Source organism: Micromonospora sp. NPDC005413 (assembly GCF_040606435.1).
GTDB lineage: Bacteria > Actinomycetota > Actinomycetes > Mycobacteriales > Micromonosporaceae > Micromonospora.
The window spans coordinates 348,732-406,402 of record NZ_JBEXEV010000001.1; the positions used below are offsets into that span (position 1 = coordinate 348,732).

41 protein-coding genes (2 of these 41 cut by a window edge) are annotated in these 57,671 nt (G+C 71.3%); 34 read left to right on the plus strand and 7 right to left on the minus strand.

The window, feature by feature from the left end; translation table 11 throughout:
• The 6 genes in view from ABZS37_RS01340 to ABZS37_RS01365 are tightly spaced (at most 22 nt apart) and all read left to right on the plus strand, a layout consistent with a single transcriptional unit that may run on beyond the window.
• A protein-coding gene (locus ABZS37_RS01340; RefSeq protein ID WP_355164802.1) for a beta-ketoacyl synthase N-terminal-like domain-containing protein crosses the window boundary here: on the plus strand, nucleotides 1-2,981 show its 3' portion. The gene continues 4,942 nt to the left of window position 1, outside the view; 2,981 of the gene's 7,923 nt are visible here — the last part of the coding sequence; the start codon falls outside the window, past its left edge; the stop codon is at nucleotides 2,979-2,981.
• A 1-nt stretch (nucleotide 2,982) separates the two neighbouring features.
• The gene (locus ABZS37_RS01345; RefSeq protein ID WP_355164803.1) at nucleotides 2,983-9,738 is read left to right on the plus strand and encodes a thioester reductase domain-containing protein; all 6,756 of its coding nucleotides are present in this window, start codon (nucleotides 2,983-2,985) and stop codon (nucleotides 9,736-9,738) included.
• Nucleotides 9,731-11,470, plus strand: a complete 1,740-nt coding sequence (locus ABZS37_RS01350; RefSeq protein ID WP_355164804.1) for an NAD(P)/FAD-dependent oxidoreductase — start codon at nucleotides 9,731-9,733, stop codon at nucleotides 11,468-11,470. Before ABZS37_RS01345 ends, ABZS37_RS01350 begins: the two co-directional genes overlap by 8 nt.
• Nucleotides 11,471-11,475: 5 nt before the next feature.
• Nucleotides 11,476-13,254, plus strand: a complete 1,779-nt coding sequence (locus tag ABZS37_RS01355) for a tryptophan 7-halogenase (RefSeq protein ID WP_355164805.1) — start codon at nucleotides 11,476-11,478, stop codon at nucleotides 13,252-13,254.
• 22 nt (nucleotides 13,255-13,276) lie between these two features.
• Nucleotides 13,277-14,944, plus strand: coding sequence for an NAD(P)/FAD-dependent oxidoreductase (locus tag ABZS37_RS01360; RefSeq protein ID WP_355164806.1), 1,668 nt, complete (start codon nucleotides 13,277-13,279; stop codon nucleotides 14,942-14,944).
• 8 nt (nucleotides 14,945-14,952) lie between these two features.
• Complete coding sequence (locus tag ABZS37_RS01365; protein ID WP_355164807.1) at nucleotides 14,953-16,707, plus strand: hypothetical protein; 1,755 nt, start codon at nucleotides 14,953-14,955, stop codon at nucleotides 16,705-16,707.
• Here the strand turns inward: ABZS37_RS01365 and ABZS37_RS01370 are convergent.
• On the minus strand, nucleotides 16,685-17,272 hold the full coding sequence (locus ABZS37_RS01370) for a TetR family transcriptional regulator (protein WP_355164808.1): 588 nt from the start codon (nucleotides 17,270-17,272) through the stop codon (nucleotides 16,685-16,687). The genes ABZS37_RS01365 and ABZS37_RS01370 overlap by 23 nt on opposite strands.
• Before the next feature lie 151 nt (nucleotides 17,273-17,423).
• Between ABZS37_RS01370 and ABZS37_RS01375 the strand changes: the two genes are divergently transcribed.
• From ABZS37_RS01375 to ABZS37_RS01395, 5 genes are all read left to right on the plus strand, one after another.
• Nucleotides 17,424-18,560 carry an acyl-CoA dehydrogenase family protein gene (locus tag ABZS37_RS01375; protein ID WP_355164809.1) on the plus strand — a complete coding sequence of 379 codons (1,137 nt, stop codon included), beginning with the start codon at nucleotides 17,424-17,426 and terminating at the stop codon, nucleotides 18,558-18,560.
• A 32-nt stretch (nucleotides 18,561-18,592) separates the two neighbouring features.
• Nucleotides 18,593-20,152, plus strand: a complete 1,560-nt coding sequence (locus ABZS37_RS01380) for an AMP-binding protein (protein WP_355164810.1) — start codon at nucleotides 18,593-18,595, stop codon at nucleotides 20,150-20,152.
• 5 nt (nucleotides 20,153-20,157) lie between these two features.
• On the plus strand, nucleotides 20,158-20,703 hold the full coding sequence (locus ABZS37_RS01385; protein ID WP_355164811.1) for a flavin reductase family protein: 546 nt from the start codon (nucleotides 20,158-20,160) through the stop codon (nucleotides 20,701-20,703).
• Between the two features lie 9 nt (nucleotides 20,704-20,712).
• Nucleotides 20,713-22,149 (plus strand): MFS transporter, encoded by a 1,437-nt coding sequence (locus ABZS37_RS01390; protein ID WP_355164812.1) that lies wholly within the window; start codon nucleotides 20,713-20,715, stop codon nucleotides 22,147-22,149.
• 759 nt (nucleotides 22,150-22,908) lie between these two features.
• Nucleotides 22,909-23,271 (plus strand): hypothetical protein, encoded by a 363-nt coding sequence (locus ABZS37_RS01395; RefSeq protein ID WP_355164813.1) that lies wholly within the window; start codon nucleotides 22,909-22,911, stop codon nucleotides 23,269-23,271.
• Nucleotides 23,272-23,340: 69 nt separating this feature from the next.
• On the opposite strand, the gene ABZS37_RS01400 is transcribed toward ABZS37_RS01395, so the two are convergent.
• On the minus strand, nucleotides 23,341-23,859 hold the full coding sequence (locus ABZS37_RS01400) for an isoprenylcysteine carboxylmethyltransferase family protein (RefSeq protein ID WP_355164814.1): 519 nt from the start codon (nucleotides 23,857-23,859) through the stop codon (nucleotides 23,341-23,343).
• A 167-nt stretch (nucleotides 23,860-24,026) separates the two neighbouring features.
• Here ABZS37_RS01400 and ABZS37_RS01405 point away from each other — a divergent pair, with 167 nt between their 5' ends.
• The 7 genes from ABZS37_RS01405 (at nucleotide 24,027) to ABZS37_RS01435 (ending at nucleotide 31,463) form a co-directional block, all read left to right on the plus strand.
• On the plus strand, nucleotides 24,027-24,647 hold the full coding sequence (locus ABZS37_RS01405; protein WP_355164815.1) for a TetR family transcriptional regulator: 621 nt from the start codon (nucleotides 24,027-24,029) through the stop codon (nucleotides 24,645-24,647).
• Nucleotides 24,648-24,848: 201 nt separating this feature from the next.
• Entirely contained in the window at nucleotides 24,849-25,127 is a 279-nt protein-coding gene (locus ABZS37_RS01410) for a phosphopantetheine-binding protein (RefSeq protein ID WP_355164816.1), read from the plus strand.
• A 21-nt stretch (nucleotides 25,128-25,148) separates the two neighbouring features.
• Nucleotides 25,149-26,495 (plus strand): NAD(P)/FAD-dependent oxidoreductase, encoded by a 1,347-nt coding sequence (locus tag ABZS37_RS01415; protein ID WP_355164817.1) that lies wholly within the window; start codon nucleotides 25,149-25,151, stop codon nucleotides 26,493-26,495.
• Nucleotides 26,496-26,540: 45 nt separating this feature from the next.
• A complete protein-coding gene (hppD, locus tag ABZS37_RS01420; RefSeq protein WP_355164818.1) occupies nucleotides 26,541-27,605 on the plus strand; it encodes a 4-hydroxyphenylpyruvate dioxygenase in 1,065 nt (354 codons plus the stop codon).
• A gap of 35 nt (nucleotides 27,606-27,640) precedes the next feature.
• On the plus strand, nucleotides 27,641-28,783 hold the full coding sequence (locus ABZS37_RS01425) for an alpha-hydroxy acid oxidase (RefSeq protein WP_355165081.1): 1,143 nt from the start codon (nucleotides 27,641-27,643) through the stop codon (nucleotides 28,781-28,783).
• Nucleotides 28,780-30,114: a PLP-dependent aminotransferase family protein gene (locus ABZS37_RS01430; protein WP_355164819.1), complete on the plus strand. Its 1,335-nt coding sequence runs from the start codon at nucleotides 28,780-28,782 to the stop codon at nucleotides 30,112-30,114. Before ABZS37_RS01425 ends, ABZS37_RS01430 begins: the two co-directional genes overlap by 4 nt.
• Entirely contained in the window at nucleotides 30,111-31,463 is a 1,353-nt protein-coding gene (locus ABZS37_RS01435; RefSeq protein WP_355164820.1) for a cation:proton antiporter, read from the plus strand. The genes ABZS37_RS01430 and ABZS37_RS01435 overlap by 4 nt, the downstream gene beginning before the upstream one ends.
• A gap of 4 nt (nucleotides 31,464-31,467) precedes the next feature.
• On the opposite strand, the gene ABZS37_RS01440 is transcribed toward ABZS37_RS01435, so the two are convergent.
• The 3 genes from ABZS37_RS01440 to larB are packed head-to-tail and all read right to left on the minus strand — an operon-like array spanning nucleotide 31,468 to nucleotide 34,734.
• Entirely contained in the window at nucleotides 31,468-32,736 is a 1,269-nt protein-coding gene (locus ABZS37_RS01440; protein WP_355164821.1) for a nucleotide disphospho-sugar-binding domain-containing protein, read from the minus strand.
• Nucleotides 32,737-32,744: 8 nt separating this feature from the next.
• Complete coding sequence (gene larC, locus ABZS37_RS01445; protein WP_355164822.1) at nucleotides 32,745-34,046, minus strand: nickel pincer cofactor biosynthesis protein LarC; 1,302 nt, start codon at nucleotides 34,044-34,046, stop codon at nucleotides 32,745-32,747.
• A complete protein-coding gene (larB, locus tag ABZS37_RS01450; protein WP_355164823.1) occupies nucleotides 34,039-34,734 on the minus strand; it encodes a nickel pincer cofactor biosynthesis protein LarB in 696 nt (231 codons plus the stop codon). Before larB ends, larC begins: the two co-directional genes overlap by 8 nt.
• Between larB and larE the strand changes: the two genes are divergently transcribed.
• From larE to ABZS37_RS01475, 5 genes are all read left to right on the plus strand, one after another.
• Entirely contained in the window at nucleotides 34,715-35,608 is an 894-nt protein-coding gene (gene larE / locus ABZS37_RS01455) for an ATP-dependent sacrificial sulfur transferase LarE (RefSeq protein WP_355164824.1), read from the plus strand. The two genes, larB and larE, sit on opposite strands and share 20 nt — an antisense overlap.
• Before the next feature lie 67 nt (nucleotides 35,609-35,675).
• Entirely contained in the window at nucleotides 35,676-38,000 is a 2,325-nt protein-coding gene (locus ABZS37_RS01460) for an HAD-IB family hydrolase (RefSeq protein WP_355164825.1), read from the plus strand.
• Nucleotides 37,997-39,253, plus strand: a complete 1,257-nt coding sequence (locus ABZS37_RS01465; RefSeq protein WP_355164826.1) for a zinc-binding dehydrogenase — start codon at nucleotides 37,997-37,999, stop codon at nucleotides 39,251-39,253. Before ABZS37_RS01460 ends, ABZS37_RS01465 begins: the two co-directional genes overlap by 4 nt.
• Before the next feature lie 50 nt (nucleotides 39,254-39,303).
• Nucleotides 39,304-40,881: a lactate racemase domain-containing protein gene (locus ABZS37_RS01470; RefSeq protein WP_355164827.1), complete on the plus strand. Its 1,578-nt coding sequence runs from the start codon at nucleotides 39,304-39,306 to the stop codon at nucleotides 40,879-40,881.
• Nucleotides 40,882-40,894: 13 nt separating this feature from the next.
• The gene (locus ABZS37_RS01475) at nucleotides 40,895-41,821 is read left to right on the plus strand and encodes a lysophospholipid acyltransferase family protein (protein ID WP_355164828.1); all 927 of its coding nucleotides are present in this window, start codon (nucleotides 40,895-40,897) and stop codon (nucleotides 41,819-41,821) included.
• A gap of 10 nt (nucleotides 41,822-41,831) precedes the next feature.
• On the opposite strand, the gene ABZS37_RS01480 is transcribed toward ABZS37_RS01475, so the two are convergent.
• Nucleotides 41,832-42,260: a hypothetical protein gene (locus ABZS37_RS01480; protein ID WP_355164829.1), complete on the minus strand. Its 429-nt coding sequence runs from the start codon at nucleotides 42,258-42,260 to the stop codon at nucleotides 41,832-41,834.
• A gap of 177 nt (nucleotides 42,261-42,437) precedes the next feature.
• Here ABZS37_RS01480 and ABZS37_RS01485 point away from each other — a divergent pair, with 177 nt between their 5' ends.
• The 11 genes from ABZS37_RS01485 to ABZS37_RS01535 all read left to right on the plus strand — a co-directional run bounded on the left by ABZS37_RS01485 (nucleotide 42,438) and on the right by ABZS37_RS01535 (nucleotide 57,264).
• Nucleotides 42,438-44,054, plus strand: a complete 1,617-nt coding sequence (locus tag ABZS37_RS01485; RefSeq protein ID WP_355164830.1) for an aldehyde dehydrogenase — start codon at nucleotides 42,438-42,440, stop codon at nucleotides 44,052-44,054.
• A complete protein-coding gene (locus tag ABZS37_RS01490) occupies nucleotides 44,051-45,181 on the plus strand; it encodes an acyl-CoA dehydrogenase family protein (protein ID WP_355164831.1) in 1,131 nt (376 codons plus the stop codon). The genes ABZS37_RS01485 and ABZS37_RS01490 overlap by 4 nt, the downstream gene beginning before the upstream one ends.
• Before the next feature lie 8 nt (nucleotides 45,182-45,189).
• A complete protein-coding gene (locus ABZS37_RS01495; RefSeq protein WP_355164832.1) occupies nucleotides 45,190-46,461 on the plus strand; it encodes an aminotransferase class III-fold pyridoxal phosphate-dependent enzyme in 1,272 nt (423 codons plus the stop codon).
• A gap of 1 nt (nucleotide 46,462) precedes the next feature.
• Nucleotides 46,463-46,951: an SRPBCC family protein gene (locus ABZS37_RS01500; RefSeq protein WP_355164833.1), complete on the plus strand. Its 489-nt coding sequence runs from the start codon at nucleotides 46,463-46,465 to the stop codon at nucleotides 46,949-46,951.
• Nucleotides 46,952-46,953: 2 nt separating this feature from the next.
• Complete coding sequence (locus ABZS37_RS01505) at nucleotides 46,954-47,484, plus strand: hypothetical protein (RefSeq protein WP_355164834.1); 531 nt, start codon at nucleotides 46,954-46,956, stop codon at nucleotides 47,482-47,484.
• Nucleotides 47,484-50,435, plus strand: a complete 2,952-nt coding sequence (locus ABZS37_RS01510) for an FAD-dependent oxidoreductase (RefSeq protein ID WP_355164835.1) — start codon at nucleotides 47,484-47,486, stop codon at nucleotides 50,433-50,435. The genes ABZS37_RS01505 and ABZS37_RS01510 overlap by 1 nt, the downstream gene beginning before the upstream one ends.
• 4 nt (nucleotides 50,436-50,439) lie before the next feature.
• On the plus strand, nucleotides 50,440-51,450 hold the full coding sequence (locus ABZS37_RS01515) for a DUF2156 domain-containing protein (protein ID WP_355164836.1): 1,011 nt from the start codon (nucleotides 50,440-50,442) through the stop codon (nucleotides 51,448-51,450).
• Nucleotides 51,451-51,471: 21 nt separating this feature from the next.
• The gene (locus ABZS37_RS01520) at nucleotides 51,472-51,825 is read left to right on the plus strand and encodes an ATP-grasp domain-containing protein (protein ID WP_355165082.1); all 354 of its coding nucleotides are present in this window, start codon (nucleotides 51,472-51,474) and stop codon (nucleotides 51,823-51,825) included.
• Between the two features lie 112 nt (nucleotides 51,826-51,937).
• Nucleotides 51,938-55,123 carry a penicillin acylase family protein gene (locus ABZS37_RS01525; RefSeq protein ID WP_355164837.1) on the plus strand — a complete coding sequence of 1,062 codons (3,186 nt, stop codon included), beginning with the start codon at nucleotides 51,938-51,940 and terminating at the stop codon, nucleotides 55,121-55,123.
• A gap of 162 nt (nucleotides 55,124-55,285) precedes the next feature.
• A complete protein-coding gene (locus ABZS37_RS01530) occupies nucleotides 55,286-55,651 on the plus strand; it encodes a DNA polymerase ligase N-terminal domain-containing protein (protein ID WP_355164838.1) in 366 nt (121 codons plus the stop codon).
• Between the two features lie 221 nt (nucleotides 55,652-55,872).
• Entirely contained in the window at nucleotides 55,873-57,264 is a 1,392-nt protein-coding gene (locus ABZS37_RS01535; RefSeq protein WP_355164839.1) for a glycoside hydrolase family 6 protein, read from the plus strand.
• A gap of 203 nt (nucleotides 57,265-57,467) precedes the next feature.
• Here ABZS37_RS01535 and ABZS37_RS01540 read toward each other — a convergent pair whose 3' ends face one another.
• On the minus strand, nucleotides 57,468-57,671 hold the end of the coding sequence (locus tag ABZS37_RS01540) for a helix-turn-helix domain-containing protein (protein ID WP_355164840.1). It continues 1,026 nt past the right edge of the window; the window shows 204 of its 1,230 coding nt (coding positions 1,027-1,230); its start codon lies off the right edge, out of view; the stop codon is at nucleotides 57,468-57,470.

The window sequence follows — 57,671 nt, forward strand, 5'->3', positions numbered from 1 at the left end:
CGGTGGTCGGCCACGGGGCCGCCGATCTCGCCGCGGGGCTGTCCGGCCGCCCCGGCGCGCACCACGGCGTGGCCTCGGGCGACGCGGCGCGCCTGATCATGGTGTACGGCGACCGAGTGGCCGTGGATTGGCGTGCCCTGGAGCGGGACGAGCCGGCATTCCGGGGCACGCTGGACGGGCTCGACGACGGCGGTGTGGCGCGCGCGGCGCTGGCCGCCGGCGGCGCGGAGCGGGGCGAGCCGGCCGCCGTGCTGGCGGTCCAGCTGGCCCTCGCCGCCGTCTGGGAGGCGTACGGGTTGCGGCCCGACGCGGTTGCCGGCCGCGGCGTCGGTGAGTTGGCGGCGGCGTGCGCGGCTGGTGTGCTGGACCGGGCGCAGGCGGTCCGCGCGGCGCTCGACGGCGTGACGGTCACCGTGGCGACGCCCGCGGACAGGTCGGCGGCGTCCGTGCTGTGGCTGGCCTCGGTGGGCGGGCCGGTGTCCGGTCCGCACCTGCTGATGGCGCGGGCACCGGCGTCCCACTGGGACGCGCTGACCGCGTCACTCGCGGCGGTGGGGGAGCGCGTGCTGCTCGCGGTCGACGCTGGGCCGGACGCCGAGGCCGTCGCCGCAGGGCGGCAGCCGGGCCTCGCGGCCGTCAGCGCGGACCTGCGCCGCCCCGAGGGATTCCTGGACGTCATCGCCGGGCTGCACGTGCGCGGCGTCGGCATCCACTGGGAGACGCTGTTCGGCCGCCGCCCGTACCGGGCAGTGCTCCCGCGCTACCCGTGGCAGCGGCGCCGGCACTGGGCGGACGCGCCGGACCAGGCGATGCGGTCGGCACCCGCCGGGGCACCGTCGGCCGTGGAACGGACGTCGGCCGCGACCGCTGCTCCGGCCGCCACGACCGCTCCGGCTGTCACCGCGGTCTCGGCCGTCGCGCGCGAGCCGGTCGAGAGGGCATCCGACGATCCCGTCGGCGCGGTCCTGCCCGACGACGTCCGGGACCGCTGTGCGGCGCGGATGTTCACCGTCCGGTGGTGCCGCGTTTCTCCGCCCGCCGGAGACCCGGTCGGGAGGTGGCTCGTCGTCCCGCTCACGGGCGCGGCCGTCGAGGCGGGCCGCCGGGTGGCCGACGGGCTGCGGCTCGGTGGCGCCGAGGTGACCTGGCGGCCATCGTCCGTCGGCTCAGACCGCGACGACGACCCGGTCGGGGGCACGCCGGCCGACGGCGTACCGGAGGCAGACGCGCCCTGGGGCGAGGTTCCGCCGGATCACGGGATCGTGCTGGTTGCGGCCGCGGCACCCGGTAGCGTGCCGGCCGACGTCCTGGCCGCGCGTGTGTTGCGGGCGGCCCGTCGGCTGGGCACCGGGCCCGACGTGCCGCCCGGGCGGCTGCGCGTCGTCACCGCCGGGGCGCACCAGCCGACCGGTTCCGGCGAGGTCGACCCGACACAGGCGGCGGTGTGGGCGGCCGGGCGGGTGCTCGCGATGGAGGCGGCGCCCGGATGGGGCGGTCTGGTCGACATCGACCCGCAATCACTCGGCTCCGACCCGCGCCGGGCGGGCGGCGAGCCGGGCCAGACAGGCACCGAGCCCGGCTGGGCCGCCAGCGACGCGGCCGCACTGGCCGGGGCCCTGACGGCGCCGCGCGCCACCGGCACCGAGCCGGCCGAGGACGAGCTGTGTCTGCGCGACGGCGCCTGGTACGCCCCCCGGCTGTCCCCGGCGGACCCGCTGCCCGCCGCGCCGCCCGAGGTCGACTGCGACCCGGGCGCCTGGTATCTGGTGACCGATGCGCTGCACCCCGCCAGCCGGCCGTTCGTCGACGTGCTCGTGCGCCGTGGCCTGCGCCGGCTGATCGTCGGGGAGACCGCGCCGCCCGACGCCGTGCCCTCCCACGATGCCCGGCTCGACGAGCTGGCGGCGGCCGGCGTGGCGGTACGACGAATCAATCTCACGGCGGCGGACCTCACGGCGGCGGACCTCACGGCGGCGGACCTCGCGGCCGAACTGGCGCCGGACGCGCTGGGCGCCCCGCTCGGCGGCGTGCTGCTGATCGGCTTGCCCGTGCCGGCCGCCCCGCTCGACACTGTCGACGCGGCCTCGGTGTCGGCGGCCATGCGCTGGGCCGACCTCGTACACCGGCTGGACCTGGCGACCCGCGGACTCGCGCCGCCGCTGTTCTGCGTGACCGGGGCGGCGGCCGCGGTCTGGGGTGCCACCGGAATGGCCGCGCGGGCTGCGGCCGAGGGCGCGGTCGACGCGGTGACGGCCGCCCGGGAGCGCGCCGGCCGGCCCGTCCAGGTCGTCCGGTTCATGCCCGGCGACGACCCCGCCGAGCTGTCCCGCCGGGACCGGATGGTGATGGTCGACAGCGGCCTGCGGCCGCTGGCCGGGGCGGACGTTGGCGAGGCCTTCGAGGTCGCGCTCCGGGCGGGCCTGACCCAGGTCACGGTCGCGGATGTCGACGGTCCACGGTACGCGCGGGTGTGCCGGGAGCGGGCCTACCGCGCGTTCCTGGCCGAGGTCGGCACCGGATCCCCGGCGACCGGCGGCCGCGCGGGGGATGCCGGGCCGCCGGTCGCGCCGCTGGCCGCCGTCGTGCTGGCTCTGCCGGCTGAGCAGCGGACCGAGCACCTGCTGGAAACGGTGCTCGACGCGGTGGCCGAGGTGCTGGGCGAGGCGTCCGGGGTGGATGTCATGGCCCACCAGGGCTTCTTCGATCTCGGCATGGATTCGGTGATGTCGCTGAGCCTGCGCGGCTGGCTCGAGCGAGCGCTGGGGGTCGCTCTGCCGGCGACGCTCACCTTCGAGTTCCCCAACGCGGCGGCGCTCACCGATCACTTGCTGACGCTGCTCGACCCGACGGCGGCTCCGGCCGGTGGTCCGCCGACCGCCACGGCTCCGGGCGTGCTTGACGGGGCCGTCGACGACCTGGCGGCGATGCCCGAGGACGAGCTGATCGCGCGGTTGTCGGCCGCGCTCGCGGAGGGGAGCTGAGATGTCGACGCAGACTCCGCGTACCCCGGACAACCGACGGCTGATGGCCGAGGCGCTGCGCACCATCGAGGATCTGCGCGGCCGTCTGGCAGGCAGCCGCGACGCGTGGCTGGACGAGCCGATCGCCATCGTCGGGATGGCCTGCCGGTTTCCCGGCGGCGCGCAGTCGCCAGAGGAGTTCTGGACGCTACTGCGCAACGGGGTGGACACGACCTCGGAGTTCCCGCCGGAGCGCGCCGACGCCCGGGCCTACCACCACCCGGACCCGGAGGAGCCGGGCAAGGCGTACACGATTCGGGGCGCCTTCCTCGACCAGGTCGACCGGTTCGAGCCGGAGGCGTTCGGCATCTCCCCGCGCGAGGCGCTGGGAATGGACCCGCAGCACCGCATCGCGCTGGAGATCTGCTGGGAAGGGCTGGAGCGGGCCGGCTACGCCCCCGACCGGCTCGACGGCTCGCGCACCGGCGTCTACTTCGGACTGAGCACTACCGACTACGTACGCGGCCGGCAGGCTGTCGGCGACATCAACGACGTGGATTTCTACCAGCTCACCGGCGAGCCCAGCTTCCTGGCCGGTCGCATCTCGTACCTGCTCGGGCTGCGAGGGCCGAGCAAGGTCGTTGATACCTCCTGCTCGTCCTCGCTGGTCGCCCTGCACGAGGCCTGCCAGGCGCTGCGGCTGCGGGAGTGCGATCTGGCGCTGGCGGGCGGAGTGAACCTGCTGCTGTCCCCGTACGGCTTCGTGATGATGAGCAAGTTCCGCGGTCTGTCCGCCGACGGGCGGTGCAAGACCTTCGACGCGTCGGCCGACGGGTACGCCCGCGGGGAGGGCGCCGGCGTCGTGGTGCTCAAGCGACTGGCCGCCGCGCAGGCTGACAACGACCCGATCATCGCCGTCATCCGCGGCTCGGCGGTCAACCACGACGGTCGCTCCAGCGGCCTCACCGTGCCGAATCCCGTCGCGCAGCAGGACGTCATCGGCGCGGCCATGGCCCAGGCCGGCGTCGGGCCGGACGGCGTGGACTACGTCGAGGCGCACGGAACGGGCACCTCCCTCGGCGACCCCATCGAGCTGCGCTCACTGGAAGCCGTCATCGGCCGGCACCGCCGGCCAGACGACCCGCTGCTGGTGGGCTCGGTCAAGACGAACATCGGGCACCTGGAGCCGGCCGCCGGCATTGCCGGCCTGTTCAAGGTCGTCCTGGCGATGTCGCACGGGGAGATCCCACCGCACCTGCACCTGACCGAGCCGAACCCGAACCTGGACTGGTCCGGTCTGCACGTGCGGGTGCCCGTCGCGTGCACGCCGTGGCCGGACCGGGGCCACCCGCCCACCGGCGGAGTGAGCAGCTTCGGAGCCAGCGGAACCAACGCGCACGTCGTGGTCGCCGCGCCGCCGGCCGGCGACGCCCGCACCGGCCCGCACCGGCCGTACGGGCTGTTCCTGGCCTCCGCGCGTACCGAGGAGGCGCTGCGCGAGCTGGCCGACCGGCACGCGCGGTGGCTGCGTGGTCCCCAGGTGCCGTCTCTCGGTGATGCCTGCTACACCACACACGTCGGCCGCGCCGTCCAGACCCACGGCCTCGCGGCCACCGCGGCGGACACCGAGGAACTCGCGGACGTGCTGTCGGCGTACGCCCAGGGGCGCCACCCGCGCGGGCTGACCGTCGCCGCGCTGCCCCGCCGTCGCGAGCGCAAGGTCGCCTGGCTGTTCACCGGCCAGGGCGCCCAGTACCCGGGCATGGCCCGCGGGTTGCTCGGGAATACTGCCTTCCGCGCCGCGTTCGAGGAAGCCGCCGCCCTCTTCGACCCCGAGTTGCCCCGTCCGGTGGCGGACGTGCTGTGGGCCGACGGCCCGACGCCGCTCGACGACACCCGGTACACGCAGCCGGCGCTGTTCGCGGTGGAGTACGCGCTGGCCCAGATGTGGCTCTCCTGGGGCATGCGGCCGTCCGCCGTGGCCGGCCACAGCGTCGGCGAGCTGGTCGCCGCCTGCGTCGCCGGAGTGCTGGACCTGCCCGCCGCCGCGACGCTGGTGGCCGCGCGGTCGCGACTGATGGCCGAGCTGCCGCCGGGCGGCGCGATGGCCGCCGCGAGCTGCGCCGAGGAGGTCGCCGTCACGGCGATCGACGGGTACGCGGACACGGTCGCCGTCGCCGCGGTCAACGGGCCGGCCGACGTCACCATCTCGGGTACCACCGCGCACCTGGACGCCGTCCTGGAACGGCTGGCCGCCGACGGCGTGCGCACCCGGCGGCTGGCCGTGTCGCACGCGTTCCACTCGCCGCTGATCCGGCCCATGCTGGAGCCGTTCCGGGCGGTGCTGGCCGGGCTGTCCTTCCGGCCGCCGCGCATCCCGCTGGCGTCCAACGTCACGGGCAGGCTGTGGGGCGACGACGAGGTCGGCCCCGACTACTGGCTGCGGCACGCGGCCGGCGCGGTCCGCTTCCGCGACGGGGTGCGCGCGTTGCACGACGCGGGCGTACGCACCTTCGTGGAGTTCGGGCCCGCGCCGGTGCTGACGACCCTGGCCACGCGTTCCCTCGCGGGCGAGCCGGACTGCGCGTTCGTGCCGACCCTGCGGCGGGGCGGTGCGGACCTGCGTGATGTGCTCGGCGCGGTCGGCGCCGTAAGCCTGCGGGGTTCCCGGCCGGACTGGCGGGCCTTCCACGAGGGCGAGGACGTACGCGCGGTACCGCTGCCGACGACACCGTGGCGCGGCGCGCACTACTGGTTCCGCGAGGTCGGGCGGGCGGCCGTTGCGCCATCCGCGCCGGTGTCCGCGGCGACGCCGGACGTCGGCGCGGAGACCAGGGCCGCCGTCGTGAGCGGCGAGGTCCCGGGCGTCGGCCTCCGCCTGCCGGGGCCAGTGCCGGCGTACGAGGTGACGCCCGAGGCGCTCCCCGGCGAGCCGCCCAGTCTGGGCGCGGTGCTGGACCTGGCCGCCCGCGCCGCCGCGGACTGCCTGGGTGGCGTGTGGCGTTGCGCCGAGGGTCTGGCCGGCCACGTCTCCGTGCCGACCGGCGACCGGGGCCAGCTGCGGCTCACCGTCACGGCGCGGGACGACGGCTCGGCCGCCTGGGAGCTGGCCGGGGCCACGGCGGAAAGGGAGGCGCTGGCGGCCCCGTGGATTCGCCACGCCAGCGGCCTGCTCCGCCGCCGGTGGCCGGCGGACCGCCCGTACCTCGGCGTCGATGCCGCGACCGCGGCGTCCATGACGGAGGTTTCCGTGCCGGACGGCGCGGGCTGGCACGAGGTGCTCGAGGCCGCGCGCGTCGCGGTGGCGGGCGCGGCGGGGCCGCCGGATCCGGCGTCCGGGTCGGTGGTGGCCGGCTGCGGCGCGCTTGGCGGAGCGCCCGTGGGTGGCGTCGCGACCGGCAGTGGCACCGTGCCACCGGGCGGTGTACGAGCGGTGCGGGTCCGCGCCGGGTCCGTGCGGGCGGTCGGCGATGCGGTGACCGGCTCTGTCGACCTGCTCGACGGATCGGGCGTCCAGATCGGATACGCGCAGGACGTGATCGTGGCACCAGTGCCGTCCCCTGCGCCCTGGGAGGACCCGGCCGACCTGCTCTACGACCAGACCTGGGTGCCACTGACCGGGCCGTCCCCGCAGCCCTCGGCCGACCTGGCCGGGCGGAGCTACCTGCTGGTGGCCGACCCGGCAGGCCAGGACGCCGCGCTGGTGACCCGGCTGGCCGCGCTGCTGCGGCGGCAAGGCGCCGTGGTGACCGTGGCGGCGGCGCCGGTGGTGGGGGAGGGGCCGGACTGCCGGCCCGACTCCGACGGCGTACGGGACCTGGTGACCGCCTGGTCCACCGGCCCCGGCCGGCCCTGGCTCGCGGTGGTCATGACCGGGCTCGACGCCCCCGCGTCCGAGCACTGTGACGCCTGGAGCTTGGAGGAGTACGCCGGGCGCGCCGACCTGATGACCCTTGCCCTTCTCCGTGAGCTGCTCGGCCGCCCGGAGTGCGCCGACGCCCGGCTCACCCTGGTCACCCGCGCGGCGATGCGAGTGCCGACGGAACCGGCGACCGACGCCACCAACCGCGCCGCTGGCAGCCCGGACGCCGCCATTCCGGTCGCCGGCACGTTGTGGGGCCTGGGCCGGGTGCTGGCACTGGAGCACCCCGACCGGTGGGGCGGCGCGATCGATCTGGACCCGGACCGCCCGCCCGGCGAGGAGCACCGGCTGCTCGCCGCGCTGACCACGGGTGGGCTGACCACGGGCGGGCTGCCCGGGGACGGGCCGCCCGGCGGAGAGGACGGCTACGAGGACCAGCAGGCGCTGCGCGCGGACCGTCGGTACGCGCTGCGCCTGGTGCCCGCACCGCTGCCGCCCGAGGCGCTGCGCCGTCGGCCGCCGGTCCACGGCGAGGCCACGTACCTGATCACCGGTGGGTTCGGTGGGATCGGTCTGGCCGTCGCGGAGTGGCTGGCCCGCGCCGGCGCCGGCCGTCTGGTGCTGCTCGCCCGCACGCCGCTGCCGGAGCGGGACGGCTGGGCCGACGCGACCGGGGAGGCGGCGCGGCGGGTGTCCGCGGTGCGGCGACTGGAGCGGCTGGGCGCCGTGGTCGACGTGGTCGCCGCAGACGTGGTCGACGAGGCGGCGATGACCGCCGTGTTCGCCTCGTTGGATGCCGCTCCTCTGCCGCTGCGCGGGGTCGTCCACGCCGCCGGGGTGTCCGAGCCCGAGTTCGCCCGCGAGGCCACCGGCGCGGCGTACCGGCGGGTGTGGCGGCCCAAGGTGATCGGCGGCTCGCTGCTGCACCGGTTCACCCGTGGCACGGAGCTGGACTTCTTCGTCGGCTTCTCGTCGATCGCCGCGACCTGGGGCTCGCAGCACCTGGCCAGCTATGCGGCCGGCAACGCGTTCCTCGACGCGCTGGCCGGGCACCGCAACGCGGCCGGCCTGCCGGCCCTGTCCGTCGCGTGGGGCCCGTGGGACCTGCCCTCCGCGCTGTTCGGCGATGAGGTCATGGCGTTCCTACGGGCCACCGGGCTGCGGCCGCTGCCGGCCGAACAGAGCATTCGGCTGCTCAGTGCGCTGACAGCTGGTGACGCCCCGCAGCGGGTGGTGTGCGCGGTGGACTGGTCGGTGTTCAAGCCGGTCATGCAGGCCCGCACGGAGCGGCCGATGCTGCGTGGGATCACCGCCGACGAACCGGCGACGGACGATTCCGGAGCGGCGCCCCTGTTGGCCGGCCTGCGCTCCGAGCGCGACCCGCTCCGGGTGCGCGCGACGCTCGGCGAGTACGCGGTCGAGCTGGCGACGGACGTCCTGGGTGCCGGTTCGGGCGCCCTCGACGAGGAGAGCGACGTGCTGGCCAGCGGCATGGACTCACTGATGGTCATGGACGCGGTCCGGCGCTGCCGGCGCGACCTCGGCCTCACCGTGCGGGCCGGCGACCTGCTCACGCTGGCCACCCCGGCGCAGTGGGCCGACCTGTTCGCCGGGCTGCTGGCCGACCGGCTCGGCGACCCGGCCGCCGACACCACTGGCGAGCCCATCGACGAGCAGGCCGGCGACGATCCGGCGGGTGACCGGGCCAGCGACCCGGCGTGGATCGCGGGCGACGTCACCCTCCCGCCGGACGTCCGGGTGATCGGCGAGGCACCGGCCCGGGTACGCGACCCCCGGCACGTCCTGCTGACCGGCGCCACCGGCTTCGTCGGCGGCTATCTGCTGCACACGCTGCTCGAGACAACGACGGCCCACGTGTCGTGCCTGGTGCGGTGTGCCGACGAGGCGGTCGGGCTGCGGCGGGTGCTGGACAACATGGAGCGCTACCTTCCCCGGCCGGCCAGTGCAGCCGACCGGATCACGGTGCTGCCCGGCGACCTGGCACGACCCCAGCTGGGCCTGTCCGCAGACCGGTACGACGAACTCGCCGAGCAACTGGACGGGATCTACCACTGCGGCGCCCGGGTGCACTTCGGCTACAACTACCACCAGCTCCGGCCGGACAACATCGCGGGCACGGTGGAGATCCTGCGGCTGGCCGCGCGCGGCCGGCCGACCGCGGTCCACCACGTCTCGACGTACGGCATCTGGGGCCTTCCGGTCTCCGGCCGCGATGTGGTCGGTGAGGACGATGACATCGCCACGGCCGGCCGGCTGGTGACCGGCTACGTGCAGACCAAGTGGGCGGCGGAGCGGCTGGTCGAGCTGGCCCGCGTACGGGGAGTTCTGGTCGATGTCTACCGGCCCGGCCGGGTGCTCGGCGACTCCCGCACCGGCGCCAGCCTGACCACCCACTTCACCACGCGGGTGATGAAGGGCTGCGTGCAGCTGGGGATGGCTCCGGACATCGACATCAAGGTGGAGATGACGCCGGTCGACTACGTGGCGAGCGCGCTGGTGCACATCTCCCGGCACGGCCCGGCCCTCGGCGGCACGTACCACCTGGTGAGCCCGTACAAGGTGCTGTTCGCGGACGTGGTGGGCGCGCTGCGCCGGCACGGCTTCGGGGTCGAGGTGGTGCCGGTGGAGGAGTGGTGGCAGGCGCTCAAGGCGTCCTATGCCGTCGGCACCAACGAGCTGCACCCCGTCATGCCGGTGGTGGAGGAGTTCGTGGTCGGTGGCGAGGAGGCCGTCCACTACGCCGTCGGCAACACCGAGGAACAGCTGCGCGGCACCGACGTCCGATGCCCGCCGTTGGACGACGACCTGCTCGACACCTACCTGCGCTGGATGGTGCGGACCGGCTACCTGCCCGCCCCACAGCGGCCGATAAAGGAGCTCGAACGACATGACTGATCATCCGCGGAGCACGCCGGAGTACGACGTGGCGATCATCGGGTCCGGCCTGTCCGGCACGATGATGGCCGCGTGCCTGGCCCGCAACGGTGCGAAGGTGCTGATCGTCGACGGCGCCACCCATCCCCGGTTTGCCATCGGCGAGTCGACCATCCCGGCCACGTCGATGATGATGCGGCTGGTCAGCGAGCGGTACGGGGTTCCCGAGATCAAGTGGCTGTCCACCTTCGAGGGCGTCCAGTCGAAGATCAACACAACCTCGGGCGTCAAGCGCAACTTCGGGTTCGTCTACCACCGGCCGGGGGAGCGCCAGGATCCGCGCGAGACGCACATGTTCCCGATCCCGAAGGTCACCCACACCGAGAGCCACTTCTACCGCCAGGACATCGACAACTGGATGCTCACGGTCGCGGCGAAGTACGGCACCACGGTCCGCCAGCAGGTGCGGATCACCGGTGTGGAGGTGGATGACGACGGGGTGACGCTCGCCCACACCGGCGGGCACTTCCGGGCCAAGTTCGTGGTGGACGCCAGCGGCTTCCGCTCGGTCCTGGCCGAGCAGTTCGGCCTGCGGGAGGAACCGTCCCGGTTCCGACACCAGTCGCGGTCGCTGTTCACCCACATGGTCGGAATCCGGCCGTACGACGAGCTGGCCCCCAAGTCCCGCTACGGGCACCCCAGTCCGTGGCACGACGGCACGCTGCACCACCTGTTCCCCGGCGGCTGGATGTGGGTCATCCCGTTCGACAACCACCTACGGGGCACCAACGACCTGTGCAGTGTCGGCCTGCAGCTCGACCCGCGGGTGCACCCGGTGCCGGACTGCTCCCCGGAGGAGGAGTTCCGCCGGTTCGTCGCACGGTTCCCGGACATCGCCCCGCAGTTCGCCGAGGCTCGGGCGGTGCGCGACTGGACACGCACCGGCCGGCTGCAATATTCGTCGCGGCAGACGGTCGGCTACCGATGGTGCCTCACCTCGCACGCGGCCGGGTTCGTGGACCCACTGTTCTCCCGAGGGCTGTCGAACTCCCTGGAGACGATGCACGCGCTGGTGCACCGCCTGCTGGCCGCGATCGCTGACGACGACTTCTCGGTCGAGCGGTTCGAGTACATGCAGGAGTTCGAGCAGGGTCTGCTGGACTTCAACGACGACCTGGTCGCCAACGCCTACACGTCCTTCGGCGACTGGCGGCTGTGGGACGCCTGGTTCCGCATCTGGTCGCTGGGGCAGTTCATCGCCACCTTCGAGGTGAACCGGGCGTACGCCCGGTACCTGGACACCCGTGACCCGGCGGTGCTGGCCCCGCTGGAGCGGCCGTGGTGGCGCGGTCGGGTGATCCCGCAGGACGCGCCGTACGGGGCGGTGATGACCCTGCTGCAACAGGTCAACGACATGACCCGCGCGGTGCAGGAGGGCCGGGCGGAGTCCGGGGCGACGGCGGCGGAGCTGCTCCGGCTGCTGCGTGAGGCGGACTTCGTGCCGCCCGCGTGGGGGCTGGCTGACCCGAACAACCAGTGGACCGACGCCAGCTTCCTCGAAATCGGTCGGACCCTGCGCTGGGCCCGCAAGAAGGCACCCAAAGCCGTCGGCGACCTCACGTACGAGGGCCTCACCCTGTTCATGAAGAAGCGCTTCTCGCCCGGCGAGTTCGCCGTCGGCGAGGAGCTCAAGCACCTCCTCGCGCGCTGGCCCGTGATCGGTAAGCGGCTACGCGTTCCGACGCCGAAGTGAACCCGATGGATAAGGAGTCCATGATGGAAGGCGCAGCCGCGTACAACGGGTCATTCGACGTAGTGGTGATCGGCTCCGGGCTGGCAGGCTCCACCCTGGCAGCGTGCCTGGCCAAGAACGGCGCGCGCACGCTCGTGCTTGACGCCGGCACGCACCCGCGCTTCGCCGTCGGCGAGTCGACCATCCCGTACACCTCGATGGCAATGCGGTTGATCAGCGAGCGGTACGGGGTGCCGGAGATCAAGTACCTGAGCACCTTCGAGTCGGTGTACGCGCACATCAACACCACCGGCGGGGTGAAGAGGAACTTCGGCTTCGTCTACCAGCGGCCGGGTCAGCAGCAGCGGCCCGAAGAATCCAACATGTTCCAGATCCCGAAGATCCTGAACACCGAGAACCACTTCTTCCGGCAGGACATCGACAACTTCATGCTCACCGTCGCGGCGAAGCACGGCGCCGTGATCCGGCAGCAGGTGCGCATCGCGAACGTGCAGGTCGACGACGACGGTGTGACGCTCGACGTTGGCCCCGGCGCACCGGTGCGGGCCCGTTACGTGGTGGACGCCAGCGGTTTCCGCTCGGCGCTGGCGGAGCAATTCGATCTGCGGGAGGAGCCGACCCGGCTGGAACACCACTCGCGGTCGCTGTTCACCCACATGGTCGGCGTGCGGCCGTTCGACGACTTCGCCCCACGCAGCGAGTACGGCAACCCGACCCGGTGGCACGAGGGCACGTTGCACCACATCTTCGACGGCGGCTGGATGTGGGTGATCCCGTTCGACAACCACCCCCGGTCCACCAACGACCTGTGCAGCGTCGGCGTGCAGTTCGACCCGCGGGTGCACCCGGTGCCGGACTGCTCACCGGAGGAGGAGTTCCGCCAGTTCCTCGAGCGGTTCCCGGGCATCGCGCCGCAGTTCGCGAACGCCACGCCGGTACGCGAGTGGGTGCGTACGGGCCGCCTGCAGTACTCGCCGAAGAAGACGGTCGGCTATCGCTGGTGTCTGATGTCGCACGCCGCGGGTTTTGTCGACGCACTGTTCTCGCGCGGCCTGTCCAACACCATGGAGATCATCAACGCGCTGACCCAGCGACTGCTCGACGCGCTGAAGGACGACGACTTCGCCGTCGAGCGCTTCGAGTACGTGCAGGAGCTTGAGCAGGGCCAGCTCGACTTCAACGACGACCTGGTCAACAACGCGTACATCGCGTTCCGGGACTGGGACCTGTGGGACGCCTGGTTCCGGGTCTGGGCGCTGACCCAGATCCTGTCCACCTTCGAGATCAGCCGGGGCTACTCGCTCTACTCCAAGACCCGTGACCCGGCAGTGTTGCGGCGGATGGAACGGCCGTGGTGGCGGGTGGACCTGCGCGAGTTCGACCGGTCCAAGGTCGACGACCCGGACCACGCGGCGGTGCTCGAGTTCCTGGCCGATGTCAGCCGGATGATGCGTGCGGTCGACGCGGGGCAGGCCCAGCCCAAGGACGTCGCCAACCAGATCCGCGACCGGCTCGCACGCGCGCCGTTCGTGCCGCCGGCGTTCGGGCTGGCCGACCCGTCCGTCCGGATCACCGGTGCCTCCGCCGCCAAGGTGCTCGGCACCCTGCGCTGGGCAAAGCGGGACGCGCCGCCGGCGATCGGCGAGCTCACCTACGAGGGCCTGACCCTCTTCATGCGCAAGCGCTTCGCCCGGGGCGAGTTCGAGCCGGCCGAGGAGATCAAGCAGAAGCTCGCCGGCTGGCCCGTGCTCGGCTCCCGGCTGCGCGTCCCCGAGCCGAAGTAAACCGAGAAAATTGGAGTTCACGGTGAGTGAATTGATCGAGGCCGAGAAGGCCACCTATGACGTCGCCATCCTCGGAGCGGGGTTCGCCGGCTCGATGCTCGGCGCGATCCTGGCGCGCAACGGCGCGAAGGTGCTGCTGGTCGACGCCAAGGCGCACCCGAAGTTCGCCATCGGCGAGTCCACCATCCCCAACATGCTGGTGTCGCTGCGCACCATGTCCGAGCGGTACAAGGTGCCGGAGCTGATGACCCTGGCGACGCTGACCGCCTGCCAGAAGATCATCTCGCCCTGGCACGGGAAGAAGGACCACTTCGCCTTCCTGAACCACCAGGAGGGCAAGCCGCAGGATCCGATGCAGGTCACGATGTTCAACTTCCCGAGCCTGCTGCACGAGACGCCGCACATGTACCGGCAGGACACCGACGCGTACCTGTTCCACGCGGCGATCAAGTACGGCTGCACGGCGCGGGTGAACTTCACGATCGCCGACGTCGACTTCGACGACTCCGGTGTGACGGTCAGCTCGACCCGGGGCGAGCAGTTCCGCAGCCGGTATGTGGTGGACGCCAGCGGTTACCGCTCGCCGCTGGCCGAGAAGTTCGCCCTGCGCGATGACCCGTGCCGGTACAAGCACCACTCGCGGGCGATCTGGAACCACATGATCGACCTCAAGACCACCGACGAGGTGTTCAACCGCACCGGGGCGGACAAGCCGCCGGTGCCGTTCTACGAGGGCACCGTTCACCACCTGTTCCCGCGGGGCTGGTCGTGGGTGATCGCGTTCAACAACCACAAGGACTCGAAGAACCCGCTGTGCAGCGTCGGCCTGACGATGGATCCGCGCAAATACCCGAAGACGCCCGGCATCTCGCCGGAGGAGGACTTCTGGAAGCACATGCAGCGGTTCCCGGGCATGGCCGCGCAGTTCGAGGGCGCACGGCCCATGCGGGAGTGGGTGGGCACCGACCGGGTGCAGTACTCGTCCAAGACCACCGTTGGCGACCGATGGGTGCTGCTGGCCCACGCCGCGGCGTTCATCGACCCGCTGTTCTCCCGTGGCCTGTCCAACACCTGCGAGGCGGTCAACGTGCTGGCCTGGCGGATCCTGCGGGCGGTCGGCGACGACGACTTCTCGGCTGACCGGTTCGAGGGGGTGAACACCCGCCAGCAGGCGCTGTTCGACGGCAACGACAAGCTGGTCAACGCCGCGTACGCCTCGTTCGAGAACTACGGGTTGTGGACGGCCGTCTTCCGGATCTGGGCGTGGGGCTCGAACGCCGGCACCTTCCGGGCCCATGAGGCGTACCGCCGCTGGCGCTCCACGGGCGACGACCGGCATCTGAACGAGCTGGAAGAGGTGAAGAACCCCGGCCTGCACTGGTCCGACCACGAGGGCTACGGCGAACTGTTCGAGGACATGGTCAAGCAGTGCGGCGACTTCGAGGCGGGGAAGATCACCGGCGACGAGGCGGCGGACGCTCTCTACGACCACCTCAACCGCGCGCCCTTCGTGCCGGACCACTGGGGCTGGAAGGACCGCAGCCTGCGGTTCATCAACCCGACCCCGGTCAAGATCGCCCGGACCATGCTGTGGGCGGCGACCAAGGCGCCGCCGGACGTGCGACGGCTGATGCTCGGCTTCCTCCGCGAGGCCGGCAAGGAGCAGCTGCTGGGCCGGAAGATCTTCTAGGAGACTGAATGACTACCACCGAACCCGGCGCCCCGGTGTCGTACGACGTCGTGATCCTGGGCAGCCATCTGGCGACCAGCCTGCTCGCCACGGTGCTGTCCAGGCAGGACCTGCGGGTCCTGCTCGTCGGCTCGCCCGACGACACGGTGCTGCCGTCGGGCGACAGCACCGTGCCGTACACGACCGCCGTGCTGCACCTGCTCGCCGAACGGTTCGACGTGCCGGAGATCGCCTCCTTCGCCCACTTCGAGGACCTACCGGAGCCGGTGCGCCGGCACAGCGGGATCAAGAAGAGCCTCGCGTTCCTGCACCACACCGCGGGCCGCAGGCACGATCCGGCGCATGCCGTGCAGTTCCACGTGCCGGGGGAGCACAGCGAGTGGCACCTCTACCGGCCGGTCGTCGACGAGTACGCCCGGGAGCTGGCCATCGGGTACGGCGCGTCCGTGCTGCGGGACCGAGCGTCCGCCACCGAGGTTCGGCTGGAATCCGACGCCGTGCACCTGACCTTCAGCGGAGGACAGACGGCGACCGCGCGGTTCGTGGTGGACGCGTGCGGAGCGGACTCACCCCTGCAAGCGGTGGCCGCCGGCGGCAATCCGGGCACGCTGACGTTGCAGTCCCGGATGATGCACGCTTACCTGCGCGACGTCCGACCGTTCGAGGAGTGCAGTCGGCTCGCCGACTACCGCGGGGCGACTGCCTGGTCGCGGGGGACGGTGCATCACCTCTTCGACGGCGGCTGGATCCAGGTGGTGGACTTCCGCAACCACGACGACGCGGCCAACGACCTGTGCAGCGTGACCGTGGGGCTGGACGCGGGCAGGTTCGACGACCTGCCCGCTGAGCCGGAGGCGGCGTTCCGGGCGATCGTCGCGCCGTTCCCGAGCCTGGCGGAGCAGTTCGCCTCCGCCACGGCGCAGGGTGGCTGGACCACCTCGCCCAGGTGGCAGCGCCGGGCGGCGGTGACTCACGGGCCGCGGTGGTTCGCGATGGAGCGGTCGGCATGCCGCACCGACGAGTTCCTGTCCCGCGACGTGACGATGACGGCGGAGGTGGTCCACGCGCTCGGCGCGGCGCTGCCGCGCGCGGTGCGCGACGAGCAGGCGTCGGCCGCCGCGCTGGCCCAGGTGGCAGCCTTCCAGGACGCCCTGATCGAGTTCAACGACCAGATGCTGGCCGCAGCCCGCACCGCCTGCGGCAGCTTCGCGCTGTGGAACGCGTACAGCCGGGTCTGGCTGCTCTGGCAGATCCTGGCCCACCTGTCGCTGAAGCGGGCCACCAACGATGCCGTCGCCGCTGGGACGTGGGATCCGGTCGAGCGGTTCGCCGACGGCGGGCTGTGGTTCCGCACCCCGGACGGCCTGCGCCAGATGTTGGACTGGTTCTTCGGGGTCTTCGCCCGGGTACGCGACGGTGGGCTGGGGCAGACCGAGGCGGCTGACATGATCTTCCGGGAGCTGCGCCGGGCGCGGTTCGTACCGCCGCTGTACCGCTTCGGCGACCCGGACGCGCGGTACTACCACTTCACGAAGGCCCGTCGCCTACTGATGGTGGCCTGGGTCATGACGGTCGCGCCGGCGGACTTCAAGCGGCTGCTGACCAAGGACAACGTGACCGGCCGGCGGGATGACGCGCCGTTGCCAACCCCCGCTCGGGGGCCGGCATCGGTCGACGACGGGCGGGCGGATGCCCAGGGCGACGGGCGCGCGGACGGCTCGGCTGCCGGCGCGCCCGGCATCACTCAGCCAGGTCGGCGGTGAGGTAGTGCTGGATCGTGCGCCCCATCATCCGGGCCAGATCGTCGCGGTCGTGCCGGGACAGCTCGGTGCCGTCGATCAGATAGCGGCACAGGGCCAGGCCGATCACCTGGGAGGCGGCGAGCGCCGCCCGCAGTTCGTGCCGGTCAGGGCTGACGCCCTCGGCCAACGTGCCGAAGAACGACCGCACGAACTCGTCGCGCATGAGCCCCGCGATCTCGTCGCTGGTGAGCGAGGCGGACAGCCGGGCCCGGTACGAGATCGTCGTGCGAGGGCTGTCCCAGTGGGCGAGCAGGGCGGTCGCGGTGGCCCGGCCCAACCGGCGGCGGCTGCCGCGCAGCAGATGCTCGGCCAGCTCCACGGGGTTGCCCTCGACCTGCACCGCGTGGCGCAGGAGCTGCTCCTTGGAGCCGTAGTAGTGCCGCACGAGCCGCGGGTCGACACCCACGCGCCGGGCGACACTGCGGATGCTCACCCCGGTCAGGCCGCATTCAGAGATCTCCCGCCGGGTGACGTCGAGGATCGCCTGCCGGATGCCGGTCCCACCATCGAATCCCTGTTGCGTCACGGAAACCTCTTACGAGTTCTCGTACGCCCGCGCGCACGGTCCGATGAAATGCCTAAGTCTAGACCTTTGAGCATATGTCAGTACGGACCGGGTTGCTCCTGCCACCCGGTCATTCCACCGCGTCGACGTACCGCGCGGCCGAGGGGGCACCGTGGACTTCGCCTGGACGTCTGAACAGCGGGCCGCGTACGACGAGGTGCGCGCGAGCGTCGCGGAGACGTTCGCGCCCACCGCCGACGCCGGCCGGCTGCACGACCGCGATGCCTGGCGGCGGCTCGGCCAGTTGGGGCTGCTCGGCCTCTGCATTCCCGCAGAGTACGGCGGCGGCGGGCTGGGCGCGTTGGATACCGCGCTGCGCGTCGAGGCGTTCGGTCGGGGGTGCGCGGACACCGGTCTTGTGTTCGCCTCCGGCGCGCACCTGTTCGCGTGCGCCATGCCGGTAGCAGGATTCGGCACGCCGGAGCTGAAGAAAGACCTCCTCCCGCGAATCTGCTCAGGCGAGGTGGTGGCCGGCAACGCGATGACCGAGGCGGGCGCTGGTTCCGACGTCTCGCGGCTCGCCGTGACCGCGACGGCGACGCCGGACGGCTACCTGCTCAACGGTGAGAAGACGTTCGTGACCAACGGGCCGGTGGCCGACGTGCTGGTGACCTACGCGACCACTGATCCGGCTGCCGGCCATCTCGGTGTCACCGCGTTCGTGCTGGACTGCGACACGCCCGGCCTGACGGTCAGCGCGCCGCTGGACAAGATGGGTCTCGTGTCGGCGCCGGCCGGGCGGGTGTCCTTCGAGGACTGTCCGGTGCCGGCGCACCGGGTGCTCGGTGAGCCGGGCCAGGGCGCAGCCATATTCCAGCACTCCATGCGGTGGGAACGCGCCTGCCTGTTTGCGGGATACGTCGGCCTGCTGGACCGCCTGGTGGAGCGCTGCGTCCAGCATGCGACCTCGCGCCGACAGTTCGGCCGGCGCATCAGCGACTTCCAGGCGGTGGCGAACCGGATCGTGGAGATGAAGCTGCGCACGGAGTCCGCGCGGCTGCTGCTCTATCGCTGCTGCTGGGAGATGGACAACGACGCCGGCTCGGAGCTCAACGTGGCGCTGTCCAAGCTGGCCGTCTCCGAGGCGGCCGTCGCCAGCGCACTGGATGCGGTGCGCCTGTTCGGCGGCCTCGGATACCTGCGCGAGGCCGGGATCGAGACCGTTCTGCGCGACGCCGTGCCCAGCACCATCTTCTCCGGCACGTCCGACGTGCAACGGCTGTTGATCGCCCACGAACTGGGCCTGTGAGGGCCGCAGCCTTGAGAAAGGAGGTGCCGACCGTGCGGGACGTGGACCAGTCCGATGCGCCGGGTGGAGCGGGGATCCACGGCTACGTGGCCGCCTGGGCCCGGCGTACGCCGGACGCACCGGCGGTAACCGCGGAGGGTGAACAGCTCACGTACGCGGAGTTGGCGGCGGCCGCCGCGCGCCTGGCGACGGGGCTGGCGCGCGCAGGGGTGTCCCCGGGCGACCGGGTGGTGCTGTGGTCCGACAAGCGGGCCGCTGCGGTGGCCGTCATGCAGGCGACGCTGTCGCTCGGTGCGCCGTACGTCCCAGTGTCCGCCGCGAACCCGCCGACCCGGGTGTGGCGCATCGCGGCCGACTGCGCGGCGACCTTGGTCGTCGCCGACGCGCCGGCCGCGGAACGGGTCACGCGGGAGGGCGGTGTCCCTGGCGGGCCGCCATTGTTGACGCTGGACGCGCTGGAGCGGCTGGGGGCCGACGGCGACCCGCCGCCAGTTCACCAACCGGACCCGGACGATCCCGCGTACATCCTCTACACCTCCGGGTCGACGGGGGCCCCGAAGGGCGTCTGCCTGAGCCACCGCAACGCGGCAGCGTTTGTCGAGTGGGCCGGCGATCTGCTCGCGGTGTCGCCGCAGGATCGGCTGGCCAACCACGCCCCGTTCAACTTCGACCTGTCGGTGTTCGACCTCTACGCGGCGTTCCGGGCGGGCGCGTCGGTGCACCTGGTCCCCGCCGAACTGGCGTACGCGCCAGTGCAGTTGGCCCGGTTCGTGCGCGACGAGGGCATCACCATCTGGTATTCGGTGCCGTCCGCGCTGACCCTGATGATCCGGGACGGCGGGTTGCTGGATGGTCCGCCGCCGCCGGCCCTACGGGCCTGCGTCTTCGCCGGCGAGGTGATGCCGATCCGGTACGTGCACGAGCTTCGTGCCGCCTGGCCGGGAGTGCGGCTGCTGAACTGGTACGGGCCCACCGAGACCAACGTGTGTGCGTCCTACGAGGTGACCGACGCCGATGCGGGGCGCGATCGCCCACTGCCGATCGGCCGGTCGGCCAGCGGCGCGGTGTTGAACCTGGACCCGCCGACCCCGAACGGCGCGGGCGGCGACAGTACCGGCGACTACCCGGAGGGCGAGGTCGTGGTCGACGGGCCCACGGTGATGCTCGGCTACTGGGGCCGACCGCCGCAGCGGGGACCGTACCGGACCGGCGATCTCGGCCGGTTGGCATCCGACGGATGTCTGGAGTATCTGGGCCGCCGCGACGACATGGCCAAGGTTCGCGGCAACCGGGTGGAGCCCGGGGAGATCGAAGCCGTCCTCGCCGCGCATCCGGACGTCGCGGCGGCCGCGGTGATCGTCGCCGGCGCCGGGCTCGCCGCGCGGCTGCACGCGGTCGTGGTGCCGGCGGGCGACCGTCGGCCCGGCCTGCTGGAGATCAAGCGCTGGTGCGCCGGGCAGCTGCCGACCTACATGATCGTCGACTCAGTCCAGGCGGCCACGAGCTTGCCGCTCACCCCGAACGGAAAGACCGATCGAGCCGCGCTGCTGGCGGCGATCGAAGGAGGTGGACCATTACTGGCACCGAATTAGTCAACGTGGAGCCGGGTGCGTTCCTGGCGATCATGGGCTCGCTGGCCAGCGGCGTCAGCGTGGTGACCGCCCTCGACGCGTCTGGCCGGCCGCAGGGCCTGACCTCATCGTCGGTGTGCAGCGTCTCCAAGGACCCACCGCTGCTGCTGTTCTGTGTGCGGCAGGTGAGTTCCACCTTGGACGCCATCCGGGAGACCGGCGGATTCGCCGTCAACTTCCTCGCTGCCGACGGCCACGAGATTTCCGAACTGTTCGCCAGCTACAACGACGACAAGTTCGCGAGCGTGGCGTGGCGTCCCGGCGACGTCGCCGGCATGCCGCGCCTGGAACCCACCGTCGCCTTCACCGAATGCGCGCTCCATGACGTGATCGCCGCTGGTGATCACGCCATCGTGCTCGGCCGCCTCGTCGGCGGCGCGACGGCGCCGGACAGATTCCCGCTGGGATATTGGCGCGGGACATATGTCCGGGTCTCTCCCCCCCATTACCGACGAGAGGAGCGCAACGGGCATCGCCCCAGCGATCCTTCCCAGTCAATCCGTCTCGAGTAGGGAAACAGAGTGGACAACAAGCAACCCCCAGCGATCCACAGCACCGCCTGGACATGGACTGCGGCCCTGGTCGCCGTGTTCATGGTCGCGATCGACACCCTCGTCGTCACGACGACGCTACCGGTCATCCGCACCGAACTCGGTGCGACCCTTGAAGATCTTGAATGGATCGTCAACGCCTACACGCTCACCTTCGCGGTCTTCCTGTTGACCGGCGCCGCGCTCGGCGACCGCTTCGGCCGGCGGCGGGTCTTCACCATCGCGCTGGTGGTCTTCACCGTCGCGTCCGGGCTGGCGGGCCTCACCGAAGACATCAACTACCTGATCGCGGCACGCGCGGTGCAGGGCCTGGGTGCCGCTGTCATCCTCCCGCTCACCCTCACCCTGTTGGCCAGCGTCGTGCCGGCACGCCAGCGCGGCCACGCGTTCGGGCTGTGGGGCGCGATGGTGGGTCTCGGTATCGCCCTCGGGCCGGTCATCGGCGGCGCCGTGACCGAAGCCTGGTCCTGGCAGTGGATCTTCTGGGTAAACGTTCCCATCGGTCTGTTGCTGTTGCCGGTGATGACGCGCGTCCGTGAGAGCCGCGGCGGCTACGGTCGACTGGATCCACTGGGCGTCGTCCTGATCACCGCCGGGATGCTCGGCATCGTGTCCAGCCTCGTGCGGGGCAACTCCGCCGGCTGGGACAGTGCCTCCGTGCTGGCGGGATTCATCGTCGGCGGTCTTCTCGTGCTGGTTTTCATCTTCTGGCAGTCGCGGGCGCAGACGCCGATGGTGCCGCTGCGGTTGTTCCGCAGCCGAGGCTTCAGCCTCACCATGGTGGCGACGATCCTCATGCCGTTCGGCGTCTTCGGCGCCGTCTTCCTCGGCACCCAGTACCTACAGAGCGTCCTTGGCTACTCGCCGCTGGAGGCCGGCCTTCGTACGCTGCCGTGGACGGCCATGCCGATGATCGCGGCACCGATCTCCGGCATCCTGACCGACAAGATCGGCGGCAAGCCGCTGGTGATCCTGGGCTTGACGATGCAGGCAATCGGCGTGGGTTGGATCGGTGCGGTCGCCGACGATCTGACGTACTCGAAGCTCGTCGTGCCGTTCGTGGTCACCGGGCTCGGGCTGGGCATCTTCCTTGCGCCGATCGGTCGGTTGGCCTTCGGGTTCGCGCCCGCCGAGTTGGAGGGTGTCGCCTCCGGGGTGTCCAACGCCATCCGGCAGACCGGCACCGTACTGGGTGTGTCGGTCGGCGGCGCGATCCTCGGCGTTCACGGCGGCTACGAGTCCACGGCCACGTTCGTCGAAGGCCTGCAGAACGCTCACCTGGTGGCCGCCGTGGCACTCGGCGCTGGCGCGGTGATCGCGCTGTTCATCCCACACCTGCGCACGCAGGGTCACGGCCACGCGGTCGACGACGAGGAGGAAAGCGTCCCGGCCGGCGCCGCGGCCTGAGCGGTCCGCCGGATCGAGGCCCCGACCGTAGGGTCGGGGCCTCGAACGCGTCCGCCGGGGCATTGGTGATTGCCCGCAGGGGATTGGTCTGATGAGTGAGCTGTAAGCACACAGGTAGTGAAGTGTCTAATTAGGATGTGGTTCGGCATCAGAAGGACCTAATTAGCCATTCTGCGTAATAGTGTGTGGGGTTGTGTAGTGCCTGGCTTCAGGTAGTGTCGAGTAGGTCGGCGTGGGCCCGCAGGCAGGTAGTGTCGGATTCCCGGCCGGGTTGCGACGTAGCCGGCGGCTTCACCGCCAGCGGCAGGCTCGGCGCCTGGGCCGCGTGGACGGCGATGCCCTCGTGCGGCAGTCGGCGCCGGTCGTGCGGTTCACCGCGTTGTCCCACGTCAACGGGGTCATCCCGGGCCGTCGAGCAGCAGCGGATTCCCGCGCTCCTATTTCTCTCAGACGCCTCATTCAGGCAAGTCATGCCCGAGCCCACCCATTCCGGACGGGACACCCGTATCCGAACGTTGCCCCCAATGGCTTTCCCATTTTTGGGGGGGACAGGAGGGCCCTCCACAGGATAATATCCATCGATGAACTGGCGGGGCACTAATGGGGGATGGGGCCACCAGGGAAATGAAGGCATCACGGCTAGCGGTCACGGATGTCCAAGTACTTTTCTACGAGCCGGAAGGCCTGTTGTTGACGGCGGGACTATTGCCGGCGGACGTAGGTGGGCGCGAGTACCGCGTAATGTTTCAATTAAGTTACTTGGGCAATGGTGAAATCACGGCCCACGTCGGCTTCCAGCAATGCGACGGCACTGACAAGACGGCACCCGAGTTCGTGACGGTTGAATTGCTGGGGGCGGCACGGCACCGCATGCCCATCATCTGGACTGCCTCGGCATCCGTGCGCGCGGAGCAGGTGAACTGCCGGCTCATCATCTGGGGCGAGCCCGGCGGCGACGACCTGTTGCGCGGCGAGCTGATCGCCGAGGTCTCCGGCCGGCTGCCGGTGTTGACTGCCAGTTGCCAGGCATCGGTGACGCAGGCGGAGCTGCCTACTCTGGAACGGGTGGCCCAGGCGGCGGGTGGCCCTCCGTCGGGAGGCGGAGGCGGTCAGCCCTCGTAAGAGGGCGGCATACCAGTCCCTTCGCGAGTCGGCGGCGCGGTCGACCGGCCGCGCATGCGGGTGGTCCTGTCACGCCTGCAGTGAGCTGGCGCCCTGCCACGGGCGTAGCCGGGGGATCCACGCCGGCACCGCGGCGCGGTAGGTGTCGTACGTGGAGCCGTACCGCCGGCGCAGGCCGGGTTCCTCGTAGAACCGCACGAACGCGGCCTGGATGAGGGCGATGGCCAACCCGTACCACAACAGCGCGCCCTGGCCGAAGAACAGCGCCTGGCCGAGGATGGCCGTCACCACCGCGACGTACATCGGGTTGCGGACGTAACGGTACGGCCCGCCGATCACCAGGTGCTCGGTCGGCGCCACCGGGGCCGGTGTGCCCAGGCCCTCCACGACGAACCGCACGAACGACTGGAGGAGGAACGCCACCGCGGCAACCAGCATCAGCACGCCGAGGACTCGAACCGGCTGGTAGAAGGCGAACGGTCTATGGAACTCCCAGTCGGATATCCACCACGGGCCGAGACCCGCGACCACGCCCGGCGCGGCGCAAAAGAAGAGGAGACTTCCGACGACCGCCCGTGTTCGTAGCACTGCGCCATGCTACGGCGCGTGCGGGGCACCGTGTCAAGGCATCGTCACGTGCTGTTGTTGTTACCTCGCAGTAGATCCTGCCTATTTCCGTCGGCAGGAAGGCGATACTATGGCGTTTGCCCCCATACGATGAATAGGGCATGGGGTGAACTGGGAAAGGTGAACTTGTGGGCGCGGAGGTGTCCCCGAACAGTGGTCCACGACGACGGACGGGGCGACGCGCCGGGCCGACGGTGAGCCATCAGCTCATCCTCGAGATCGCTCGCGGCCAGTTCGCCGAGCGGGGCTACGAGGGCACCACGGTGCGCACCATCGCGCAGGAGGCTGGGGTCGACAGCGCGCTGGTGCATCACTTCTTCCTCACCAAGGAGGGCCTGTTCGAGGCGGCGGTGCGCGGTGCCCTGCAGCCGCCTGAGCTGGTGGAGCGGGCGATGACGGGCCCGCGCGGCCAGGTCGGCCGGCGCACCGTCGAGCTGTTCTTCAGCCACTGGGACGAGCTCGACACGGCGGCGCGGCTCGGCGGCATCCTGCGTTCCATGACGGCCAACGACATGGCGGCGGACGCCGTCCGCAGCTTCCTCGGCGAGCAGGTGATCCTCCCGCTGTCCCAGGCGCTGGGCCACGCCCAGCCCGAGCTGCGCGCCGCGATGGTGGGCTCGCACCTCATCGGTCTCGCCACCACCCGGTACGTCTACCGCGTGCCGGCGATCGTAGAGCTCACCGCCGCCGGGCTGGCCGCGGGCACGGGCAAGGCGATCCAGACCTACCTCACCGGCGTCCTGGCCTGAGTCGCCCGCCCCCAGCGGGCGTCACCACCCGTCGTGCCAGTGACCGACGTCGATCCTCCGAAGACATCCCCTTGACGAACCCGCGTTGGCTCCTAGAATTCATCGAGCAGGGATGTCATCAGAAGGGGAAGCGCCGTTGGGTGTCTCGCCCCCTAGGTGACAACCCACGGGGGAGACGTGACCGGCGACCTGGGAGGGGCTGTGCTCACAGACCAACGCGACGAGATACTCGGCCAACTGATGGTGTACGTGCGCCAGGAGCTGCTCGGTGATCAGGGTGACGCGGTCAGCGGAGTCGATCTGCGTCCCGACTCGCCACTGCTGGAGTGGGGCGTCCTGAACTCGTTGAACACGGCGCGGCTCATCGCGTTCGTCCGGGCGGAGCTCGACGTCGACGTGCCGCCGACGCACATCACGGGACGGCACTTCCGCAGTCTCGACACCATCACCGATCTGATCCTGTCGTTGCCCCGCGCCTGACAGGCCGGCCGAGGAGGCGCCATGCAAGCAGAGTGGGACATCGGCATCATCGGCGGTGGGCCCGGCGGGTCCACAGCCGCCGCCTACCTGGCCAAGGCGGGGCTCTCCGTCGTGGTCTTCGAAAGCGCACACTTCCCCCGCGAACACGTGGGCGAATCGTTGGTCCCGGCCACCACGCCGGTGCTGTTGGAGACCGGGGCGATGGCCGCCGTCGAGGCAGCCGGCTTCCCGCGCAAGTTCGGCGCAGCGTGGACCTCGGCCGAGACACGGCCGGTGAGCCACCTCGGCTTCTCCAATCTCACCCATGATTTCCGGCTCGCCGAGGTCATGTTCAATGAGCGGGATCAGGCCGGCGTCGATCGGGATTACACCTTCCACGTCGACCGTGGCAAGTTCGACCAGATCCTGCTGGAGAACGCGGCGAGTCTCGGCGCGCAGGTTCACCACGGAGTGCGGGTCAACCGCGTCGACTTCGACGGCGAGCACCCCGTCATGCACACCCGCTCCGCCGACGGGCACCGCGAGGTGCCGGTGCGGATGGTGGTGGACGCCAGTGGCCGGAACACCACGCTGGGCAACCAGCTCAAGGTGAAGGTGGCCGACTCGGTCTTCAACCAGTACGCGATCCACACCTGGTTCGACGGCTTCGACCGACAGTCACTGTCGGCGGAGCAGTCCAAGTCCGACTTCATCTTCATCCACTTCCTGCCACTGACCGACACCTGGGTGTGGCAGATTCCCATCACCGACACGATCACCTCGATCGGCGTCGTCACTCAGAAGCGCCGGTTCGCCGATGCCGCCAGGCAGGATCTCGAGGCCTTCTTCTGGGAGTGCGTCGGCAGCCGGCCCGAGCTCGAGGCGGCGCTGCGGAGCGCGGATCGGGTGCGGCCGTTCAAGTCCGAGGGCGACTACAGCTACGCGATGACGCAGGTCTGCGGGGACAACTTCGTCATGGTCGGTGACGCTGCCCGCTTCGTGGATCCCATCTTCTCCACCGGCGTCAGCATCGCCCTCAACAGCGCCCGGCTGGCCTGCCAGGACATCATCGCCGCCGCCGAGGCGGGCGACTTCAAGCGCGAGAGGTTCAAGACGTACGAGATGCTGCTGCGGCGCGGCGTGCGCAACTGGTACGAGTTCATCTCGGTCTACTACCGGCTCAACATCCTGTTCACCGCGTTCGTTCAAGACCCGCGGTATCGCCTCGACGTGCTGAAGATGTTGCAGGGCAACATGTATGACGAGGCCGAGCCCAAGGCGCTCGTCGAGATGCGGAACGTCATCCGGGCCGTCGAGCAGGACCCCGAACATCTCTGGCATCCGTATCTCGGTGAGCTGTCGGCTCCGACGGCGGCTCCCATCTTCTGACCACAACGGGGGCCGTGCGGCCCCGGTAGGGGGACAACAGTGAGCGTGGGCAGCAGTGTGTTCAGTGACCTGGCCGTGCACCACGTCGAGTTCCACGTGACCGACGCGGTCTGGACGGCACGCGAGCTCGCCGCGCAGTACGGCTTCGCCGTCGTCGGCTCGCGCCGCGCCGAGGATCACGTATCGGTGGCGCTGCACCAGGGTTCGACCGTCCTCGTGGTCACCGAGGGGCTCGCCGACGCGCACCCGGCCAGCCTGTACGTGCAGCAGCACGGCGACGGCGTCGCCGACCTGGCGATGCGTACCGCGGACGCGAAGGCCGCGTTCGAGGTCGCGGTGTCCCGCGGCGCGCGGGCGGTCGTCGAGCCGGCCGCCCGCGACGGGTTCGTCACGGCCACGGTCGGCGGGTTCGGCGACGTGACGCACACGTTCGTCCAGCCGCCCGAGGGGTCGGCCGGTCCGGTGCTGCCCGGCCTGACCCCCGGCCTGCCGGACGCAGGTCCAGCGCCGGGGCTGGGCGTGGTCGACCACCTCGCTGTCTGCCTCGAGGCGGGCACGCTTGATTCGACCGTGGACTTCTACCGCACGGTGCTGAATTTCGACGTGACGTTCGAGGAACACATCCTGGTCGGCAACCAGGCGATGTTCTCGAAGGTGGTGCAGAGCCCGTCCCGGTTGGTCACGCTCACGCTGATCGAGCCGGACGTCGCCGCCGCCGCCGGGCAGATCGACGATTTCCTCAAGGGGCACGGTGGCCCTGGCGTGCAGCACGTGGCTCTGTGCTCCGCTGACATCGTGTCCTCGATCTCGGCGTTGACCGATCGCGGCGTGGATTTCCTGCGGACGCCGGACACCTACTACGACCTGCTCGGCCAGCGACTCGACCTCGCCAGGTACGACGTGGACCAGCTACAGGCGCGGAACATCCTCGTCGACGAGGACCACGACGGGCAGCTGTTCCAGATCTTCGCCAGGTCCACGCATCCGCGCCGGACGTTCTTCTTCGAGGTCATCGAGCGGCTGGGGGCGCGGACCTTCGGCAGCGGGAACATCCGGGCGCTCTACGAGGCGGTCGAGGCGGAGCGGACCAAGACCCACGACGTCCTGTGACCACCACCGCGGATCGGGAAACCGACCTGGCCGCCCTGCTCTGCCTCGACGACGTGGCGTTGGCGGCGCGGCGGGTCCTGGCCGAGCCGGTCTGGGACTACGTCGCCGGCGGCAGCGGCACGGAATCGACGTTGCGGGACAACCGGGACGCGTTCGACCGGGTCCACCTGGTCCCGCGGGTGCTGGTGGGGGCGGCGACCTGCGACCTCCGCACAGAGCTGCTGGGCACGCCGATGGGGATGCCCGTCGGGGTGGCGCCGATGGCCTACCAGCGGCTCCTGCACCCGGACGGCGAGGTGGCACTCGCCGAGGCGGCCCGTGACGAGGGCGCGGTCTTCGTGGCCAGCATGCTCAGCAGCGTGCCGGTCGAGCGGATCGCTGCCACCGGCGCGGCGGTCTGGTTCCAGCTCTACTGGCTGCACGACCGTAGGGTGGTCGCCGACCTGGTGACCCGTGCTGAGGAGGCCGGTTGCCGAGCTCTGATGCTGACGGTCGATGTGCCGCGGATGGGCCGCCGGCTGCGGGACATGCGGGCTGGGTTCACGCTGCCGGACGACGTCGTGGCCGCCAACCTGCCGCCGGAGGTCCGCGCTCCCGCACACGACGGCGGTGCCAACAGTTCGGCGCTGATGGTGCACACCGGCCTCGCGTTCGACCCGAAGCTGTCCTGGCGGGAACTGGACTGGCTGCGGCGACGCACGCGTCTGCCGATCGTCGTGAAGGGCGTCCTGCACCCGGACGACGCGGTGCGGGCGGCGGAGCTGGGGGTAGACGCGGTCGTCGTGTCCAACCACGGTGGCCGCCAGCTCGACGGCGTGGTGCCCAGCATCGCGGCGCTGGAGCCGGTGGTCGCGGCGGTGGATGGCCGGTGCGCGGTGCTGCTGGACAGCGGCGTCCGTGGCGGCCTGGACGTGGCGCGGGCGCTGGCCCTCGGCGCCTCCGCGGTGCTGCTGGGCCGGCCCGCCCTCTGGGGGCTGGCCGTGGGCGGCCGGGCCGGCGCCCGCCGGGTGCTGTCGTTGCTACGTGCCGAGTTGGAGGATGCGATGGCGATGATGGGCTGTGCCGACCTGCAGGCGTTGGGCCGCGGCACCACCGTGCCCGCAGGCGGGCCTGTGCCGACGATGCGGGGTCCGGCGCCCGGTGGTGTCCCGGCGCGGTCGGCGGGATGGTCCCCATGACCGGCGTGCCGGGGACGACCACAGTGGGCGCTCGCGCGCCGATCGCACTGACCGACCTGCATGGTTCGCTGTCCGACCCGGTGCTCGACTCGATGACCTTCCTCAATGAGATCGCCGGTCGCTTCCCGGACGCGGTGTCGTTTGCGGCCGGCCGGCCGTACGAGGAGTTCTTCGAGGTGGAGGCGGTGCACCGGTATCTGCGCCGCTACTGCGACCACCTACGCGACCAACATGGGTTGAACGAGCGTCAGGTCAACCGCACCCTGTTGCAGTACGGGCGGACCAAGGGCATCGTGCACGACCTCGTGGCCACCAACCTGTCGGTTGACGAAGGGATGGACGTCGACCCGGAGGCCATCGTGGTGACCGTGGGCGCGCAGGAGGCGATGTTCCTCGTGTTGAGGGCGTTGCGGACCGACCCCCGCGACGTGCTGCTGACAGTTTCGCCCAGCTACGTGGGGATTCGCGGCGCCGCGTCGCTGGTCGACATGACCGTGCTGGCGGTTCGGGACGGCTCGCGGGGCATCGACCTGGTCGATCTCGCCCGGGTGGTGCGGTCCGCCCGGGCGGCGGGGCAGCGCCCCCGGGCGCTGTACCTGGTGCCCGACTTCGCCAACCCGGCCGGGGCAAGCCTGGACAGGGACACCCGGGTGGCGGTGCTGCGCGCGGCCGCCGAGCACGACCTGCTGGTCCTGGAGGACAATCCGTACGGGCTGTTCCACGCAGGCGGGGACCGCCCGGCCACGCTGAAGGCCCTGGACGACGAGCGTCGCGTCGTCTATCTCGGCTCGTTCGCCAAGACCGGGATGCCCGGTGCCCGGGTGGGCTATGTGGTCGCCGACCAACTGGTGGCCACGCCGGGTGGCACCGGCCTGCTGGCGGACGAGCTATCCAAGATCAAGAGCATGTTGACCGTCAACACCTCGCCGCTGGCGCAGGCGGTCATCGCCGGCAAGTTGCTGGAGCACGGGTGCAGTCTGGTACGCGCCAACGAGCGCGAGGCCCGGGCGTACCGGCGCAACCTGCGGCACGTGCTGGACGGCCTGGCCGTCCGCTTCCCGCAGACCGGCCCGCAGGCCGGCCAGGTGTCCTGGAACACGCCGGCCGGCGGCTTCTTCGTCGTGGTGACGGTGCCGTTCGTGGTCGACGACGCGCTGCTGGAGCGCTCCGCTCGCGACTTCGGTGTGTTGTGGACGCCGATGCATCACTTCTACGCCGACGAGGGCGGGCGTCACCAGCTCCGCCTGTCGGTCAGCCTGCTGGAGCCACCGCCGATCGAGCAGGGGCTCGATCGGCTGGCGGCCCTGATCACGGAGAGGAGGCCGGCATGAGTGCCCCCGTCATGCCGTTGGGTGGCGGGCAGGTAGTGATTCTGCTCGTCCAGCTTGCGTCCCTGCTCCTGCTGGGCCTGAGCCTGGGCCGGCTGGCGGTGCGGTTCGGGCTGCCTCCGATCGTCGGCGAGCTGATGGCCGGCGTGCTGCTCGGGCCGTCGCTGCTCGGCCACGCCGCTCCGGCGATCCATGGCTGGCTGTTTCCCGCCGACGCGGCGCAGATGCACCTGCTGGACGCCGTCGCCCAGGTCGGCGTGCTGCTGCTGGTGGGGATGGCCGGCATAGAGCTGGACACCCGGACCATGCGCCGCCGCGGCCCGTCGGCCGTCCGGATCAGCCTCGGCGGCCTGCTCATCCCGATCGGCTTCGGCATCTTGATCGGTCACCTGGCCCCGGCCAGCCTGATGCCGGACACCACCGAACGTCCGGTGTTCGCGCTGTTCCTCGCCGTCGCCATGTGCGTGACGGCGATCCCCGTGATCGCCAAGACGCTGGCGGACATGAAGCTCATCCACCGCGACGTCGGGCAGTTGATCATGACATCCGGCATGGTCGACGACGCCGTGGGCTGGTTCCTGCTGTCGATCGTGTCGGCCATGGCGACCGTCGGCGTGCGCGCCGGCCAGGTCGCGCTGTCGCTGCTGCTGCTGGTGGCGTTCGTGGTCGCGGCGGTGTTCATCGGCCGGCCGCTGGTGCGCGGCGCGCTGCGGCTGGCCGGCCGGTCCGCGGAGACGGGGCCGACCATCGTCACGGCCGTGGTGATCGTCCTCGTCGGCGCGGCGATCACCCAGTCGCTGCACATGGAGGCGGTGTTCGGCGCGTTCACCGCCGGCATCCTCATCGGGCAGGCAGTCCGGGAGCGGCGGGCGTCGCTGGCGCCGCTGCGGACCATCGTGCTCACCGTGCTGGCGCCGATCTTCCTGGCCTCCGCTGGCCTGCGAATGGACCTCGGGGTGCTGCTCGATCGCGACGTCGCGCTGGCCGCCGTCGTGGTGCTGGCAGCGGCTATCCTCGGCAAGTTCGCGGGCGCCTACCTCGGTGCGCGATCCAGTCGGCTCGGCCACTGGGAGTCTCTGGCCATCGGCGCCGGCATGAACGCCCGTGGCGTGGTTGAGATCGTCGTCGCGATGGTGGGACTGCGGCTCGGCGTCCTGGACATCACCACCTTCACGATCATCGCGCTCGTCGCGATCGTCACGTCGATGATGGCACCCCCACTGCTGCGCTTGGCGATGTCCCGGGTGGCGCACAGCGCCGATGAGCTGCTCCGGAAAGCTGACCACGAGGAACAGTGGTCGACCGGGCCGGTCGTGCCGTCGGCAAAGACCGGCGCTCCGCCGGCTGCCTAGCGGGTCAACCGACGGTGTCGGCCCCGGCGGCGTCGTGCACCGCCAGGATGGCCTCGGCCGCGTTCCCCGGCCCGTCGGTGGCCGCGTACCAGCGCTGGACCTGCTCGGCCGCCTCGCGGTAGGACCCGTCGGCCAGCATCTCCGCGGCGAGCGCGGCCAGCCTCGCGCCAGCGTGCCTTGGCGCCAGCCTCCGCGCCGCGCCGACCCGTTCCAGCAGCGCGAGGTTCAGATCCTGCTCCGGCTGGAGCGCGAAGCCGAGCACCGGCGTGCCACCGGCCATCGCTGTCTGCACGCTGCCCTGCCCGCCGGCAGTGACCGCCAGGTCCACCGCCGGCATGATCAGATGGCTGGGCAGCACGCCGCCGACCATGACCCGGTCGCCGGCCATGTCGTGCAGGTCGTGATGGGTGCCGGCGACCAGCACGCGCACCGGCAGGGCGGCGATGGTCGCCACCACGCGCCGCACGAATCCGACCTCCGCCGAGTTGACTGCCACGTAGACGACCGGCCCGGGCTCGGCGAGGAAACGGGCGACCCGATCCGGCAGCGGCAGGTCCAGCCGAGCGTAGAGTGGCCCGACGCAGCGCAGCCGCGTGCTCGCGCGGTAGCCGGACCGGCCGGCCGGCCGCCAGTCGGCCACCTCCGCCGCGGGCACGCCCAGCACCTCCGGCACCTCCGGTATGAGGGCCAGGTCGCCGAGGACGAGCGAGGCGAGGCTGGGCACGGGCGCCACGCCCAGCTCGGCGGCCAGTCGGTTGAACCCGCCGCAGTAGAAGCCGACTCGAGGTGGCAGGGAGTTCGACAGCCACCGCAGCAGGGGCGCCGGCAGCAGGCCGAAATGGGTTTGGCTCGGGGCTGGCAGCAGCCCGCGCTCGAACACCGGCGGCACCCAGCTGCCGGCGTGCTCGGTGACCAGCGCGGCGCCGGCCAGCCTGGTGGACAGCAGGGTGGTCAGGGTGAAGCCGGTGACCACCGTACGGATGTCGTGCCGGCGGAAGTACTCGGCCTCCGCGGTGACGTAATCGCGCATCTCCCGGTCGGTGTACATGCTCTGACCGACGTACCCCATGCCGATCTCGTCGCGGATGAACCGGGCGCACCTCTGCGGCGTCATTCGCGGGCCGACGATGTCGTACGGGACGCCGACGTCGCGGAGCACGTGCTCGTAGGTGCCGCCGTGCGTGGCGATCCGGGCGGTCACCCCGCGCTGGCGTAGCGCGCGGTAGATCTCCAACATGCGCGAGGTGGCGGACAGGAAGCCGCAGTGCGGCATGAGGCAGATCATGCGTTCGTCGAATCCGAGAGCGGCACGGCCTCGGCAGGCGCACCGGCGCCGCGGGCGACCGCGCGCACCTCGTCCAGCACCCTGGCAACCGGCACGTCTGCGCGCTGGGCGACAGCCAGGGCATCGTCGTACTCCGGTTGCACGCTGACCAGACGGTCACCAAGGTAACCGCGCTTGACCCGCACGGCCGTGTCGCCGTACGGCAAGGCGATCTGGTCGCGGCGCAGCCGGCGGCGCTGCACGGTGGACACCCGCACGCCAAGCGTGCCGGTGTAGGTGAACACCATCCGGCAGACCAGGTCGAGCTGCGCCGGCGCGGCCAGCACGCTGAGCAGTTGCCCCGGTCGGCCCTTCCGCATCAGCACGGGAGTGCACCAGGCGTCCGCCGCGCCCACTGCCCGCAACTGCTCCAGCAGGTCTGGCCAGACCCGCGGGTCCACATCGTCGATGGTGGTGTCGACCCGGTGCAGCGGCTCGCCCAGCCACGGCGTGCCGTCGGCGTCCGTGCCAGCGGACGTGCCCACGAGCACCCGCAGGATGTTGGGGTGGCCGGACGGGTCCTTGGTGCCGGCGCCAACCCCGACCGAATGGGGCACCAACGCCGGTGGTGGTCCCCAGCCGGTGGCGATGGTGGCGAGCAGGGCCGCGCCCGAAGGCGTGCACAGCTCCATCGCGGCCGGATGGGCGGCGATCGGGGCGCCCGCGCCGGCGAGGATCTCCAGGACGGCGGGCACGGGCACCGGCATCGGGCCGTGTCCGGTGCGGACCGTGCCGGAGCCCACCGCGACCGGACCGACCACCCGGGCAGGCGCGTCGAGCAGGCCCAGATCGGCCAGCGCGAGCGCGCAACCGACCAGGTCGACCACCGCGTCGAGGGCGCCGACCTCGTGGAAGTGGATGTCCGCCAGCGGTACGCCGTGGACTCGCGCCTCGGCCCGGGCCAGCGTATTGAAGGCGGAAACCGCGAACGCGTGCACCGCCGGCGGCAGGGCGGCCCGGGTGATGATCGCGGTCACCGCCGCCAGGTCGCGGTGGGTGCCGGAGTCGGGTGCCGTGACGATCAGCCGAGCAGCGCGCAGGCCGTGCCGGCGTACGGACTCCAGCCCCAGTGTGACCGGCTCCACCGCGAGTCGCGCCACGCCCTGCTGCACGGCGGTCAGGCTTGCGCCTGCGTCGAGCAGCGCTGCCAGCAGCATGTCGCCGGCGGCGCCGTTGCTGGGGTCGACCCACATGGCGGCATTCGGTCCGGCCGAAGCGCGCGCCTCGGCCACCTCGGTCGTCTTGGGCGGCTCAGTCATTCGCGCCTGCGCAGCTCGGCGTGCGGCGGGCGATCCTGGCGGCGGCGACGCCGGCGCCGAAGCCGTTGTCCACATTGACGGTCAACACGCCCGGCGCGCACGAGTTCAGTGTGGCCAGCCACGCGGTCAGGCCGTCCAGGTGCCAGCCGTACCCGACGCTGGTGGGCACCGCGATCAGCGGGCTGCCAATCAGTCCACCGAGGACGGACGGCAGTGCGGCCTCCATCCCGGCGATCGCCACGACCACGTCGGCGCGGGCGATGCGGTCGCGCTCGGCCAGCAGCCGGTGCAGGCCGGCCACGCCGACGTCCACCACGAGGTCCGGACTCGCGCCGAAGACGGCCACGGTGGCCGCGCACTCGCGGGCGACCGGCAGGTCGCTGGTGCCTCCGCAGGCGATGGCCACCGTACCCACGGGCGTCCGGGCGGGGCCGACCACCGCGAGCCGGCACACCGGGTCCACCGTGTCGGCACCAAATTCGTCGGCGCACCGGGCCATCGCGGCGTCGCTGAGCCGGGTGGCGAGGATCGGCGTGTCGGGATGGGCGGCGCGCAACGCGTGCATCGCGCCGGTCACCTGCTCAGGGGTTTTGCCCGCGCCGTAAACCACCTCTGGGTCGCCGGTGCGCGAAAGGCGGTCCACGTCCATCCGTGCGAATCCTAGGTCGATGAATTCCGGTGCGGACACCTCACGCTCCTTCCAGTACTGTCGAGCCGTGAGACCTGATGATTGGGCCTGCGGGGCCGCAGATCAGCTCGTCGCGGAATTCACACGATACGGCAAAACGCTCGTGGCATTCTCCGGCGGCGTGGACTCCAGCGTCGCCCTGGCGGCGGCGGTGCGGGCGCTGGACCCCGCCGATGTCGCGGCGGTGACGGCGGCCTCGGCCGCGGTTCCCGCCGCGGAGGTGGCCGCGGCGCGCGACTTCTGCGGCCGGCTCGGCGTGGCGCACCACGTGCTCGGCACCCGCGAGATGGATGTCGAGGGCTACCGGGAGAACGGCCCGCGCCGGTGCTACTTCTGCAAGAGCACGCTCATCGACGCGGTGCGCGGGTTGGCCGACCGGCTCGGCTTCCAGACCGTGGTGACCGGAACGAACGCCTCGGACGTGGTGGCCGGCTTCCGACCCGGGATCGCCGCGGCCGCCGAGCGTGCCGCCCGTACACCGTTGGCCGACCTGGCGTTGGACAAGCCGACGGTGCGCGCGATAGCCCGGCTCTGGGGGTTGGACACGGCCGCCAAGCCGGCCGCCGCGTGCCTGGCCAGCCGCATCGCGTACGGCGTGACCATCTCACCGGCCCGACTGGCGCGGGTGGAGTTGGCCGAGCTGGCCGCGCGCCGTCTGTTGGACCCACACGGGGTGGTCGACCTGCGGGTCCGTGACCTGGGCGACCGCGTGCGTCTCGAGGTCGACGCGCCCGCCGTGGAGCGGGCCCGCACCGATCAGCGGCTCGCCGCGGCCATCCGCGCGGCCGGGTTCCCCGACGTGCCGCTCACCGTGGAGGCCTTTCGATCCGGGTCGATGAACGAGCTGCTCCACGACCCGGATCACTGGCGCTGAGCGGCAGTGCGGTTTTTCCGCGCGACTGTGGGCTGACGCGAGGAACGATTGGCGCTATCCTCAGTTGGTGAATTACAACCCGGGCGACCGATCCGTCACGCCGAACTGGTCTCTCGATGGTGCCCACGTCCTCCTCACCGGGGTGACCGGGTTCCTGGGGCAGGCGTCGCTGGAGCGGCTGCTCGCCGACCACCCCGACACCCGAATAACGGTGCTGGTGCGCGGTAGGGGCGCTACGTCGGGTGCCGACCGCGTCGCCGGGTTGACGCGCAAGCCGGTGTTTCGCACACTGCGTCGCCGGATGGGCGGGCCGGCGCTCGCGGAGATGCTGGCCGAGCGGGTCACCGTCATCGAGGGCGACCTCACCGACGCGGTGCCGGCGCTGCCCGACGACCTGACCACGGTCATCCACTGTGCGTCCACAGTGTCCTTCGACCCGCCGATCGACGAGGCGTTCCAGGTCAATGTCGGCGGCCTGGTCAACCTCTACGACGCGATCGTCGCGCTGCCGCGGCGTCCGCACGTGCTCCACGTCTCCACGGCGTACGTGGCCGGCGCCCGCAAGGGCGTGGTGGCGGAGGCACCGCTGGAGCACGACGTCGACTGGCAAGCCGAGCTCACCGCCGCGCTGAACGCCCGCGCCGAAGTGGAGCGCGCCTCCCGCCGTCCGGAGGCGCTGCGCGCGCTGATGGCCGAGGCCCGCGCCGAGCACGGCAAGGCCGGCCCGCAGGCGACGGCGCGGGCCGCCGAGGACGCGCGGCGCCGCCGGGTGACCGAGCGGCTGGTCGACTACGGCCGGCTGCGGGCGCACAGCGTCGGTTGGCCGGATGTCTACACGTTCACCAAGGCGCTGGGGGAGCGGGTCGTCGAGCAGTACGCCCGCGACGCGGGGCTGCGCGTCTCCGTCGTGCGCCCGGCGATCGTGCAGAGCGCCCTGCGTCATCCGTTCCCGGGTTGGTTCGACTCCTTCAAGATGGTGGATCCGATCATCCTGTCGTACGGGCGCGGCACCCTGCCGGACTTCCCGGGCCTGCCCGACGCGGTGGTTGACATCATTCCCATCGACCTGGTCACCAACGCCCTGCTGGCGGTCGCGGCCGTCGAGCCGGAGCCCGGCACGCCGATCTACTACCACGTCGGCACCGGCGCGCGGAACCCGCTCACCCAACGCCAGTTGGACGAGAACATCCGCAACTACTTTCGCCGTCATCCGCTGCCCGAGGCGGGGCGGGGTCACATCGCGGTGCCGACCTGGCGGTTCCCCGGAGCCAGCCAGATCGAGCGGAAGCTGCGCGCAGGCGAGCGCGCCGTCTCGCTCGCCGAACGGGCGTTGCTGCGGCTACCGGCCTCGCCGCGCACCCGGGACTGGATGACGAAGGTGCACAAGGAGACCAAGCGGATCGAGTCGCTGCGTCGGCTGTCCACCCTCTATGGCGTCTACACCGAGGTCGAGGCCATCTACACCGACGGCAACGTGCTGGCGCTACACCGCGAGCTGCCCGACGAGGTGATCAGCCGGGGCAGCTTCGACGTCGCTGAGGTGGACTGGCCGCACTACCTCCAGGAGGTGCACTGCCCGAGCATCACCGCGCTGCTGCGGCAGTCGGTGACCCGGCGTCCCCGGTCCGGCCGGCGCGCGCCGCTGCCGGAGGGCCGCGACATCGTGGCGGTCTTCGACCTGGAGGGCACGGTGGTGGCGTCCAACCTCATCGAGTCCTTTCTGTGGGCCCGCCTGTCCGACCGGCCGAAGGGCTCCTGGGCCAGCGAGCTCGCCGCGCTCGCCGGCGCCGCGCCGCGCTATCTGCGCGCCGAGCAGCGCAGCCGCGGTGAGTTCATCCGGACCTTCATGCGGCGGTACGCCGGCGCCTCGGAGGATGCCCTGCGTGACCTGATCCGTGACCAGCTGGGTGACGCGCTCTTGCGCCGGTCGCTGCCGGAGGCGATCCGACAGATTCGCGCGCATCGCGCGGCCGGCCACCGCACCATCCTGATCACCGGCACCGCGGACATCCTCATCGAGTCGCTGCGGCCGCTGTTCGACGATGTGGTCGCGAGCCGGCTGCACGTGCGCGACGGCGTGCTGACCGGCTTCCTGGCCGCCCCGCCACTGGTGGGCGAGGCCCGACTGGCCTGGCTCCGCCAGCACGCCGAGGACATCGGCGCTGACCTGAGCAGCTCGTACGCGTACGGCGACAGCTTCTCCGACCGATCACTGCTCGAGGGGGTGGGCAACCCGGTGGCCGTCAACCCCGATCCCAAGCTGTTCCGGCACGCCAAGCGCCACAACTGGCGCATTGAGGAGTGGGGCGGCCACACGTGCGGCCCGGTCGAAACGATGGTGGAGCTGACCACGTCGGCTGCCGGCCCCGGTGCGCGGGGAGCGGCCCGATGATGCCGGCCCTGGAGTACCGCCAGTCGACCCCCCGGTTCCTGGCCGCCCGTGGTGCCAGCTCCACCCGGCTCGGCGGTCGGATGTCCGGCGTGTTGGCCAGCAGCGTGGCGCCGCTGCGCCTGGTGCACCGAGCCGAGCCCAGCCTGCCAGCCGGCGAGTGGACCCGGCTGCGGCCGCTGCTGTCCGGCATCTGTGGCTCCGACGTCAGCCTGCTGACAGGCCGCTCGTCGCCATACTTCGGCGCGGTCGTGTCGATGCCGTTCGTGCCGGGGCACGAGGTGGTCGCGGAGACACTGGACGACCTGCCCGGCCTGGCCAAGGGCAGCCGGGTGGTGGTCGACCCGGTCCTGTCCTGTGCGGTGCGCGGCGGGCCGCCTTGCCGCTGGTGCATCTCGGGGCAGCACAGCCGGTGCGACCGGGTGACCGGCGGTCGGGTCGCTGCGGGCCTGCAAACCGGCTACTGCACCGACACCGGCGGTGGCTGGGGTCGGCAGATGATCGCCCACGCCGCCCAGTTGCACCCGGTGCCGGACACGCTGGACGACCGCCGGGCGGTGCTCGTCGAGCCGCTGGCCTGTGCGATGCATTCGGTCCGCCGGGCGGAGGTGCCGGCGGGCGCGGCCGTGCTGATCGTCGGCGCCGGCACGGTGGGCCTGCTCACCCTGCTGGCGTTGCGCGCCCTGACCAAGGCCGGCCCCATCTACGTGGTCGCCAAGCACGCGCACCAGCACACCCGGGCCCGCGAGCTCGGCGCCACCGAGGTGTTCGAGCCGGCCCGCGCGGCCCGTGCGGTGCGCCGCGCCTGCGGCGGCACGCTCGAGCGGCCCATGATCGGCGGTGATTTCCTGCTCGGCGGGGCGGATGTGGCGTTCGAGTGCACCGGCGCCGGGTCCGGGCTGGACATGGCGCTGCGGCTCGTCCGGGCCGGTGGCACGGTGCTGCTGTCCGGGATGCCCTCCGGCGGCGTGGACCTGACACCCGTCTGGTTCCGGGAGTTGAACCTCGTCGGGTCGTACGCGTCCAGCGGCAGCGCACCGCGGCCGGCCGCCGAGTCCCAGACCGATGAGCTGGAAACCGGTGAGCCCGCTGGCGGCGCGTTCGCCGAAGCGATAGCGCTGGCCACCGCGGCGCCTCTGGACGGCTACGTCGACGCGGTCTACCCGCTGTCACGTTGGCGGGAGGCGATCGGCCACGCCGCCAAGGCTGGCCAGTTGGGCGCTGTCAAGGTCGCCTTCGACCCTGGCCGGAACTGACCCAGCAGCCCCACGCACAAGCACGAGCCGGAACGACGAGAGGACATTTCATGAGCAGACCTGGCTTCGTGCTCGAGGTCGATGAGCGTACGCCGCCGCTGCTCGTACACCAGGGGGAGGGTTTCCTCCTCGAGCGGTTCCCGCTCGGCACGCGGGTGGTGTACCCGCCGGATTCGCTGCCGCCCATCGCCAACGTCGACGCCGCCATCCAACGCGCGCTGACCCAGCCGGTGGATTCCCCGCCGCTACTCGACCTGCTGCGCTCCGGGATGCGACTGACGATCGTCTTCGACGACCTGTCGCTCCCGCTGCCGCAGATGCGCCCGCCGGACATCAGGCAGCGGGTGATCGAGCACGTGCTGGAGCTCGCCGCCGAGGCCGGCGTGGACGACGTCGAGCTGATCGCGGCGAACTCGCTGCACCGCCGGATGACGCCGGCCGAGCTGAAGCGGATCGTCGGGGAGCGGGTCTTCCGGGCGTTCTTCCCCAAGCACCTGCGCAACCACGACGCCGAGGACCCGGACGGGCTGGTCCACCTCGGCACCACCGGGCACGGCGAGGATGTGGAGATCAACCGGCGGGCGGCCGAGAGCGACCTGATCGTGTACGTCAACATCAACCTCACCGCGATGAGCGGCGGCAGCAAGTCGGTCACCGTGGGGCTCGGCTCCTACCGGAGCCTGCGCCACCACCACAACGTGCACACGCTGCGCCACTCGCGCTCCTTCAACGACCCGCCGAATTCGGCCATGCACCACTCGTACGACCGGATGGCCGACGTGCTCGGCGAGGCGGTCAAGGTCTTCACGATCGAGACCACGCTGAACCTGGACTCCTTCCCCAATCACGTCGGCTTCCTCAACCGCCGGGAGTGGGAGTGGGGGATCGGCGACCAGCTCTCCTACCTGGCCGCCAAGCGGGCCAACGACCTGACACCGCCGAAGCTGCGCCGGCGCGTCTGGCAGAGCAACGCCGCGCCGTACGGGGTGACCGGGGTCAACGCCGGCCGGCCGGATTCGGTGCACCCGCTCACCCTCGCCAACGTGCACCGCCAGCAGCTCACCGAGGTGCAGGGCCAGAGTGACATCGGCGTCTGGGGGCTGCCCTTCATCTGCCCGTACAACGTCAACTCGATCATGAACCCGATCCTGGTGATGTCGCTGGGCCTGGGTTACTTCTTCAACCTCTACCGCAACCAGCCGATCGTGCGGCGCGGCGGGGTGGGCATCTTCTACCACCCGATGCCGAAGGAGTTCCACCCGGTGCATCACCCCAGCTACATCGACTTCTTCGAGGAGGTCCTGCCGCAGACCACCGACCCGGCGGCGATCGAGGCGAAGTACGAGCAGCAGTTCGCCACCGACCCGTGGTACACCCACCTGTACCGGACCAGCTACGCCTACCACGGCGTGCATCCGTTCTACATGTGGTACTGGGGGGCCCACGCGATGGAGCACCTCGGTGACGTGATCTTCGTCGGTGCCGACAAGCGGACGGCGGCGGTGATGGGCTTCCGGGCGGCCTCCACGCTCGCCGACGCGCTGGAGATGGCGCGTGACACCGTCGGGTCGAGCCCCAGCATCACCTACCTGCACGCCCCGCCGGTGACGCTGGCGGACGTCCGATGACCGGGGAGGCGACGTGCGCCTGATCGACGAGGTGAGGCTGCTGCGCGGCCGCCGCGACTGGCGTGGCCGGGCTACCACGCCCCGCTCCGCCGAGCCGTACGAGATCCGCCGGGAGCGCTCCGAGTTCCCCACCGGTTGGGCCCGCACTCGGGCGGCGGGGGCGGTCCGCTTCGGCCTGCAGCGGGGGGTGCTCAAGTCGGTGGCCTGGACCCAGACCCACCCGGTCGTGCGCGGCACGGAGTACCTGGACGGGTTGCAGGGTCCGGCCGTCTTCGTCTCCAACCACGCGAGTCATCTGGACACGCCGCTGATCCTCGGCTCGGTGCCCCGCCGGTTCGCGCGTCGGCTGGCCGTCGGCGCGGCCGCCGACTACTTCTTCGACGCACGCTGGCGGGCCGTCGTGACGTCGCTGGTGTTCAACGCCTTCCCGATCGAGCGGCAAGGCGATCGGCGGCTGCGCAGCCTCGCCACCAGGCTGCTCGGCGACGGCTGGAGCCTGCTGCTCTTCCCGGAGAGCAGCAGGTCCGCCGACGGCTGGATGACCGGGATGCGGCTGGGCGCAGCGCACCTGTGCTGCACGCACGGGGTGCCGGCGGTGCCGGTCGCGCTGCGCGGCACGTTCGGTGCCATGCCGCGTGGACGGAACTGGCCGATGCCCGGCCGGCGCACCGTCGTGGTTCGCTACGGCCGGCCGCTGTGGCCGCGTGAAGGCGAGGGGGCGCGGGCGTTCCACGAGCGGATGTCCGCCGCGATCGGCCGACTGTGGGTGGAGGAGGAGGTCGGCTGGTACCGCTCGCTGCGTACCCCGCCGGCGGCTGCGGTCGCCTCCACCACCGGGCCGCAGGCCGCCGAGTGGCGGCGGATGTGGGAGTCGACGCGCCCGCTGCCCGCAGCCGACGGCCGGCCGGCCCGGCGGATCTGGCCGACCAGTCGGTCCTGACCGGGCCGCGCTACGCCCGCTCGCGCGGGAGATCAACGCCTCCCTGCCCTGCGCTGGCGGAACTGCCGGCCGGGATCCGGTAGGCGCCGAAGAAGGCCGCCAGCCCCACCACGACGGTGAATGCCAGCAGAGCGTTCTCCGCGATGCTGTCGACAATCGGCAACGTCTCCGCGTGGACCAGGTGGAACAGAAGATGTGGCGTGTTCGCGACAACCGCTGCGGCCGCTGCGGCGAGGCACAACTCCCGCACCGGCCGCACGGCCGCCCACCCGAGGACCACCCCCAACGCCAGGTAGGCGTAGCCCAGATCGGACAGCAGGTGTTCGTTGTAGGGGCCGCCGGCGGCGACCCACCCTGCGCCGAACGGAAACCAGTCGAAAAACCACTGTGGCGCGGTGGACGCCGGTACACCAAGGGCGAGCATCTGCGCGGCCAGCACTGCCGAGCCGATCCGAACCCACCGGGTCGCGCGCTTCCTGTGAGCATCTGCTTCGTGTGTCGGCATCTTGCCTCTGCTCTGAGGTTCGTTGACACCCTTCAACCCGGGCATCTATGGTTCGACCATTCCTCGCCTAATGAATTACTAGCATAGAGCGCTCACGGAAGGGCTGAGACGTTGCGATCGTACGGGTCCTACATCGCAGGTCAGGACGTTCCAGCGGACAAGTGGGTGCATTGCCTGCGCGCCTCGGCCGTGCTCGACGACATGCTGCCGCAGCTCTCCCTGAAGCGTGACCTGGACCGCGGCCGGCGCAACGACGGCGGCGAACACGCGAGCGTCCTGGCCCGATGTGCGGTGGCCGACGACATCGTCGTCGAGCGCGCCATCCAGGCCGCCGCGGCGGCTGCCCCGGTCTGGGGCGCGATGCCGCTCGAGGTGCGGCTCCGGGTGGTGCACCGGCTACACGAGGAGCTGCGCCGGCGGCATGACGAGGTGGTGGAGGTCCTCGTCCAAGAGGGCCACCCACGCGCGCTCGCCGAGTGGGAGCTGGCCGGCTGCCTGCACGGCACCAGTCCCGAGACCGTTGGGCTGTGCGCGGAGCAGATGCACCGGGAGTACGAAGACGCGCACCGACGCCTGCTGGTGGTGCGCAAGCCGGACGGCGTGGTCGCGCTGAGCCCGCCGCAGAACGCGGCGGCGGTCAACTCGCTGCTCGGGGTGCCCGCGCTCGCAGCCGGCAACGCGCTCGTCGTCAAGGCGCCACGCGGAAGCCCTTACGGCGTGATGTTCGTGCTGCGAGAGATCGTGGCACCGATCCTCGACGAGATCGGCGCCCCGCCCGGCACCCTGAACATCGTCTGTGGCCCCCCCAAGAGGATCCTCGACCAGTTCCTGGCCAGCCCGCTCGTCAACGACATCTTCTACTTCGGCAGCAGCGAGCTCGGCATCCCGCTCGGTGAGGAGGCGGTGCGCCGAGGCAAGAAGCCGATTCTGGAACTGGCCGGCAACGACGGCTGCGTGGTGTGGCACGACGCCGATCTCGACCGCGCCGCCGAGGCGCTCACCGAGAGCTTCTTCGGTTCCGGGCAGATCTGTATGGTGCCCAACTACGTGGTGGCCCACCCGGACATCGCGGACCGCCTGCTGGCCCGCCTGATCAGCCACGCCCGCAAGATCCGCCCCGGCTATCCGGAGGACCCGGACGTACTGCTGTCGCCGGTCCTCAAGAGCGACCAGTTCGGTCGGTACGTCGAGCAGGCTACCGAGTGTGGCGCCGAGGTGCTTGCTGGCGGAAACCGGATGGAGCTGGACGGCTCGATATCGTCCACCGGGCTGTTCGTCGAGCCGACCATTCTCCGGGTCGACGGCCTGGCCCGCGCCCGGACAGTGTGGGCGGTGGCCCGGGAGACCTTCTTTCCGCTACTGCCGGTGGTGGTGCCCGAGACGGATCGCGGCGACGGCTTGCTCGACGACGTCATCGATTTCCTCAACGCCAACGAGTACGGCCTGCGCAACTCCGTCTGGACCAGCGACGAGTCCACCGTGGGGCAGTTCATCGCCCGGGTACACAACGGTGGCCTACTGAAGATCAACGACTCGCACGTCGGCTTCGTACCGTACCTGTCCACCCACGGCGGCGCCGGACTGACTGGCGGACCTCTGGGCGAGGGCAACTATCCAATGCTGCGCACGTCGCGCCTGCAGGGCATCAGCATCGGTCGCGACGTCCAACCTCGGCGGGCGGCGTTCGCCTCCCCGCTGCGTGCCGAACGGGAGGGTTGGGCCGCATGAGTTTTCTCGATACCGAGCGGGACACCTGCGAGGTGCTGCTCCCGGGCCTGCTCAAGCGGCTCGGCGAAGTTCCGCTGATGGAGCTGGAACGCCGCGGCGGCCCGGGCATCGCGCTCTTCCGTGAGGCCGGGGGGCCCGGTCTGGTGGTGCCCAAGACGTACCACGGCCTCGGCGCCTCCGCGGTTCAGGCGGTGCGGGTCACCCGCGCCCTGGCCGCCCAGGCGCCGTCGCTGGCGGTCGCCACGACGATGCACCAGTTCTCGGTGGCCGGCCTGGTGGCCCTGGCCAGGGCGAACGTGGGGTTCGAATGGATGCTGCTGGAGGCGGTCGCGACCGACCGCCGGCTGGTGGCGTCCGGCTTCGCCGAGGGGCATGCCGGCCGCGGCATCCTCACTCCCACCATGACGGCCCGACGGGACGGCGCCAACTGGCGCGTCACTGGCGCGAAGCGCCCGTGCAGCCTCTCCGCCTCGATGGACCTGCTGACCGCGAGCGTTGCCGTGCCCACCGAGGACGGTGGCACCAGGCTCGGGGTGGTGCTCATTCCGGCGGAGTCGCCGGGCATCACGATCGAGCCATTCTGGGCGTCGTCAGTGCTCACCGGCGCCGAGTCCGACGCCGTGCTGCTCGATGACGTGGAGGTGCATCCGGACCTGTTCGTCTACCCGGAGATCGCGCTCGATGGCCAGCTCGACGACCTGCAGACGGTCGGGTTCGTGTGGTTCCAACTCTTGGTGACCGCGTGTTACCTGGGGGTGGCGTCGGCGCTGGTGGAGCGCGCGATCACGCGCGGCCGGGGACCGGCCACCGAACGGGCGGACGTGGCGACCGCCGTGCAGGGCGCCGCGATCATGTTGGACGGCGCGGCACGGAGCCTCGACGACGGCGACGGCGGCAACGACGCGCTCGGCCGGGCCCTGGTGGTGCGGTTCGCCGCCGCCAACGCGATCGCCACCGCGGTACGAGGTGCGGTGGATCTGCTCGGGGGGATGGCGTTCATCTCCTCGCCCGAGGTGGCCTATCTCGCCGCCGCGTCGCATGCGGTCGCCTTCCACCCACCGTCACGCGCGAGCGTCGCCCACGAGCTGACGAACTGGCTCGCCGGCCAGCCGCTCGTGATGAGCTAGGGGGAGCGGTGACCACCAGCAGGATAGAGACGAATTCACAGGTACGAGACAACTACCGCCGGTTCCTGTCCCGGGGCCGGGCCAAGCTCGGCGACATGTTCGGTGGGCACGTCGAGGTCGGTTCCGAGGGCGCGTGGGTCTACACCTCGGACGGCGGCCGCTTTCTCAACGCCGGTGGCTACGGTGTGTTCCTCCACGGTGCCCGGCACCCGGCAGTGGTCGCCGCGGTCATCGCGCAGATTCAGAGTCACCCGATAGCGACCCGCCTGCTGCTGGAGCCGTCGGTGGCCGACGCCGCGGCGGCGCTCGTCGCGGTGGCGCCACCCGGCCTGACTCGGGTGCACTTCGCGGGCTCCGGCGCGGAGGCCGTGGAGGCGGCCATCAAGATGGCCCGTGTCCATGGCCGGCGCAGGCTCGTCTCGGCCGTTGGCGGCTACCACGGTAAGACCATGGGCGCCCTTTCCGTCACCGGGCAAGATCTCTACCAGCGACCCTTCCGCCCGCTGTTGCCGGACGCCACGCACGTGCCGTACGGCGATCCCGAGGCGTTGGGCGCTGCGCTGGCCGGCGGGCCGCCGGCCTGCGTGATTCTGGAGCCGGTGCAGGGCGAGGGCGGGGTGGTGATTCCACCGCCTGGTTACCTGCGCGAAGTGTCCCGGCTGTGCCGGCAGCACGGCGCTTTCCTGGTGCTCGACGAGATCCTCACCGGCGTCGGCCGACTCGGTCACTGGTGGGGTGCCGACCGGGAGGACGTCAGACCGGATGTACTGCTGGCCGGAAAGAGCCTGTCCGGCGGCATCGTGCCGGTCTCCGCCGTGATCGCCACGGCCGAAGCGTTCCAGGCCTTCGACAAGGACCCGTTCCTGCACACGTCGACATTCTCCGGCGCACCGATCGCGATGGCGGCCACCCGAGCGGCGATCGCGGCCATCACCGATGAAGGTCTGATCGACCGGGCGGCGACGCTCGGTGCCGAGTTGTTGACCCGGCTGCAGGCGGTGGCCGCCCCGTACCCGCACCTGGTCCGCGAGGTACGCGGGGTCGGGCTGCTGATCGGCGTGGAGTTCGCCGGCCCGGGGCTGGCCGGCGAGGCGCTCCTCGAGCTCCTCAATGCCCGGGTGATCGTGAACCATTCGATGATCGCCAGCACCGTGCTGCGCCTCACCCCGCCCGCGGTGCTGTCCGGCGACGAGGTCACCCTCCTGGTCGACGCGTTCGACAGCGCGCTGGCCGCGCTCGGCCACCGCTATCCGACCGCACACCGGCTGGGGGTCCACTGACATGCGACGGGTCGAGATTCAGGCGTTTCTGCCCGGCGGCGACGGCGGTACGGTCTTCGACCAACTGGTCGACTTCGAACGCTATCCGCATCTGGTCGACGTGGTGCAGACGGTGACCGTGCAGACGCCGACCGACGCACAGCGGATCGTCAGCTCGTGGGAGGTCCTGTTCCGCAACGGAATCCTTGCCTGGACCGAGGCCGACGAGCTGGACCGCGATCGCCTCTCCATCGAGTTCGCCCAGATCGACGGCGACTTCGACGAGTTCTCCGGCGCCTGGACGCTGCGCCAGGCACCGGACGGCGTGGCGATCAGGTTCGCGGCGAGTTTCGACTTCGGCGTGCCCAGCCTCGCCAGCATCATCGACCCGGTCGCCGAGCGGGTGCTCACCGAGACGATCCACCACGTCCTTCGTGGATTGTTCCCGGCGGTCGACATCCCGGACGGCGTCCTGGTGACCGCGCCGGCCGGCGTCAGTGGGAAGGATTGAGCATGGATCAGCAGAACACGTTCGACACGCCGACGACCGCACGGCTGCACCGTGCGGAGTACCTCGCCGGGCTTGCTCTGGCGAGCGGATTGTTGGTCGCGCACTGGGACGAGGTCCGCTGGCTCCCGGCGATCGGGCTGTTCCTCTACATCGACCTGATCGGATACATCCCCGGCGCCATCGCCTACCGGCGCAGCCCCGACGGGCAGATTCCCAAGGCGTACTACGTTCTCTACAACAGCATGCACAGCCTGCTCAGCGCCGGGCTGGTGGTAGCGCTGTGGGCCTGGTTGGTCGGACCGGAGTGGGCGCTGTTGGCCGTGCCGATCCACCTGTTCGGTGACCGCTCGCTCTTCGGCAACCAGCTCAAGCCGTTCGGCGTGCCGTTCGAGCCACAGCGCCTGCCGGCCTTCGACGCGCTGCTGCGCGAGATGGCCGGCCGTCCGTCGACGGGGCCGGCCGGGCGAGCCTACGACTCGCCATCCGGCGGCCCGGCGGCCACGGCCACGCCGAGACCCACCTCGGTGGTCTGATGAGCTGGCCGGGCTCCGCGCCGAGCGGTTGGCAGCGCGACGACCCACGAGCCGCGCGACAACCCGCGCTGGCCGGCGACGACGAGGCAACCGTCGCGATCGTCGGTGGTGGGCTGGCCGGGCTGGCGCTGGCGTACCAGCTGACGAACCACCTGCCCGCGAGCGACATCCTGGTCCTGGAGGCCGCCGAGGTCGGTTCTGGAGCCAGCGGGCACAGCACGGGCATCGTCGGCCCCGGGGTCGGCGGCCCGATCACCAAGCTGGTCAAGCGGTACGGGCGGGACCAGGCCCGGACCATGTTCGGCGCCACGCTCGACGGGATCGCCGCGCTGCGGCGGCTGGCCCGGGCCCTGCCCGACGGCTGTGAGCTGACCGAAGGCTTCCAACTTGTGGCCGCGTCAGCACCGGCGCACACCGGCTCGCTTCGGCGGCAGGCGCAGACCCTGTGCGATCTCGGCTTCGATGCCCCGTATCTGGATCACGACGGCACCGCCGAACGGCTGGGCACCACCCGCTACCACGGCGCGTTGTGCTATCCCGACGTAGCACTGATCAACCCATGGCTGCTGGTCCAGTCGCTCAGGGCGGCTCTGCTCGCGGCCGGGGTGCGCATCGCCGAGAACACGCCGGTGACCGGACTCACCGGCGGTGACCCGGTCACCGTGACAGCCGGTGGGCACCGGGTACGCGCTCGGCGGGTGGCCCTGACCACGGACGGTTTCACTACCGGGCTGGGACTGTTCACCCGGAATGTCGCGGTGATCCGTACCCATGTCCTGCGTACCGAACCGGTGCCGCCGCACCTGCTCGCGGAGAGCGGTTGGGACGGTCGCGGCGCCGCCATCGACAGCCGCTCGTTCTTCAACTACCTGCGATTGACCGCGCGTGGCCAGTTGCTGTTCGGCGGTGGTCCCGCCCTGCTGGAGCCTCGCGTCAACGAGCGCGGCGTAGCCGCGGTGCGGGACCGGCTGGTACGCGAACTCGCCGAGACCTTCCCGGCGCTGGCTGGTGTGCCGGTGACCGACTTCTGGTCCGGGGTCACGGCCTCCACCTTCGACCGACTGCCCATCGTCGGCCCGGTTCCGGGCCAGCCGGGCATCTGGTTCGCCGGCGCGTGGTGTGGGCACGGCCTGGCCCTCTCCGCGCTCACGGCCGAGCTGCTCGCTCCCCGGCTGGCCGAGGTCGTCGATGGCTCGGGCCCTGTGGCGGCCGACCGGCCGGCGTCGATGGCGGACCTGCCATGGATGCGTAGCACCGCGAGCCTGATGCCGACGGGCCGGATCGGCAATCTGTTGTTGGCCGGGTACCTGCGCGGGCTGGACGCGGTCGACAGGTTCACCCCTGCCCGCCGGTCGGCACGATCAGCCCCACCCGCCCTTGCGGTTCCCGCCGTGCCGGCGACGCAGCCGCCGGTCGCCCCGCCGACGCAGCCGCCGGTCGCCCCGCCGACGCAGCCGCCGGTCACCCCGGCGACGCAGCCGCCGGTCACCCCGGCGACGCAGCCGCCGGTCACCCCGGCGACGCACCCGCCGGTCACCCCGGCGACGCACCCGCCGGTCGCCCCGGCGATACAGCCGCCGGTCGTCCAGGCGACGCAGCCGCCGATCGCTCCGGCGACCGGCGCGGCGGTGGCCGGTTGCCGCCCGGTGGAGCAGCAGGTGGACGTCGTGATCGTCGGCGCCAGGGTGGCCGGCTCGGCGCTGGCGGCGCGGCTCGCCGCGGCCGGCTTGTCGGTGGCAGTCTTCGACCGCGGCGACCTGCCGACGCCGACCCTGTCGACGCACATCCTGCACGGCACCGAGGACCTGCGGATCGAGGGCGTGTACGACACCGTCGTCGCACTCGGCGTGCCGCCGTTGCACGACGTGCGGGTTCGGCTGGACGATGTGGAGCTGCATTTCCGCCATCCCGACAATCCCGGACTGTGTCCGCCGCGGGAAGTTCTCGATCAGGTCTTGCTGGACCGGGCGGCCGCCGCTGGCGCCAAGACCTCCACCGGCACCGCCGTGGTCGGTCTGCGGCGCCGTGCCGACGGCACGGTGAGCGGCGTGACCGTGCAGCATGCGGACGGATCGGTCCGGGATGTGTCGGCACAGCTGGTGATCGGCGCGGACGGCCGCAACTCGTCGGTGGCCCGCTGGGTGGGCGCCCGGCAGTACCTCACCACGCGCAGCGAGCGGGCCCTGCTCTGGCGGTACTTCACCGGCCCTCCGATCCCGCCGGCACTGCTGTGGCACCGCATCGGGGTGCACATCGTCTCGATCCTGCCGACCGGGCCCGAGGATTTCGTACTCATCGCGCAACCTCCGGAGCACCTGCAAGGCGAGCTCGCTGGTCGTGACGTGGTCGGGTTCCTGCGTCACGTGGAGTCGGTCAGCCCGGAAGTGGCCGAGCTTGCCGCTGCCGCCCGCCCGGTCGGGAGCCTGAACCGCGTGGTGCGCTACCCCTGCTTCTTCCGGCAGCCGTTCGGGCCGGGCTGGGCTCTGGTGGGCGACGCCGGGCACGCCAAGGACGCGACCCTGGGTCACGGGATCAACGACGCGCTGCGCAGTGCCCGCGGATTTGCGGCGGTGCTCACGGCGCACTGGGGACAGCCGGCGGCGCTGTCGTCGGGACTGGCCCGGTGGGCCCGCGAGCGGGACCGGACCGAGCTGGCGAACTACTGGTACGGCCAGGACATCGGCCGTGGCGGTGCGGTCACCGCGATGGAGCGCGCGATCCTCGGCGGAATCCAGCGCGACTCCCGGGCGGTGGGACGGCTCGACGACGTGATGGGCGACCGGTTGGCGGCCGACCGGCTACTCACCCTGCCCCGGCTGGTGGGTGCCGTCGCCCACCGGGTGACCAGCGGCGAACCCGCCTCGGTCGTCGGGCGCGAGGCCGTCGACCTTGTCCAGCTCGCGTGGGCGCGCCGGCGCGCGGCGACTCGCCACGCTCTGTCCGCTCCCTGATGAGGTGGAGGTCGCTGCTGTGGACCCGTTGAGCGCTTTGGCCGTCCTGCGCCGGCACGCGCAGCATTCGAGCGCCGCGTTGGCGTTGAACAAGGACACGCGGCACTTCACCGTGCCCGGCCTCGACGGTTTCATCGCGTACCGGCCGGCCGGCCGCCGTCACGCCGTGCAGTTGGGGAGCGTCTACGCGGACCCGGACGACCGCAAGCGGCTGCTCGGCGCTTTCCACAGCTGGGCCCAGCAGGAGGGCCGGCGGCTGTGCGCGATCCAGCTGACCCCGGCCGACATCGACCTGTACGCCGAGTTCGGTTACCGGCTCAGTCAACTCGGCGCCGCGTACTCGATCGACCTGGATGGCTTCCGCTTGAGCGGCCGGAAGTTCGAGAAGGTCCGCAACAAGTTGGCCCGCTCCCGACGGGCCGGAGTCAGCGTCGTGGAGGCCGGCCGGGACGTGCCGTACGACGCGCGGCTCGCGGCGAAACTCGACGCCATGGATGCCCGTTGGCTGGCCGACAAGGGTCGGCACGTCAAGCAGATCGAGTTCCTGGTTGGTGAACGCAGCCGCCACGACGACCGGGTGCGACGACTGTTCCTCGCGTTGTCCGACGGTGAGCCGGTGGCGTATGTGTCATATTCTCCAGCGTTCGGCCGGGAAGGCGGATGGCTGTACGACGTCACCCGCCGCGAGCCTGATGCGCCGCCCGGCGCGGTTGATCTGGCGTTCGTGGTCGCGTTGCAGCGCTTCCAGGCCGAGGGCGTGCGGTGGTTGCACCTGGGCCTCACGCCCTTCCGGGAGCTGTCGCCCCTGCACCAGCCGGTCTCCGGCAGCCACCGCGGCACGGACCGCCTGATCAGGTTCATCGCCGAGCACGGGGACTGGATCTACCCGGCCCGCAGCCAGGCCGAGTTCAAGGAGAAATGGCAGCCGAGGGTGACGCCCGAGTACGTCGGTTTCTATCCGAACGTGTCACTGCGGACCGTGTGGCGGTTGCTGCGGCTGACCCGGGCGGTGTGACAGCTCGGGGAGGGGATCGGTCTGCCCTTCGTCACCGTGGACCTCGCTCTCCGCACGGGCGGCGTACGGCGGGTCATCGAACTCGGCGACGGGCAGGTAAGTGACCGGAAACCACCATCGAACCTCACTGTGCTCGATGCCGCGCTACATGCGCTTCGTCTCGCGTCGCCCGAGGCCACCCGGGAGCCGCACTGCGCACAGGAGACCGTCGTCGCGTGCGTGACCGGGGTACGCACCGCTCGCCCTGCCTTCGCCGCCTTCTGGGCCAGCTGCGCCAGCGGCTTACAGGCGAAAGACGGCGAAACGTCGGCATTGGCGCGTGGTGAACGACGGCTATCCGGGACGACGGTCCTGCGCCGATCATTGCGGAGATAGATATGAGTCATTCTCACCTCCGAGCGGAACGCCCGGGCACGGAGGGAGAGGGGGTCGGCACCGGCAGCCGGGCGTACCGAACGGCCCGACTCCGCGTCCCCGGAGGATCGCCATGCCCAGACCCGCCCTTCGTGCCCGGCTCGCGGCGTTCACCGCCGCCGCCCTGACCGCGAGCGTCCTGACGGTCATCCCGCCGTCACCGGTGCTCGCCGCCACCACCTTCACCCCCGACGACTACTGCCTCGGTCAGTGCGCCGACATCCTGCCCCCTGGGCAGAACGGCAACGCCACGCTGGTCGCCATCCTGGCCCACCAGGCGCTCGGCACTCGCCCGGCACACTCCAGCGACCAGCTCGACGAGTACGCGAACCTGGTCTACAACTACGCCGGGCTGACCGACGAGCAGATCGCCCACTTCTACAACGACGCCTCGTTCGGCGTCCCCGCCGCGCAGGTCGAGAGCACCGTCTCACCGCGGGCGGACGTCACCATCGTGCGGGACAAGGCGACCGGCGTCCCGCACGTCACCGGCACCACCCGCGCCGGCACCATGTTCGGCGCCGGCTACGCCGGAGCACAGGACCGGCTCTGGGTGATGGACCTGCTGCGGCACGCCGGTCGCGGCACGCTCACCTCGTTCGCTGGCGGCGCGCCGGGCAACCGTGAGCTGGAGCAGAGCATCTGGGCCAACTCGCCCTACTCGGAGGCGGACCTCCAGGCGCAGGTGGACGCGCTGCGCCTCAAGGGCACCCGGGGCCAGCAGCTCTACACCGACGTGGTCGACTACATCGCCGGCATCAACGCCTACGTCGACAAGTCGATCGCCGACGACAACTACCCCGGCGAGTACGTGCTGACCGGCGCTGGCAAGCCGACGCACTTCACCATGACCGATCTGATCGCCACCGCCGGTGTGGTCGGCGGGCTCTTCGGCGGTGGCGGTGGCAGCGAGATCCAGTCCGCGCTGGTCCGGGTGGCCGCCCGTGCCAAGTACGGCACCACCGAGGGCGACCGGGTCTGGCAGGCGTTCCGCGCGCAGAACGACCCGGAGACCGTGCTCACGCTGCACGACGGGCAGAGCTTTCCGTACGGGGCGACACCGCCGGGCGCGACCAGCGCGGTGCTTCCCGACGCCGGCACGGTGACCGCCGAGCCCCTCGCCTACGACGCGAGCGGCGGGGCCGCCGCCCGCGCCGGTGCCAGCACCGCCACCGAGGGTCTGCTCGGCGGGCTGTCCAACCTGCGCGCACACGGCATGTCCAACGCGGTGGTGGTCTCCGGCCGGCACACCACCACCGGCAACCCGGTCGCCGTGTTCGGCCCGCAGACCGGTTACTTCGCCCCGCAGCTGCTCATGCTCCAGGAACTCCAGGGGCCGGGGATCAGCGCGCGCGGCGCCGCGTTCGCTGGGCTGAACCTCTACGTGCTGCTCGGCCGCGGCCAGGACTACGCCTGGAGCGCCACCTCCGCCTCCCAGGACCTGACCGACACGTACGCCGTGCCGCTGTGCACCACCGACGGCAGCGCCCCGACGCTGCGCACCAACCGCTACCTCTACCGGGGCCAGTGCGTGGCGATGGAGGTGCTGGAGCGGCGCAACTCCTGGTCGCCGACGCTGGCCGACTCCACCCCGGCCGGCTCGTACACGCTGCGCTCGCTGCGCACGAAGTACGGGCTGGTGGCCTACCGGGGCCTGGTGAACGGGAAGCCGACCGCGTTCACCAGGCTGCGCTCGACCTACCGGCACGAGGCCGAGTCGGCGATCGGCTTCCAGGCGTACAACGACCCGTCGGCCATGGGCAGCGCGGCGGCGTTCCAGGCGTCCGCGGCCAACGTCGGGTACGCGTTCAACTGGTTCTACGTCAACTCGACCGAGGCGGCGTACTTCAACTCCGGCTCGAACCCGGTCCGGCCCGCCACCGCCGATCCGAACCTGCCGACGAAGGCCGAGCCGGCCTACGAGTGGGTGGGCTGGAACCCGGACACCAACGACGCCACCCACACCCCGCCCTCGACCCATCCCCAGTCGGTCAACCAGGACTACTACGTCAGCTGGAACAACAAGCAGGCGCGGGACTTCGGCGCGGCGGACGGCAACTTCAGCTTCGGCTCCGTACACCGGGGTCAGCTGCTCGACGGCCCGGTGCGCGCCGCGATCGCCCAGCGCAAGCTCGGCCGCGCCGACGTCGTCAAGATCATGGCCGACGCGGCGGTGACCGACCTGCGCGGCCAGCAGGTTCTCGGCGAACTGCTGCGGGTGCTCGACAGCACGCCGGTCACCGATCCGGCGCTGGCCGACGCGGTGAGCAAACTGCGGGCCTGGCAGCAGGCCGGCACCCGCCGGGTGGAGACGTCACCTGGCTCCAAGGTCTACCAGCACGCCGACGCCATTCGGATCTTCGACGCCTGGTGGCCGCTGCTGGCCGCAGCCCAGTTCCGTTCCGGCCTCGGGCCCGACCTGTATGCCGCCCTGGTCGATGCCATCGAGGTGAACGAGGCACCGTCCGGCGGCCAGAACGGCGGGCGTGACGGCACCGTGAGCTGGGCGCCGCAGGGGCAGGCGCACAAGGGCTCGTCGTTCCAGTACGGCTGGTGGGGCTACGTCGACAAGGACCTGCGCACCGTCCTCGGCGACCCCGTCGCCGGCGGGTTGGGGCGGGCGTACTGCGGCAACGGCAACCTCGGCGCGTGCCGACAGGCGCTGCTCGACACGCTCGGCCAGGCCGCCACGGTGCCGGCCACCACGGTCTACCCGGGTGACACGTCCTGCGGGGCCGGCGACCAGTGGTGCGCCGACTCCATCGCCCAGTCCGGGCTCGGCGGCATCACCCACCCGCTGATCGCCTGGCAGAACCGTCCCACCTACCAGCAGGTCGTCTCGTTCCCGGCGCGCCGCGGTGACAACGTCACCAACCTGGCGCAGGGCCGTCCGGCCACCGCGTCGAGCACCCAGTTCCTGACCAGCAACACCCCGGACAAGGCGGTCGACGGCAGTCTCGGCAGCCGGTGGTCCAGCAGCTACAAGGACAACCAGTGGCTCCGGGTTGACCTCGGCACGGCCCGGACGGTCAGCCGGGCGGTGCTGCGCTGGGAGGCCGCGTACGGCATCGGGTACCGGATCGAGGTCTCCGGCGACGGCACCTCCTGGCAGCCGGTGTTCAGCACCACCACCGGCAACGGCGGCGTCGACAACGCCACCTTCGCTCCGGTCAGCGCCCGCTACGTGCGGGTGTACGGGGTCAACCGGGCCACCTCGTACGGGTTCTCGCTCTACGAATTCGAGCTCTACGGACGGTGACCACATCCGGAGGGCCGGCGGGAACCACCCGCCGGCCCTCCGGGGCGTGCGCTGCGCCATGGCCGGCGGGCAGGGCCCGCGAGGCGCTGGGTGAGTCCGCGGTTGAACAGGTTGAGCAGTAGCCCATCCATCGGCAGGCGGTGGGGCTGTCACGTGCGGACAATGGTGAGAGTGGCACCTGCATTCGTCCTGCACCACCATCGCAAACCACGGCCGCACTTTGACCTGCGGCTTGAGGAGGGCGGTGTGCTGCGCTCCTGGGCGGTGCCTCGCGGCCTGCCGGACAGCCCCAACGGCAACCGGCTCGCGATCGCCGTGCCCGACCACCACCTCGATCACCTCACCTACGAGGACGCCGACAAGTCGATCGCCGACATCGGCACCTGGGAGGAGCACGACCGCACCGAGCGTCGCATGCTGTTCACGTTGAACGGCCGCACCGGCCGGCGGCGATACGCGCTCATCCGGACCGGTGAGGGTTGGCTGCTCCACCTGACGAAAGAGCAGCCTCCGGAGGAGCGCGGTTAGAAGACTCCCGCGGTCCGCCCGTACTCCTTGGGTCGGGTTGTCGGTTTGGTGTAGGGCGAGGATGGCGTGCACGGTCGCGGTGGGGCGGCGGGGACACACAAACGCGCCGCTGCCTCAACGACGGGTCTTTACATCTTGGCAGCGGCACGCGCCTCCGCTACCGTCCATGGGAACGCTCCCATGAACTTAGGCACATCTATGTGATCAGGAGGAAACACGTCGTGGCTATCCTCTCCCCCCGGCGCCACAGATGGGCGGCCCTCAGTGTGGCGTCCATCGCGGGCGCCACCGCCGCCGGCGTCTGTCTCGCCGTCGGCGGCGCGTCCGCCGGCACGGTGTCCGGACCGCTCTACCGCGACCCGAGTTCGGCCGTTGTCCGCTGGGTCGCCGCCAACCCCGGCGACTCGCGTACCGCCGTCATCCGCGACAAGATCGCGAGTCAGCCGCAGGCCCGCTGGTTCGCCAACTTCAACCCGTCGACCGTGCAGTCCGAGGTCTCCGGGTTCATCGGCGCCGCCAACGCGGCGCAGCAGATCCCGGTGCTGGCGGTGTACGAGATCACGAACCGGGACTGCGGCGGGGCCAGCAGCGGTGGGGCACCGGACCTCAACCAGTACCAGACGTGGGTGTCCAACTTCGCCAGAGGGCTGGGCAACCAGACGGTCATGATCATCCTGGAAACCGACGCGCTCGCCCTGCAGACGTGCCTGAGCGGCAGTGAGATCAGCGCGCGCAACCAGGCGATCACGACGGCCACCCGGACCATCAAGTCGGCCAACCCCAACGCCAAGGTGTACCTCGACGGCGGCCACTCCACCTGGAACAGCGCGGGTGAGACGGCCAACCGGCTCCGGGCGGCCGGCGTGCAGTACGCCGACGGCTTCTTCACCAACGTGTCGAACTACAACTCCACCTCCGGCGAGGCGAACTTCGGCCGGTCGGTCATCTCCGCCCTCAACGGCATGGGCATCTCGGGCAAGCGCCAGGTCATCGACACCAGCCGCAACGGGGGTGCCAGCGGCGACTGGTGCGGCGACGACAACACCGACCGGCGCATCGGGACGTACCCGACGACGAACACCGGCGACAGCAACATCGACGCGTACCTGTGGGTGAAGCCGCCGGGAGAGGCAGACGGCTGCCGCTACACGGCCGGTTCGTTCCAGCCGGACCTGGCCTACAGCCTGGCCAACGGCGCGCCCAACCCACCCACCACCGCGCCGCCGACGACCACCCCGCCGACGACCGCTCCGCCGACCACGGCGCCGCCGACGACCGCGCCGCCGACCACGGCTCCTCCCACCACGCCGCCGCCGACGGGTAACGGCTGCTCCGTGTCGGTGTCGGTCAACCAGTGGTCCGGCGGCTTCACCGCGAGCGTGACGGTCACTGCCGGTTCTGCTGGCATCAACGGCTGGACCGTGACCATCACACTGCCCGGCGGCGCCGCGATCACCGGCGCCTGGAACGCCCAGGCCAGCGGCACCAGCGGGACCGTCCGGTTCACCAACGTGAGCTACAACGGACACGTCGGCGCCGGGCAGTCGACCAACTTCGGCTTCCAGGGCACCGGAACCGGCCCGGGGGCGACGGCCACCTGCGCGGCCGGCTGACCCCACCAGATGCCACGGCCCGGCGCGGAGGAGCACTCTTCACGCCGGGCCGGGCCACATCCGCAGAGGGCGAATGCGACGGGCTTCGATGCGGGCGTGCTGCGGCTGACCTGCGCTTGGCGATCAAGCTCGTCTTGGCAGCTCGGGCAGTGTGCATAGCTCGTTGAGGAGGTCGCGTACCTCAGGAGGGCTGGCCGACGGCGTCACGCCGTGCGGTAGTCGCCGGTGAGCCGACCGAGCTTCATGGCCAGGTGCAGGCACAGCCGCTCGTTGCCGTCCTTGAGGTCGGTCCCGGCGAGATGTTCCACCCGTTGCAGCCGGTAGTAGAGGGTGGTCCGGTGCAGCCGGAGCTTCTCGGCTGTCGCGTGCGCGTTGCCCGCCAGGTCGAGGTAGGCCTCCAGGGTCTC

Coding starts and splice junctions, on each gene's coding strand:
- ABZS37_RS01430 (WP_355164819.1), top strand. CDS start 28,780: ATGACCGGCGTGCCGGGGACGACCACAGTGGGCGCTCGCGCGCCGATC.
- ABZS37_RS01470 (WP_355164827.1), top strand. CDS start 39,304: ATGAGCAGACCTGGCTTCGTGCTCGAGGTCGATGAGCGTACGCCGCCG.
- ABZS37_RS01500 (WP_355164833.1), top strand. CDS start 46,463: ATGCGACGGGTCGAGATTCAGGCGTTTCTGCCCGGCGGCGACGGCGGT.
- ABZS37_RS01440 (WP_355164821.1), bottom strand. CDS start 32,736: ATGCCGCACTGCGGCTTCCTGTCCGCCACCTCGCGCATGTTGGAGATC.
- ABZS37_RS01365 (WP_355164807.1), top strand. CDS start 14,953: ATGACTACCACCGAACCCGGCGCCCCGGTGTCGTACGACGTCGTGATC.
- larE (WP_355164824.1), top strand. CDS start 34,715: ATGAATTCCGGTGCGGACACCTCACGCTCCTTCCAGTACTGTCGAGCC.
- ABZS37_RS01345 (WP_355164803.1), top strand. CDS start 2,983: ATGTCGACGCAGACTCCGCGTACCCCGGACAACCGACGGCTGATGGCC.
- ABZS37_RS01490 (WP_355164831.1), top strand. CDS start 44,051: ATGAGTTTTCTCGATACCGAGCGGGACACCTGCGAGGTGCTGCTCCCG.
- ABZS37_RS01415 (WP_355164817.1), top strand. CDS start 25,149: ATGCAAGCAGAGTGGGACATCGGCATCATCGGCGGTGGGCCCGGCGGG.
- larC (WP_355164822.1), bottom strand. CDS start 34,046: ATGACTGAGCCGCCCAAGACGACCGAGGTGGCCGAGGCGCGCGCTTCG.
- ABZS37_RS01510 (WP_355164835.1), top strand. CDS start 47,484: ATGAGCTGGCCGGGCTCCGCGCCGAGCGGTTGGCAGCGCGACGACCCA.
- ABZS37_RS01465 (WP_355164826.1), top strand. CDS start 37,997: ATGATGCCGGCCCTGGAGTACCGCCAGTCGACCCCCCGGTTCCTGGCC.
- ABZS37_RS01435 (WP_355164820.1), top strand. CDS start 30,111: ATGAGTGCCCCCGTCATGCCGTTGGGTGGCGGGCAGGTAGTGATTCTG.
- ABZS37_RS01355 (WP_355164805.1), top strand. CDS start 11,476: ATGGATAAGGAGTCCATGATGGAAGGCGCAGCCGCGTACAACGGGTCA.
- ABZS37_RS01525 (WP_355164837.1), top strand. CDS start 51,938: ATGCCCAGACCCGCCCTTCGTGCCCGGCTCGCGGCGTTCACCGCCGCC.
- ABZS37_RS01505 (WP_355164834.1), top strand. CDS start 46,954: ATGGATCAGCAGAACACGTTCGACACGCCGACGACCGCACGGCTGCAC.
- ABZS37_RS01530 (WP_355164838.1), top strand. CDS start 55,286: ATGGTGAGAGTGGCACCTGCATTCGTCCTGCACCACCATCGCAAACCA.
- ABZS37_RS01350 (WP_355164804.1), top strand. CDS start 9,731: ATGACTGATCATCCGCGGAGCACGCCGGAGTACGACGTGGCGATCATC.